A 54,763-nucleotide genomic window follows, 5' to 3' on the forward strand; every position below is an offset into this window, starting at 1 on the left:
TCTGCGCAACCACCCGGACCTCATCTACCAGTACGTCCGCAACAACGTCGAGTACTACCCCACCTTCGGCATCCAGAAGGGCGCCCTGGGTGCGGTTCTCGACAACCAGGCCACCGCCCACGACCAGGCCACCCTGATGGTCGAACTGCTGCGCGCCTCCAGCATCGAGGCCAACTACGTGCGCGGCATCGTCAAGCTCAGCGCCGCCCAGTTGGCCGAACCGGATTGACCCTTCCGGCTTGATCGCCCGCGAAGCCGTCGCGTTGGCGCAAGGTCTCGGAGGAGCCGTCAAGAGCGCGTGGAACGCTTCGGTAGCGGCGTTCCAGAACGAATCGCTGGCAGACATGGCGCTCAAGACCATCGAGGGACTCAATCCAGCGGCGGGAGAAGGCGGAGGGCTGCTTGCGAGCGCGGGTGTTAAATTGATTGGGGTTGCACAGGGAGCGCGGGCTATCGCAGAACCTGTCTACAAGACGACCAAGCAGGCCCAAGCGGCGGCCGAAGCACTGGGGTTCGTTCGGATCAACGAGACGGTGCACGATGGACAAGCGGTGTTCAGGCGAGGCAAGGACTTCATTACGAGAGACCTGGATGGACACAACGGCGGCGCGTGGAAGATGGCTGATTCAGTCAAGAACTTGGGCAGCAAAGAAACGAGAGCTGGGACTTTTGACATCAATTTGAACCGTATTGGAGATTGACATGGAGAAGGAATCGAATGTCCAGCCGCCCTGGGTTGCTAGAGGCAAGACTATCCGTCAACTGATCAAAGAATTGCAGTCTTTCGAGAATCAAGACTTGCTGGTCGAGATATCACTTGATGGTGGCAATACGCACAAGCCAATCAGTCTTGTGAAAAAGTCTAAGCAGACCTGTCTTCTGGTCAACAGCGAGATCTAGCTAGGAGCAACCCATCAAGACCAAGAGCGCCCGGGACGGTTCGATCGTGCTGCCTGCTGAATTGCCCCGGGTTTTGAGGAGGCTCAATCCTCTCAGAATGTTGAGCCTCCACAAAAACCGGGGCGATTTAAGCAATGGAGCCGCTTGCGTCCGCGCTTCTTGCGTTGATGTGCAGCCACCAGTGCCGGTTCCTCTTCGCCGGTTTCGGCCTGCGGCGTCTGAGCGGTGGCCGCGAGTGCTTCGCACCAGACAGGAAAGATGTTCACTCGCCAGGCTTTGGGGAAAGCAAAGCCCACACGTCGACTGACGTCGGCGACGACGAGGCAGATCGGCAGCTCCGAATCAGCGCCGCAGCGCCTGCGTCATCTCCACCAGCGACGCCAACCCGCCCGCGAAGCGCGGCCCGAGAAAGGCCCCCAGCTGCGGCATCAGCAACTGCAGCATGGCGATCCCTGCCAGCAGGGTGAGCGGGAAGCCCACCGCGAAGATGCTGAACTGCGGCGAGGCGCGGTTGAGGATGCCCATCGCGAGGTTGAGCGTGAGCAGCGCGGTGATCAGCGGCAGCGCCAGCATGAAGCCGGTGGCGAAGATCTGTGCGCCGCCGTGCACCAGCAGCAGCCAGCCCTGTGCCGCCAGCGGCGTGTCGGCGATGGGCACGGTCTGGAAGCTCTGGGCCAGCGCCGTGACCAGCAGCAGGTGCCCGTCCACCGCGAGGAAGATCAGCATCGCCAGCATGTGCAGCAGGCGCGCCACCACCATCGTGGCACCGCCGCTCATGGGGTCGAAGAAGGAGGCGAAGGACAGGCCCATCTGCAGGCCCACGTACTCGCCCGCCGCCAGCACGGCGGCGAAGACCATGCGCATGGCGAAACCCATGGCGGCGCCGATCAGCACTTGCTGCACCATGATCCACACGCCGCCGATCGAGATCACCGGCACCTGCGGCAGCGGCGGCAGCGTCGGGGCCAGCGCGACCGCGAGCAGCGCGGCCAGCGCCACCTTGACGCGGCGCGGCACGGTGGGCTCGCCGAAGATGGGCGCGGTGCCGATCAGCGCCAGCATGCGCACGAAGGGCCAGAGGAAGGCCACCACCCAGGCGTTCAGCTCCGCCGAGGTGACGGAAAAGACGCTCGCGCCCACAGGCTACGCGACCAGAAGAGGAATGCTGGAGAAGAGGGTGCGGATGTAGTCCAGCATCTGGCCCAGCATCCAGGGCCCGGCGATCACCAGCACGGCGAACACGGCCAGCAGCTTGGGAATGAAGGACAGCGTGGCCTCGTTGATCTGCGTGGCGGCCTGGAAGATGCTGATCACCAGGCCCACCACCAGTGCCACCAGCAGCAGCGGCGCGCCGAGCAGCAGCGAGACGTGGATGGCCTGGCTGCCGATGGACATGACGGATTCGGGTGTCATGACGCGATTCCTACGTGAAGAAACTTTGGGCGAGCGCGCCGATCAGCAGTTGCCAGCCGTCGGCCATGACGAAAAGCATCAGCTTGAAGGGCAGCGCAATGGAAGCAGGCGGCACCATCATCATCCCCATGGACATCAGCACGCTGGCGACCACCAGGTCGATGATCAGGAAGGGGATGAAGATGGTGAAGCCGATCTGGAAGGCCGTCTTGAGTTCGCTGATGACGAAGGAGGGCAGCAGGATGCGCAGCGGCACGTCCTCCGGCCCTTCCATGGCGGGCGCCTTGGCCAGCTTCGCGAAGAGGGCGAGGTCGTTCTCGCGCGTCTGCCGGAGCATGAAGGTCTTGAAGGGCGCCACGCCGAGTTCGAGCGCGCGCTCGGCGCTGATCTTGTTTTCCGACAGGGGCTTGTACGCCTCGTCGTAGGCCTTGTCGAAGACCGGCGCCATCACGAAGAAGGTGAGGAAGAGGGACAGGCCGACCAGGATCTGGTTCGGGGGCGCGGACTGCGTGCCCAGCGCGGTGCGCAGCAGGCCCAGCACGATCAGGATGCGCGTGAAGCTGGTCATGGACAGCAGCAGCGCCGGCAGGAAGGTGAGCGAGGTCAGCAGCACCAGCGTCTGCACGCTGAGCGACCAGGTCTGGCTGCCGCCGGGGCCGGGCGTGCTGGTCAGGCCCGGCAGGCCCTGCGCCAGGGCGAAGGCCGGCAGGCCGAGCGCGAGTGCCGCGAGTCCTGCACCGCGCAGGAACCGAGAAGCCTTGTGTCGCATCAGGCGCCCGGCTTCGGCTGGATGCCGAGGGATTCGCGCAGCTTCTGGGCGAACAGCTCGGCGGCCCTGGCGCCGCCGATGCCCGCGGAGGGCGGGGCGGCGGCTTCGGGCAGGGCTTGGGCAGGCAGGGTGTGCAGCGCGTTGACCTGGCTCGCGGTGACGCCCAGCACCAGCCAGGTCTGGCCGACTTCGACCACCACCACGCGTTCGCGCTGGCCCACCATCGCGCTGCCGAGCACCTTCAGCAGCGGGCTGCTGCCCAGCCGCGGCAGGCCGAAGCGCCGCGCCAGCCAGGCGCACAGAAAGATCAGGCCGAGCACCAGCACCATGCCCAGGCCCGCCTGCAGCAGGCCGCCGGCGCCGACGGCCGGCGCGGCCGGCTCGGGCGCGGGCACCGTCGGCAGGGCCGCGTGCGCGCAGGTGACCATGACGGCCAGCGCCATCAGGAATGCGACGGCAGCCGTGGGGACGCGCGACAGCTTCATGAACGGCTGAGCTTCTGCATGCGCTCGGAGGGCGTGACGATGTCGGTGAGGCGGATGCCGTACTTCTCGTTCACCACCACCACCTCGCCCTGCGCGATCAGGTAGCCGTTGATCAGCACGTCCAGCGGCTGGCCGGCCAGGGCGTCGAGCTCGACCACCGAGCCCTGCGACAGCTGCAGCAGGTTCTTGATGGTGATGCGGGTGCGGCCGATCTCGGCCATGAGCTGCACCGGGACGTCGAGGATGCGCTCGATCTCCACCGAGGTGCTGCTGCCGCCGGGCGCGCCCTGCAGCGGCTGGAAGACCTGGGCGCCGGCCGGCGAGGCGGCCGGCGCGGCGGCCTGCGGGCGTGCTGCGGGGGCGGGCGCGGCGGCAGCGGTCTGCTCGGCCAGCGCGGCAGCCCAGTCGTCCATGTCGCCGCCGGTGGAAGTGTTGTCAGTCATGGTCGCTCTTCGATTCGCTGTCTTGGTGGGAGATCATCTGTTGCACGCGCAGCGCGTAGCGCTCGTTGGAGACGCCGTAGCCGCACTCCATCACCGGCACGCCGTCGACGCGCGCGATCACGGTCTCGGGCAGCTCGATCGGCAGCACGTCGCCGACCGAAAGGCGCATCAGCTCGCCGATGGTGGTGGGAATGGTGACGAAGTCGGCGCTGAGCTCGACGTCGGCGCTCTGCATCTGCTGCGACATCTGCTTGACCCAGCGCTTGTCGATCTCGATCTCGTCCTGCACCGGGTTGGACAGCAGGTCGCGGATCGGCTCGATCATCGAGTAGGGGATGCACACGTGCAGGAAGCCGCCCACCGGGCCGAACTCGATCTGCAGCGTGGTGGTGATCACGACTTCGTTGGGCGCGACGATGTTGGCGAGCTTGCCGTGCATCTCGGCGCGGATGAAGTCGAAGGCCAGCGGAAACACCGGCTGCCAGGCGTCGCCGTAGCACTGCAGGCTGATGGCGAGCAGGCGCTTGATGATGCGCTGCTCGGTGCGCGTGAAGTCGCGGCCTTCCACGCGCACGTGGTAGCGGCCGTCGCTGCCGAACAGGTTGTCCACCACCAGGAAGACCAGCTTCGGGTCGAACACGAACAGCGCCGTGCCGCGCAGCGGCTTCATGTGCAGCATGTTGATGTTGGTGGGGACCGGCAGGTGGCGCACGAACTCGCCGTACTGCTGGATGCGGATCGCCTCCACCGAGATGTCGGGACTGCGGCGCATGAAGTTCAGCAACGCGCTGCGCAGGTGGCGCGCGAAGCGGTCGTTGATGACCTCCAGCGTGTGCATGCGCCCGCGCACCACCCGGTCGGGCGCGCCGAGGTCGTACACCGGCAGGCCGTCGGCCGGGGGCACGGGGGCGCTGCGCTGGTCGACCTCGCCCCCGGTGACGCCGGACAGCAGGGCATCGACCTCGTCCTGCGAGAGCACCTGTTCGTAGGCCATGTGTCAGCCGGCTCCGCTCACTGCACCACGAAGGTGTTGAAGGAGACGCTGGCGATGGCCTGCGGCGCGGCGTTGGCCGACAGCGGCCGGTTCAGCTCGGCACGAATTTCCTCGGCCAGCTTGGCCTTGTCCTCGGTGGACAGCAGGGTGTCGGGCTGGCGGTTCGACAGCAGCAGCAGCAGCCGGCCGCGCAGTTCCGGCATAAATTCGACCAGTTGCGCCTTGGCCTGCTCGTCGCTGACCTTGAGCGACATGCCGATGTGCAGGAAGCGGCTGCGGCCCTCCGACTGCACGTTCACGGTCAGCGGCTCGAGGGTCACGAAGATGGGCTTGGCCGCGGGCGCCGCTTTCGGGGCCGGCGACGCCGCGGCGTCATTGGCGAACAGGCTGCTGCGGCTCAGCGCGAAGCTGCCGCCCGCGATCGCGGCCAGGCTGGTGACGCACAGCAGGGCGATCAGCAGCTTCGAAGAGCGCGGCGAAGCATTCGCGGCGGGGGTAACGGTGGAGGTGGCCATGGTTCAGCGTTGGTACGGTTGTTATTTTTCAGCGGGCAGGCGCGGGGCGAAGGCCCGATCAAGGGGGGGAAAGGGCCTCAGATCGCGCGTTGCGCCGATGCAATTCCTCGGCGGATGCTCGGCACTTCTCTTCAGGCGAAGGTGTCCACTGTGCCGATGCGGGAGGAGGTGGTCCGTGCGGGCATGGGTGCCGCGACCGTATCGCCACGGGCCGCGCCGGGCCGGGCGCTCGCCGGGCCCGGCGAGGGCTGGCGCTGCTCCTGCTGCTGCGCGAAGCCGCCCATGCCGGCCCAGGGGCGCGACTCCGCGCCGACCGAGGTCTGGCCCAGGCTGATGCCCTGTTCGGCCAGGGTGCTGCGCAGCTGGGGCAGTGCGGCCTCGACCGCCTTGCGCACCGACTCGTGGGCCGACACGAACATGGCCTGCACCTGGCTGTCGCCCATGCCGAGCGTGATCTTGAGGGGACCCAGGCCGGCCGGGTTGAGGCTGAGTTCCGCCACCTGCTGGCCACCCGCGCGCATCCGCAGCATCTGGTGGCCCAGCGCCGGAGCCCATTCGGAGCTGCCGACGGGCGGGGCGAGGGCAGGGGCGGCGGTGCCGGCCGTTGGCGGTGGTGCGCGGTCCAGCGCGGGCTGCATGGCGCTGCCTGGCGCGGGCACGGTGGGCAGCGCGGCGGCCTGGGTGCCGGTCTGCGTGTCGGCCTGTTGTGCGGCCGCCGGGACCGGCAGCGCGAAGGAGGAGCCTTGCGCCGCGGCGCCTTCGGCCAGCGCGGGCGAGGAGGGGGTCGGCGCCGCGCTGTCGGCCGCGCCCGCGGCGGCGCTGCGGGTGGCCGCCTGGCCGCGGGCCGAGGGCTGAGTGCCCGCCGGCGGCACAGCGGGAGCGGACGCCCCCTGCGGCGCGGCTGCATCGGCCTTCTCGATGGCGGACGGCGCGAGCGGCAAGGACGCGACCGGGTCTGTCGGCGCGGCCGATACCTCGGCGGATGGCGCGGCGGCCGTGCCGGCGTCTGCCTGCAGGGTCTTGGCATCGGCGGCGGCGGCCTCGGTGGCCGTCGCCAGTGCTTCGGCGGCCCCATTGGCGCTTGGGGCGTCGACCGGAGCGGGCGCGCTGGCGAGCGCCGCATCCGGCGTGCCCGGCAGGGCTGCTGCGGTCGATCCGGCGGTGGTGCCGACCCTGCCGGCAGCCGCGGCGGCCGAGGCTTGCGCTCTCGCCGCATGGGCCTGGATCTGGGGCGCGAACAGGGCGATGGTCAGCAGCTCGCTGCCGGGCTCTTCCTTGCGCGCCGCGCCGCGGCCGGGCTTCTGTGGTGCGGCAGGTGCCTGGGCCTCGCCCGCCTCGGCACGGTCCTGCGACCGGCGCGCACCGGCGCGCGAGCGCTCCAGCACGGCGCCGAAGCCGCGTGCGTCGTCATCGCCGTCGGCGCGGCCGCGCGCACCGGGGAGCGCGCCGTTCTGCACGGTGGGTTGCGGGGCGGCCGGGGTGAGGGCGGAAGGAATGAAGGTGGGCATCGCGTTGTCCTCGCAGGAGGCTTTCAGAAGTTCGGTTGGGCCGCGCGATCGAAGAAGCGGCGGGTGGCGCGCTCGTCGCTTTCTCGCTGCTCGCGCTTGGCCTGGATCAGGGCCTCCTGGCGGCGGATGCGCTCGGCCAGGGTGTCGAAGGAGTTGAGGCGCCGCGCCTGGAACTGCCAGTCCCCGCGGCCGCGGTCCAGGCGCTGCGCGGCCTGCCGCGCGATGGCACGCTGCTGCTCGATGGCGCCGTCCAGCGTGCTCAGGAAGCTGTTGAAGTTGCGCCACTGCGAGGCCGGCAGGCCGTCGGCCATCAGGGCTTGCAACTGCTGAGCGTAGTCCTGCCGATACTGCAGCAGGAGGTCCAGCTTCTGGTCCGCGCCGATCTGCGCGGTCTGAAGGGCGCCGAGGCGGCGGGCGGCCTCTTCCTTGCGGTTGCGGGCCAGCTCCTGCAGGGTGTCGAGGGGAAGCTTCCGGGGCATGGTTCACTCCTTCTTTGGGACGTCACTCGAAAAGCCCGGCCATGCGCGCGACGGAGGCCGCATAGTCGGTGCGCTCGTCCATCGACTGCTGCAGGAAGGCCTCCATCTTGGGATAGAGGGCGATGGCCTGGTCCAGCTGCAGGTCGTGGCCGGCGGCATAGGCGCCGACGCTGATCAGGTCGCGGTTGCGCTGGTAGCGCGACAGCATCTGCTTGAAGCGCCGCACGGTGTCGAACTGGGAGGCCGGGATCAGCGCGGTCATGGCGCGGCTGATCGAAGCCTCGATGTCGATGGCCGGGTAGTGGCCGGCCTCGGCCAGCGAGCGCGACAGCACCACGTGCCCGTCGAGGATGGCGCGGGCCGAGTCGGCGATCGGGTCCTGCTGGTCGTCGCCCTCGGAGAGCACGGTGTAGAAGGCGGTGATCGAGCCGCCGCGGCCCTGCGCGTCGCGCGCGCCGTTGCCCGCGCGCTCGACCAGGGCCGGCAGCCTGGCGAAGACCGAGGGCGGATAGCCCTTGGTGGCGGGCGGCTCGCCCACGGCCAGCGCGATCTCGCGCTGCGCCATCGCGTAGCGGGTGAGCGAGTCCATGATCAGCAGCACGTCCTTGCCCTGGTCGCGGAAGTACTCGGCCAGGCAGGTGGCATAGGCCGCGCCCTGCAGGCGCAGCAGGGGCGAGTTGTCGGCGGGGGCGGCCACCACGACGGCGCGCGCCAGGCCTTCCTCGCCCAGGGTGTTCTCGATGAAGTCCTTCACCTCGCGGCCGCGCTCGCCGATCAGGCCGACCACGATCACCTCGGCGCTGGTGTAGCGGGCCATCATGCCGAGCAGCACGCTCTTGCCGACGCCGGAGCCGGCGAACAGGCCCATGCGCTGCCCTCGGCCGACGGTGAGCATCGCGTTGATGGCGCGCACGCCGGTGTCGAGCACGGCGTCGATGGGCGCGCGGGTGAGCGGGTTGATGGGCGGGGCCGACAGCGGCACCTTGCGGGCGATGTCCAGCGGTCCCAGTCCGTCGAGCGGGCGGCCGACGGCATCGACCACGCGGCCGAGCATGCCTTCGCCCACCGGCAGTCGCTTGCCGTGGGCCTCTGCGCCGGCCGCGGCCGAGCCCGGGCGGGCGAACACGCGGGCGCCGGGCAGCAGGCCCGAGACTTCGCTCTGCGGCATCAGGAACAGGCGGTCGCCGGCGAAGCCCACCACCTCGGCCTCCGCGTGGCGCTGCGGGTAGCCGGGCGGCAGCTCGACCAGGCAGTCGCTGCCCACGGGCAGCTGCAGGCCGACGGCTTCCAGCACCAGGCCGACGGCGCGGGTCAGGCGGCCGGACTGGACGACCGTCGGGCCGGTGCGCGCGACATCGGCGCGTGCCTGCGCCAACCTGGCGAGCCAGGCTTCGAGATGGGGATTGGACGGAGGCGCCGTGGTCATCACGGGCCCGCTGCGTCGGCGTCGCGGCTCAGGGCTGCGGTGACGGCCTTCCAGCGCGTTTCCAGGCTGGCATCCATCTCGCCGCTGGCGGACTGCACGCGGCAGCCGCCGCGCGCCAGCGTGTCGTCCGGGCGGACCTGCCAGCCGGCGGACTGAAGCTCGTTGCCCAGGCTGTTCTTCACCAGGGCCACATCGTCGGGATGGAGGAGCAGGCGAGGCTCGCCCTGCAGGGCCGGTTCGGCATGCAGCAGGTCCTGCACCAGCGGCAGCACCCATTCGGGCTCGGCGCGCAGCGTGCGGTGCACCACCTGGCGCGCGATGTCCATCGCCAGCGTGAGGATGGCGTCGGCCAGTTCGCTTTCGGCATGGCGCAGCGCGGCAGGCAGGCTGGCGGCCAGTGCGCGCAGTTGTTCGGCATGCACGCTCGCCGCGGCGAGGCCGGCGGCCAGGCCCTCGGCGTGGCCTTCGGCATGGCCCCGGGCCAGTCCCTCGCGGTGCCCTTCGGCGCGCCCCTCGGTGCGGGCGGCCAGGCGCAGCCTCGACAGCTCGTTGTCGCGCGCCAGGGCCTCGGCGCCCACGCGCGGAACGACCGGGGCGTGCACCGTCTCCGGCGCAGGGGCGTCGCCTTCCAGCACGCCCATCTCCCATCGCTGCCAGGCGGACAGGGTGGGCCTCGGCGGCGGCGCGGTCCGGGTGGCCGGGCGCGTGTTCGCGTAGGCCGTGGCGAGCCGCGCGCGCGAGCCGGCGGCGGCGGGGGTGGCTGGCTTAGACGAAGTCATCGGTGCCCGGAGCGGAGATCGTCACCTCGCCGGCATCCGCCAGGCGGCGCACCACCTGCAGGATGGCCTTCTGCTCGGCCTCGACCTGCGAGACGCGCACGGGGCCGCGCAGCTCGATGTCCTCGCGCAGGGTCTCGGCGGCGCGCTGCGACATGTTCTTGAGGAACTTGTCGCGCAGTTCCTGGGTGGTGCCCTTGAGCGCGATGATGAGCGACTCGGATTCCACGTCCTTGAGCAGGCGCTGGACGTAGCGGTCTTCCAGGTCCAGCAGGTTCTCGAAGACGAACATCTCCTCGACGATGCGCTGCGCCAGGCTCTCGTCGTGCTCGCGCACGTGGGCGATCGCCTCTTCCTCCTGGGCGGTGGTCATCAGGTTGACGATCTCGGCCGCGGTGCGCACGCCGCCCAGGCGGCTGCGCTTGAGGCCTTCGCCCGACAGCATCTCGGTGAGCACGTCGGTCAGCTCGGCCAGGGCCGCGGGCTGCACGCCGCCGAAGGTGGCCACTCGCATGATCACGTCGTGGCGCAGCCGCGCCGGCAGCTTCTCCAGCACTTCCGAGGCCTTCTTGCGGTCCAGGTGGATCACCAGCGTGGCGAGGATCTGCGGATGCTCGTCGCGGATCAGTTCCACCACCTCGCCGGCTTCCAGGTCGTTGAGCCTTTCGATGCCGCCGTGCGGCTCCTCGGGCTGCAGGATGTCCTCCAGCAGGTTGCTGGCACGGTCGTCGCCCAGCGCCTTGCGCAGCACGGCGCGGATGTAGCCGCCCGAACCCAGGTGCAGGGCCGAGAGCTGTTCGGTCTCCATCCGGAACTCGCCCAGCACCGAAGCCAGCTCCTCCTTCGACACCTGGGCCAGCTTGGCCATGGCGGCGCCCAGGGACTGCACCTCGGTGGTGGGCAGATGGTGCAGCGCGGCGGCGGCCCGGTCCTCGCCCAGGGCCATCAGGAGGATGGCGGCCTTGCGGGTGCCGGCTTCGGCCTGGCTCATCGAGAGGGCTTGGCTCATGACGGGTTCATCCATTGCTTGATCAGGGAAGCGACCAGGCGCGGGTCCTGTTCGGCCACCTGCTGGGCGTAATCGAGGTCGGCCTTGCGGCGCTCGGCCTCGCGCTCGCGGGCGCTTTGTTCGGCGACCGCGGCCTCGTCGTCCGGGTCGATGGGCGCGACGGCAGGCTCGGGCGCTGCCGAGGCCGGCGGCGGGGCGAGGTGCTTGCGCAGCAGCGGCCGCAGCACCGCGAACCAGGCGAACAGGGCCAGCAGGGCGAGCAGCAGGTACAGGCCGGCGCTCTTGGCGAGTTCGATGTTGTCGCGGTCCTTCCAGAAGGGCAGCTCGGCCTTCGTGTCCTCCTGGCCGTCGCGGGCGAAGGCACTGTTGACCACGTTGAGCGAGTCGCCGCGCTCCTGGCTGAAGCCCATGGCCTCCTTGGCCAGGTTGCGCACCTGCTCCAGCTCGGCCGGCGTCAGCGCGCGCGGCTTGCCGTCGGGGCCGGCCAGGTGGTTGACCACCACCGCCACCGACAGGCGCCTGATGCCGCCGGCCGCCTGCTGCACGTGGCGGATCGAGCGGTCGAGTTCGTAGTTGGTGGTGACGTCCTTGCGCAGGCTGCTGGGGCCGGCCGGGGCGGCAGCGGCGGTCGAGGCCGTGGTGGCGGCGCCCTGCGCCCGGGCGGCGCCCGGGGCCGCATTGGCCGGGGCATTCGCGGGGGGCGCGACGATCGGCGCGCTGGGCGTGGGCGGCGGCTGATTCGACAGCGCACCCGGCACACCGCCCGCAGGCGTGCCGCCCTGCTGGCTCGATTCGCTGGACTGCTGGCTGCGGACCGCGGCGTTGCGCGGGTCCTGGTTGGGCGCGAACTTCTCCTCGGTGCGCTCGACCACGGAGAAGTCGATGTCGGCCGCCACCTGGGCGTGCACATTGCTCTGTCCGAGGATGGGCTGCAGGATCGCCTCGATGCGGCGGATGTAGCCCTGCTCGATCTCCTGCGCATACTTGAGCTGGCTCACGTCCAGCCCGCGCGCGCCCGCATTGGCGGCCGACAGCAGGTTGCCGCGCTGGTCCACCACCGTCACGCTCTTGGGGTCGAGCTCCGGCACGCTGCTGGAGATCATGTGCACGATCGCGCTGACCTGGCCTTCGTCGATGCCGCGGCCGCGGTGCAGCGCGAGCACCACCGAGGCGGAGGGCTTCTTCTGCTCGCGCACGAAGAGCGAGGGCTTGGGCAGGGCCAGGTGCACGCGGGCCGACTCGACCGTGCCGATCGATTCGATGGAGCGGGCCAGCTCGCCCTCCAGGCCGCGCTGGTAGTTCACCTGCTCGGCAAACTGGCTGGTGCCGAATTTCTGGTTGTCCAGCAGCTCGAAGCCCACGCCGCCGCCCTTGGGCAGGCCCTGGGCGGCGAGCTTGAGGCGCACTTCCGGTACCTTGTCGCCGGCGATCAGGATCGCGCTGCCGCCCTCGGCGAACTTGTAGGGCACGTTCATCTGCGTGAGCGAGGCGATGATCGCGCCGCCGTCGCGGTCCGACACGTTGGTGTAGAGCACCTTGTAGTCGGGCGCGCGGCTCCACAGCATGAAGGCCGCGGCAGCCGCCACCAGGGCGGCGCCGCCGATGATCAGCGGCAGCTTCGGCTGGGCGCGCAGGCGCTCCAGCAGCGCCGGCGCGGCGGGCATGCCGGGCGCTGCCGGGATGGCCGTCGTGCTCATGCGCGTGCTCCGGCCATGGCGGACTGGCCGGCCATGGGGAGCGTGGAAAGTCGGGAAAGGAAGGTCATGCCGAGAGGTGCAGCAGGGGCTTTTTGTTCGAGGTGATTCTCTGCAGCGGCCGCGAAATCGATTGACCGAACAGCCGGGGTTTTTCCCGTCAGTTGGGCGCATCCGTTTCGGTGGCCCGCGGTTACGCTGAGGACACGCGGGAGTGCCACGACCCCTCTATGGCGCGCCCACCGTGTTCAAGAAAGCAAGAAAAGGTTCTCTCCATGTCCATTGCCGCGATCGAATCCGTCCTGCAACAGATGCGCGTGACCGCGCTCCAGACCGGCATCGCGCCGCACGTCGCCGAGGCGGCGGGCCCCCGGGGCGGCTTTGCCGCCGAGCTGAAGCGCTCGCTCGACGGCATCAGCGCCGCGCAGAACGGCGCCAACGCCCAGGCCGAGGCCTTCGAGCTGGGCAAGCCGGGAGTGGCGCTCAACGACGTGATGGTCGACCTGCAGAAAGCCGGCGTCGCCTTCCAGACCGGGCTGCAGGTGCGCAACCGCCTGGTGACGGCCTACCAGGAAATCATGAGTCTGCCCGCCTGAGCCCGCCGCGGCCTTCGCATTGCCAACTAAGTCGCAGATTTCAACCCTAAAGGTTTGAGGACCGTCGCCGATAACTACAACAACGATGGCTTGACTCTCACTGTGGGATCGGGTCCAGCGTTGCGGCCGGAGGGCCGGATTCCACAACCTTTGTCATTAGGAGTTTGAAATGGCGCAAGTCATCAACACCAACTATCTGTCGCTGGTCGCTCAGAACAACCTGAACAAGTCGCAGAGTTCCCTGAACAACGCGATCGAGCGTTTGTCGTCGGGCATGCGCATCAACAGCGCCAAGGACGACGCCGCCGGCCAGGCCATCGCCAACCGCTTCACCGCCAACGTCAAGGGCCTGACCCAGGCCGCGCGCAATGCCAACGACGGCATCTCGCTCGCCCAGACGACGGAAGGCGCGCTGAACGAAATCAACAACAACCTGCAGCGCGTGCGCGAGCTGTCGGTGCAGGCCGCCAACGGCACGAACTCCGCCAGCGATCTGAAGTCGATCCAGGCTGAAATCAAGCAGCGCATGGACGAAATCGACCGCGTGTCGGCCCAGACCCAGTTCAACGGCGTGAACGTCCTGGCCAAGGACAGCAAGCTCAGCATCCAGGTCGGCGCCAACGACGGCGAGACGATCGACATCAACCTGAAGGAAATCACCTCCAAGACGCTCGGCCTGGGCAACCTGGACATCACGAAGAAGTCGCTCGACCTGTCGACCGTGAGCGCTTCGGCGACGACCGTCGTCACCCCCGGCTCGACCGGCGCCACCACCTCGGTGAACCTGACGGCCGTCGACAGCGCGGCGGCCAGCTCGTACACCGTGTACGTCGACGACGCCGATGCCGACACGCTCTACGTGTCCGACGACGGCGGCACGACCTTCTACGCCGCCACCTACGACAGCGCTTCCGGCACGCTGGCATTCGACGGCTCGACCCCGCTGGGCGCCGCGCCGACCGCCACGCTGGCGGCCGCCGGCCAGGAAATCTCGACCGGCACCGGCGCGACCGTCAACGTCGACAACGTCAAGGCCGTCAACACCGACGCCGCAGCGTCGATCGAGATGTACGTCGACCAGAACGGCGACTGGTTCGTGTCGAACGACGGCGGGACGACGGTCATCACCGCGGCCTTCGACGCCACGACCGGCCAGGTCACCTACGACAGCGCCGACTTCGCGACCGCCGCCGCCCCGACGACCGGCATCTCCGACGCGATCACCAGCTACGAAGTGCCGCCGGTCGCGGTGCCGGACGTCACGGCCGACCTGTCCGGCCTGTCGGCCGGCGCGGTGGGCGCCTCGCCGACCCTGCACAAGGTCACGAACGCCGACGGCTCTGCCGGCGGCTACGTGGTGAAGGGCGAGCTCAACGGCGCCGACGTGTACTACAAGGCGAACGTGGCCAACGACGGCACCGTGACCCTGGGCGAGCAGTACAACCCGGACCCGCTGGCCGGCATCGACGAGGCCCTGGCCGGCGTCGACGAGCTGCGCAGCCAGCTGGGTGCGGTGCAGAACCGCTTCGAGTCCACGATCACCAACCTGAACAACACGACCAACAACCTGTCGGCCGCCCGTTCGCGCATCGAGGACGCCGACTACGCGGTGGAAGTGTCGAACATGACGCGTGCCCAGATCCTGCAGCAGGCCGGTACGTCCGTCCTGGCGCAGGCCAACCAGACCACGCAGGGCGTTCTCTCGCTGCTGCGCTGATCGGCAACCAACGCGCCCTTGCATCTGCCGCCAGGCAGGTGCGCGCGGCGCAGACGCGGGCCTTCGGGCCGCGCGTCTGCGCTTTTCTCTGCGGCCTCGCACGTGGCGGCCGCAGAGAAAAGCGAAACAGAACTGGAAACAAGGAAGACCAACGATGGCAGTCAGCAGCATCGGCGTCGGCTCCGGCCTGGACCTGGGCGGCTTGCTCGAGAAACTGGAGACGTCCGAGAAGCAGCCGCTCGTGGCGATCCAGAAGCGGGCGACCAGCTACACCACGAAGCTCTCGGCGTACTCGCAGGTGCAGAGCGCGCTCAACACGCTGAAGTCCGCCGCGGACAAGCTCGGCGACCCGGACTTCTTCAAGACGGTGAAGTCCTCGATCACCGGCGACGCCGACGTGCTGAGCGCGGCCACCAGCGGCACGTCGGTGGCCGGCAGCTACGCCATCGACGTCACGCAGCTGGCGCAGGCCCAGTCGCTGGTCTCGGCCGGGCAGGTGGATGCCAAGGCGGCGATCGGCAAGGGCACCATCACCATCAAGTTCGGCGCCATCACCGGGGGCACGCTGAACCCGGTCACCGGCCAGTACAGCGGCGCCGGCTTCCAGGTGGATGCCGAGCGCAAGAGCGCGACGATCACCATCGGCGAGGGCGCCAATACGCTCGAAGGCATCCGCAACGCCATCAACAAGGCCAATGCCGGCGTGACCGCCAGCATCGTGAACGACGGCAGCGGCACGCCCCATCGCCTGGTGCTGACCTCGACGCAGACGGGTGAATCGTCGAGCATGCAGATCTCCGTGGCCGGCGACGCCGCGCTGCAGAACCTGCTGGCCTACGACCCCGCCGGAACGCAGACGATGCGGCAGACCACGGCCGGCCAGGATGCCAGGCTCAACGTCAACGGCATCGACATCGTCAGCGCCAGCAACACCGTGCAGGAGGGCATCCAGGGCACCACGCTGACGCTCGCGAAGACCGGCACCAGCCATCTCAAGCTCGTCAGCGACACCTCCGCGATCTCCGCCGCCATCACGGCCTTCGTCAACGCATACAACGGCCTGCAGAGCACCGCCTCCAAGCTCACGGCCTACGACGCCGACACCAAGACCGGCGCCGCCCTGATGGGCGACCAGACGCTGCGCAACGTGCTGACGCGGGTGCGCCAGACACTGACCGGCACGCAGGCGGGCGGGCCCAACGACATGAAGGTGCTGTCGGAGATCGGCGTGAGCTTCACGAAGGAGGGCACGCTGGAGGTCGACTCGGCCAAGCTGACCGCCGCCCTGGGCAAGAACCTCGACGGCGTGGGCAAGTTGTTCTCCAGCGCGGCCGGCGGTACCGGCGGCTACGGCAAGCAGGTGAGTGCGCTGGTGACGGACGTGACCTCCAGCGCCGGCCTGCTGACCGTCGCCACCAACGGCGTGAATGCCACGCTGGAAGACCTGAGCGACCAGTACAACGCCGTGCAGGAACGGGTCGACGCCACGATGGAGCGCTACCGCGCGCAGTTCACCCAGCTCGACGTGCTGATGAACAGCCTCAACAGCACCATGACCTACCTGTCGCAGCAGTTCGAGGCGATGAACGCCGCGAGCAAGAAGTAAAGAAGCGAAGAACTCACCAACCCAAGAAGGCTGCCGATGTACACACCGCACAACTACAGGACCGGCGCCGGCGCGTATGCGCGCCTGGGCGTCGAGACACAGGCGATGAGCGCCACGCCGCACCAGCTCATCTGCATGCTGTTCGATGGCGCCGTGGCCGCCATCGGGATGGCACGCCATCACATCGCCGAGCGCGACCTCGCGGCCAAGGGCCGCGCGATCTCGAAGGCGGTCGGCATCGTCGCCGACGGGCTGAAGGCCAGCCTCGACGCGAAGTCGGCCGGCCCCGCAGGTGCGGAGCTGGTGGCCAACCTGTCCGCGCTGTACGACTACGTGATCCGGCGCCTGCTGCAGGCCAACCTGCACGACGACACGCAGGCGCTGGACGAGGCCGAATCCCTTCTGAACAACGTGGCGTCCGCGTGGCGCGAGATCGGCGCGGCCGGTCATTGACATCTGCGCCAAGAACAGGAAAGGGAGAACGGACATGGCTGCCAGGAGCGAAATCCTTCATTGCTATGCGCAATTGGCCGCGACGCTGTCGCTGATGGTGACGCTGGCGCGTGCGAAGGAATGGGGCCGGCTGCCCGAGCTGGAGGCGCAGTGCGCCTCGCTGGTCGAGCGGCTGCGCAGCGTCTCGCCGCAAGAGACGCTGGAGCCGGCGCAGGTCGCGCAGGCGCGACAGCTGATGCAGCGTATCCGCGCCGACCAGCGGGCCGTGCGCGAGCTGGTCGAGCCGCAGCTTTCGCAACTGGTCGCCACGATGGCCGGTCTGCAGAAACGCAGCGATCTCGACCGGGCCTACGGCCTGGGCCGGCCTTCCGCCGGGGGTGTCGCCTCGCTGTGAACAAGCTGGGGGCCCCGGCCGACAACGCACTGCTGGCCGCGAAGCTCGCGCCGCGGCTGGAACTGGTCGCGCTGCAGCAGGGCCAGGTGGGCACCGATGCGGCGACCGGACCGGTGGCCGGGGTGCAGAAAGTCGTCAACGATGTCCGGCTGCCTTCCCATCTCACGCTGGAGCAGCGCCTGCCGGGCTTGTTGTCCGGCGCGGCACCGGCTGCCGATCCGTCCGCGTCGGCGGCGGCCAGGCTGTCCCCGGCGGCCCGGTTGATCGGTGCGCTGCTGGCGGAGCTGCCGGACGCCGGCCCGCTGCGCGGCGCGGCGCCGCTGTGGCCCACCACACGGCAACCCGCGAGCGCAGCGGCGATGGCGGGCGCCCTGGCGCAGGCAGTGGACCGCAGCGGTCTTTTCTATGAATCGCACCTGGCGCAGTTCGCGGCCGGCGCGCGCACGCTGGCGCAGATGGCGCATGAACCTCAGTCGCGTTGGGCTCCATCCCCGTCGGCACGCGGCGATGCGGCTGCCTCGTCAGCGCCGGCCCAGTCGGCGGCGGCGACCGCTTCGGCCGCCGCCGGCGCATCGGCTGTGCCAGCGGCTCAGGGTTCTGTCTTCGCATCGCAGGCTGCACGCGCAGGCGCGCCGGTGCTCGCGGCACCGGACACGCTGCTGCCCAATGCCGCCGACGCGGCACGGACCGCTCCCGGCGCGCTGCCCGCCGCACCGCGCCCCGCGCAGTCCGGCGCGGGTGCCGCCATCCCTTCTCCGCCGGTGCCGGCCGAGGCGGGCGGCGCCGTGCCCGCGCCCGATGCGGAACGTGTGCGTGCGGTCTACCGCGCAGGCGAAGTCGCCTCCACGGCATCCCCCGGAGCGGACCCCATGCGCGTGGAGATCGAAAGTGGTCGGCAGCCGGCGGCCGTCCTTCCGCCTTCCGCGCCGGTGGTGCCGACGCCGGCCGGCGAGATGATCCATCCGCAGGCCGCGACGGTGGTGCATCAGCAGCTCGACCTGCTGGCCACCGCGGTGTTCCGGTGGAGCGGCCAGGCCTGGCCGGAGGTGCCGATGGACTGGTCCATCCAGGAGGACGAGGCCCGTCCGCAGGAGGGCGGTGACGGTGGCTCGCCGCAGCCGCGCCGCTGGAGCACCACGGTCTCGCTCGAACTGCCGCGTCTCGGCGCCGTCGAGTTGCGGCTGACGCTGGCAGGAGCCGCGGTCCAGGCCCACGTGGTCGCGGGCCAGGCGGCCACCGCGGATCGATTGCGCGCACAGGCCGGGGCGCTGGAGCGGCGCCTCGATGCGGCCGGGCTCGGGCTCGAAGGCCTGCGGGTCAGCGAGAGGGGGATGCCTTGACCGATGACGAGCGTCCCAGCGCGGTGGCCTTGTCCTACCTCGACAAGACCCGCGCCCCGGTCGTGGTGGCCAAGGGCTACGGGGTGACGGCCGAGTCGATCATGCGCGAGGCGCGCGAGCATGGCTTGTACGTGCATGCCTCGCCCCAGCTCATCCGCCTTCTCATGCAGGTCGACCTGGATCGGCAGATTCCGCCGCAGCTGTACGTGGCGGTGGCCGAGGTCATGGCCTGGGTCCACGAGCTGGAAGAAAGCCGGTAAATCAATTGCCGCCTAATTTGGTCAATGAAAACTAATACTTTTTTCTCTGATCCAAATTGCCTGGTTTGCGTAGCGGAAAATTAATACTTTCCTCCTCTTAATTCAACGGCATCGTAACTATCTAAACGCATGAGTTCTTCTTAGTCGGTGGTACGAGGAGAAACAACTTCTGAAACCGGTCGCAGTCATCTGTTATTTATTCCTCATTTCTACGAAACAGAACCCAACAAAAGTTACAAATTCAATACGCGCTCCTTACACTTGAGCCAAGTTCGAATGGAGTGAAGTGTGGAATCAGAAAACCTGAGGAACGCGGCGCCCGGCGCCGAGATGTCCAAGGAAATCGGTGACCTCAATCTGGCCTACATGTTGCTGGCTCAGAAGCTGGTGAAGCAGGACCGGGCGGCGGCGATGTTCAGGCTCGGCGTGAGCAGTGAACTGGCCGACATGCTGGCCAGCATGTCGCTGGCCCAGGTGCTCAAGCTGGCGAGCTCGAATTTTCTGCTGTGCAGCTTCCGCATCGACGACCACCCGTCGATGGCGGCCGTCGTCGGCGAGGAAAAGGACACGAACCTGCAGCAGGCGCACATGTCGATCCTGATGTCGGCACGCCGCTTGCAGATGCTGGAAGCATGAGCCCGGGGGAAGCGTCGTCGGGAGGCGTCAGCGCATGACCCAGAAAAGTGTTCTCGCGGAGGTGCGCGAAGTCCAGTTGGCCATCGAGCTGATCGAACTGGGCGCCAGGCTGCAGTTCCTGGAGGCGGAGGTCAACCTCAGCCGGGAGCGCCTGATCCGCCTCTACAAGGAAATCAAAGGCGTTTCGCCACCCAAGGGATTGCTGCCTTTTTCCACGGATTGGTACATGACGTGGATGGCCAATATCCATTCGTCGATGTTTTACAACATGTATCAATTCATGTTGAAGCATGCGAACGAGAAAGGTTTGCAGGCGCTGATCAAGAGTTACCGGCTCTACACGGAGCAAATCGACGCGCAAGGCGGCGAAATCGTGCTGGATTTCACGCGCGCCTACACCATGGTGCGCTTTTTCGACAGCGACATGCTGCAGCTCAGCACCTGCTGCCGCTGCGGCGGTCGCTTCGTGGCGCACGCCCACGACAGCCGGCATGGCTACGTCTGCGTGCTGTGCCGCCCGCCCTCGCGTGCGGGCAAAGTTCGCGCCGCACGGCGCAACGGGGCCGAAGATTCGGCGCCGGCACTGAAGGAAAAGGCTTCCCCTGCCGATAAACCGGTTGCGGCGCCCGTGAGCGGGTCGTCGCAGGCGGCCCTGTCCCCAGGACAGGCGGTTGACATGACGCCCTGAGGGGCCAAGGGGAAGCGCGTGCTCGTACTGGTGGGTTATCTGGTGGTCTGCGGGGCCGTCTTCGGCGGCTACGCGCTGATGGGCGGCCACTTCGGTGTCCTGTTCCAGCCGGTCGAGCTGCTGATGATCGGGGGCTCCGCGATCGGCGCCTTCATCGCCGGCAACAAGGGCAAGAACATCAAGGCGACCATCAAGGAGCTGCCGCTGCTGCTGCGCTCCTCCAAGGTCAACCGCCAGCTCTACATGGACCTGCTGGCACTGCTCTACGAGCTGCTGGCCAAGGCACGCAAGGAAGGGATGATGAAGCTGGAGTCGGACGTCGAGGCGCCCGCCTCGAGCGAGATCTTCCAGCGTTATCCCAGCATCCTGGCCGACGCGGAGCTGATGGAGTTCATCTGCGACTACCTGCGCCTGGTGATCAGCGGCAACACGGACGCCTTCGAGATCGAGGCGCTGATGGACCACGAGATCGAGACCATCCGCCACGAAGCCGAGGTGCCCAGCCACAGCCTCTCCCGCATCGCCGACGCGCTGCCGGCGCTGGGCATCGTGGCCGCGGTGATGGGCGTGGTGCACGCGCTGGGCTCGGCCGACCTGCCGCCGGCCGAGATGGGCGCGCTGATCGCCCACGCCATGGTGGGCACCTTCCTCGGCGTGCTGCTGGCCTACGGCTTCGTCTCGCCGCTGGCCACGCTGATCGAGCAGAAGGTGGACGAGGGCATGAAGATGTACCAGTGCGCCAAGGTGACGCTGCTGGCCAGCCTGAACGGCTACGCGCCGCAGCTGGCGGTGGAATTCGGGCGCAAGGTGCTGTTCTCGACCGAGCGGCCGAGCTTCACCGAGCTCGACAGCCACGTGCGCGAAGTGAAAGCCAGGTAGGGGCTCGCCCATGAGTGCAGACAAGGGCCCCATCGTCGTCAAGCGCATCAGCAAGGGCGGCGGCGGCCACCATGGCGGCGGCTGGAAGATCGCTTACGCCGACTTCATGACGGCCATGATGGCCTTCTTCCTCGTCATGTGGCTGCTGTCGAACGCGACGCCCAAGCAGCGCGAGGGCATCGCCGAGCATTTCCGCATGCCGCTGAAGGTGGCGATCAACGGAGGAGAGAAGAGCGGCACCAGTGCCAGCGTGATCCCCGGCGGCGGCATGGACCCGACCACCAGCGTGGACGGCGAAGTGCGCATGGTCGAGACCGCGGCCGAGGACATGGCCGATGCCGACCGGCTCGAGAGCATGAAGAAGCGGCTGGACGATCTGATCGAAACCAGCCCCGTCTTCAAGCAGTTCCGCTCGCAGATCCTGATCGACATCACGACCGAGGGTCTGCGCCTGCAGATCGTGGACAACGAAAACCGCCCGATGTTCGACCTGGCCAGCGCGCGGCTGCTGCCGCACGTGCGGGGAATCCTGCGCGAGTTCGGGCCCGTGCTCAACGAGCTGCCCAACAAGATCACGCTGTCGGGCCACACCGACGCTTTCATCTACACCAACGGCGACCGCTCCTACGGCAATTGGGAGCTGTCGGCCGACCGCGCCAATGCCTCGCGGCGCGAACTGGTGATGGGCGGCATGGCCGAGAACAAGGTGCTGCGCGTGGTCGGCCTGGCCGACAGCCAGCACCTCGACAAGACCGAGCCGCGCAACCCGATCAACCGCCGCATCAGCATCGTCGTGCTGAACCACCGCACGCAGGAGCAGATCGAGCGGGAGAACAACGGCGGCGCCGTCGGCGGTGCCGCGCGCGCCGGTCGCCTGCTGCGCCCTGCGCCGCCACCGCCCGACAGCGTCAAGGTGACGGCCTACAAGGGGCCTGCATCGGCAGGGAACTAGCCAGCCTGAAGAAGCCGGACACGGAGCAACCATGGACCTCAGTCAATTCACACAAGCATTTTTCGTCGAAGCGGTCGAGCTGCTGGCGGAGATGGAGCAACTGCTCCTCGAACTGGACGTCGCCGCACCCGGCTCGGAGCGGCTCAACGCCATCTTCCGCGCGGCGCACTCGATCAAGGGCGGCGCCGCCACCTTCGGCTTCACCGCCCTGACCGACACCACGCACCTGTTGGAAAGCCTCCTGGACAGCGCCCGCCATGGCCAGCTGACCCTGAGCGCTCCGATGATCGACGCCTTTTTGGAAACGAAGGACGCCTTGCAAGAACAACTGACGGCCTACCAGGCGGGCCATGAACCCGAGCCTGAACGGGTGGCGCAGATCTGCGCCGTGCTGCAACAGCTGGCGCGCGAGAACGGTGCCGCGGGCTCGGCGCCCGCGCCTGCACCGGCGCCCGTCGCCGCCGCGCCTGCCCCGGTGCCCGCTGCTGCCGGGCCGGCCGGGCAGGGCGCGCTGTGCGTGCGCTTCTCGAAGCTGTCCGACAGCGAGTGCGAGCTGCTCGCCGACGAACTCGGCAACCTCGGGCAGGTGCGCTCGCGCACGCGCAGCGGAGACCAGCTGACCGTGCTGCTCGACACCACCTGCAGCCCGGACGACATCGTGGCCGTGTGCTGCTTCGTGATCGACGAATCGCAGATCCAGATCACGCCCGAGCCGGCGCAGGCACCGGCCGCCGCGGCGCCGGCCCCGGCGCCCGCCGCCGCGCCGGCTGCACCGGTTGCCGCCGCAGCCGCCGCCGAGCCGGCCGCAACGCCGAAGGCGGCCGCCGCCTCCGCATCCGCTGCCGCCGCGCACGCCAAGGAGTCCAGCTCGATCCGCGTCGACGTGGAGAAGGTCGACCAGCTGATCAACCTGGTGGGCGAACTGGTGATCACCCAGTCGATGCTCACGCAGGCCGCCACCATGCTGGACCCGGTGGCCTACGAGCGCTTCCTCAGCGGCCTGGGCCACCTGGAGCGCAACGCGCGCGACCTGCAGGAGTCGGTGATGTCCATCCGCATGATGCCCATGGACTACGTGTTCAGCCGCTTCCCGCGCGTGATCCGCGACGTCAGCGCCAAGCTGGGCAAGCAGGTGCGCCTGGACACTTACGGCAAGGAGACCGAGCTCGACAAGGGCCTGATCGAGCGCATCGTGGACCCGCTCACGCACCTGGTGCGCAACAGCCTGGACCACGGCATCGAAACACCCGAGCAGCGCCAGGCCAAGGGCAAGGACGCGACCGGCCAGCTGCTGCTGTCCGCGCAGCACCACGGCGGCAACATCGTGATCGAGGTCAGCGACGACGGCGCCGGGCTGAACCGCGAGAAGATCCTCGCCAAGGCACGCCAGCAGGGCCTGGCCGTGAGCGACACCATGCCCGACGACGAGGTATGGCAACTCATCTTCGCGCCCGGCTTCTCCACCGCCGAGCAGGTCACGGACATCTCGGGCCGTGGCGTCGGCATGGACGTGGTCAAGCGCAACATCCAGGAGATGGGCGGCCACGTGGAGATCAGTTCCCGCGAGGGGAGGGGCACCACCACCCGCATCGTGCTGCCGCTCACGCTGGCCATCCTCAACGGCATGTCGGTCAAGGTGGGCGACGAGGCCTACATCCTGCCGCTGTCCTACGTCATCGAGTCGCTGCAGCCGCTGCCCGAACACCTGCATTCGATCACCTCCGACGGCCACGTGATCAAGGTGCGCGGCGAGTACCTGCCCCTGATCGAGCTGCACCGCGTCTTCGACGTGGCCAATGCCCAGACCCAGCCGACCCAGGGCATCCTGGTGATCGTGCAGGCCGACGACGCCCGCTTCGCGTTGCTGGTGGACGAACTGCTGGGCCAGCACCAGGTGGTGGTGAAGAACCTCGAGACCAACTACCGCAAGGTGCCCGGCATCTCGGCCGCCACCATCCTGGGCGACGGCAGCGTCGCTTTCATCATCGACGTGGGTGCCATGCCGCGCATCCAGCGTGCACAGGCCGCGAGCGCTGCAGCGCTGGCCGGGGCTTCCAGGATGAGCGCATTGGCCGCCTGAGCCGAGGGGGAACGAGCATGCGCTTCGACTTCTTCCGGCGCCAGCAGAACGACACCGCGGCCCCGGCCGCGGCCGCACGCGAGCCCGACACCAGCGGCTACGTGACCTACACCCAGTTGCTCGACCCGGACCGGCGTGTCATGGGCTACCGCATGGCCTGGCGGCCGGCGGTGCCGGAACAGGGCGCCGATGCCGTGTCGATGTTCAAGCCGCTCGCAGCCTGCGTGGGCAGGCATCTCAACGATCCCCGCACGGGATGGGCGCTGGGGCGCACCGTCCTGTTCTTCGACGTCGACGCCGATTCGATCGTGACCGGCGAGCTGCAGATGCTGCCGCCAGAGAACGTGGTTCTGTGCGCAGGACCGGAGCTGCTGGGCCACGAGGAACTGCGTCCGATCCTGCTGTTCCTGCGCGAGCAGGGCTTCGGCTTCATGCTGTGCGGGGCCGAGGCGCTGCCGGAGGACGAAGAACTGCGCGGCCTGGTCACCCACCTCGACGTGGGCGCGGGCGAGCCGGAGAAGGTGAGGCGTCTGCGCGCAGCGATGGAGCCGGGGCGCCCGCCGGTGCACTTCATCGCCACGCGCGTGGGCGACTGGGAGGACTTCGACGCCTGCGCGTCGCAGCAGATCGAGGCCTTCGTGGAAGGCGAGGTGCTGGTCCCCGACGATGCCGATACGTCCGGCAAGACATTGCAGCCCGAGGCCATGGCGATCGTGCAGCTCATGCAGATGATCCAGCGCAACGACGCGCTGCGTGACATCGAGGCGGTGCTCAAGCGGGACGCCGCGCTGACCTATCGCCTGCTGCGCTACGTCAATTCGCCCGCCATCGGCGCGGGCGTCGAGATCCATTCGCTGCGCCACGCGGTGAGCATGCTCGGCTACGCGCCGCTGCTGCGCTGGCTGTCGGTGCTGCTGGCCACCAGCAACGCCAAGGCCAGCGCGCCTTACATGACCAAGAAGGCGATCCTGCGCGGCCGCTTCGTCGAACTCATGGGCCAGGGCATGCTGCCGGCCAGCGATGCCGACAACCTTTTCGTGGTCGGCATGTTCTCGCTGATCGACCGGTTGCTGGGCGTGCCGATGCAGGAAGTCGTGCGCAAGGTGCAGCTCAACGAGGCGGTGCAGCAGGCCATCCTGTCGCGCGAAGGCGCCTACGCGCCCTTCCTGATGCTGGCCGAGAGCTGCGAGGTCGATGGCGCGCGCGCCGCGAGCCTGGCGGAGTCTCTCTTCCTGGATGCGGAACAGGTGAACGCCGCGCACCTGGCGGCGCTGGCCTGGGCGCAGGACCTGGCCCCGATCATTTCCGATTGACGCGAGAAGCCCGCGCACCGAGCGAACGATATGCAAGACCTTCGTCCCCTTGATCGACCCTTTGAACGAGGTGAGCGCTGTGTACATTGAAGCGACAGCCCGGGCACCGATCGTGAACTCCGAATTTCTTTTCACCGACCACGACTTTTCGAAGATCCGGACGCTCATCCATCGCCGGGCCGGCATCGCCCTGGGCGAGCAGAAGCGGCAGATGGTGTACAGCCGCCTGTCGCGCCGCCTGCGCGAACTGCGGCTGCCGGAATTCTCCCGCTACCTCGAGCTGCTGGAGTCCAGCCACCACGACCACGAGGAGTGGCAGGTCTTCATCAATTCGCTGACCACCAACCTGACCTCGTTTTTCCGCGAGGCGCACCACTTCCCGGTGCTGGCCGAGCATGTGAAGCGCAGCCGGCAGCCGGTGACCGTCTGGTGCGCGGCCGCCTCGACCGGCGAGGAGCCGTACTCGATCGCCATCACCTTGGCCGAAGCACTGGGCGAGCGCGCCGGCAGCGCGCGCGTGATCGCCACCGACATCGACACCGCCGTACTGGCCAAGGCCTCGGCCGGCGTGTTCACGCAGGAGCAGGTGGCCCGCCTGCCGGCCGAGCGGCTGCGCCGCTTCTTCAACAAGGGCACGGGCTCCAATGCCGGCAAGGTGCGCGTGCGGCCCGAACTGGCAGCCATGGTGAAGTTCGAGCGCCTGAATCTGCTGGACCCGGTGTGGCCGGTGAAGGAGCCGGTGGACGCGATCTTCTGCCGCAACGTGATGATCTACTTCGACAAGCCCACGCAGAAGCGAATCCTCGACCGCTTCGAGCCGCTGCTGAAGCCGGGCGCGCTGCTCTTTGCCGGGCATTCGGAGAATGCCTCTCTGGTCAGTCCGAACTTCAGGACCACCGGACAGACCGTCTACGAGCTGGACCGGAAGGGGCGCGCATGAGTGCGGCGGTCCCGGGTTCGGTCGCGAGCCATCATTACTTCGACCGCGACTTCGACCGCATGGCGGTGAAGCTGCTGCCCTCCGAGTACTACGTCACCGCTGCCGACACCGTGATGAGCACCGTGCTGGGCTCGTGCGTGGCGGCCTGCCTGATCGACCGCGAGGCCCGCATCGCGGGCATGAACCACTTCATGCTGCCGGAAGATGCCGAGCCCGGCACCCGCGGCCAGGCCGAGTCGATGCGCTACGGCACCTATGCGATGGACGTGCTGATCCGCGAGCTGCTGCGCGCCGGCGCGCGGCGCGACCGGCTGCAAGCCAAAGTCTTCGGCGGCGCGGCAGTGCTGGCCAACATGACCACGCTCAACATCGGCGACCGCAACGCCGATTTCGTGCTGCGCTACCTGGAGAACGAGCGCATCGCCATTGCCGCGCAGGACCTGCGTGGCCAGCACGCGCGCCGCGTCTGCCTGCTGCCGCACAGCGGCAAGGCCGTGGTGCGCAAGCTGCGCACCCAGCTCGACGTGCTGTCGGTGCAGCGGGAGGAGGGCGAGCTGCTGCGCCGGCTCGCCGCCGTCAACACCACCCCCAAGGGAAGCTGCGTCTCATGACCAAGAAGATCAAGGTGCTGTGCGTCGACGATTCCGCGCTGATCCGCAGCGTGATGACCGAGCTCATCAACAGCCAGCCCGACATGACGGTGGTGGGCACCGCCGCCGATCCGCTGGTGGCGCGCGAGCTGATCAAGCAGACCCACCCCGACGTGCTGACCCTGGACGTGGAGATGCCGCGCATGGACGGCCTGGAGTTCCTCGAGAAGCTCATGCGTCTGCGGCCGATGCCGGTGGTGATGGTCTCCTCGCTGACCGAGCGCGGCTCCGAGATTGCCTTGCGCGCGCTGGAACTGGGGGCGATCGACTTCGTCACCAAGCCCAAGCTGGGCGTGCGCGACGGGCTGATCCAGTACACCGAGCTGATCGCCGGCAAGATCCGCGCGGCCTCGCAGGCGCGCCTTCTGCCCGCCCGCACGGCGGCCCAGCGCGCGGCCGCCGGGGCCGTTCAGGAGCCACCGCTGCGCAGCCCGCTGCTGTCGACCGAGAAGCTGATCATCATCGGCGCCTCCACCGGCGGCACCGAGGCGATCCGCGAGGTGCTGCAGCCGTTGCCGCCCGATGCGCCGGCGGTGCTGATCGCGCAGCACATGCCGCCCGGCTTCACCCGCTCTTTCGCGCAGCGTCTGGACGGCCTGTGCCGCATCCACGTGAAGGAGGCCGAGCATGGCGAGCGCGTGCTGCCGGGCTATGCCTACATCGCGCCCGGCGGCTGGCACATGGCGCTGGCGCGCAGCGGGGCCAACTACGTGGCGCAGCTCCACCAGGAGCCGCCGGTGAACCGCCACCGCCCCTCGATCGACGTGCTGTTCGATTCCGTGGCGCGGCACGCGGGCAAGAACGCGATCGGAATGATCCTCACCGGCATGGGGCGCGATGGCGCCGAGGGCCTGCTGCGCATGAAGCAGGCCGGTGCCCACACCCTGTCGCAGGACGAGGCGAGCTGCATCGTCTACGGCATGCCGCGCGAGGCCGTGCTGATCGGCGCGGTGGACGAAGTCGCCCCCCTGAGCGAGATGACCCGCCGCGTGCTGGCGCACCTTCGCACCTTCGGCGAGCGCGCCAACCGTGTCTGAACCCCTTCGTTGAAATGAACCTGCTGAAGCTGGAGAAACCGTGATTGACAAGAGCATCAAGATCCTGGTCGTGGACGACTTCCCGACCATGCGCCGCATCGTGCGCAACCTGCTGAAGGAGCTGGACTTCCTCAACGTCGACGAGGCGGAGGATGGCGCCGCCGGCATCGAGAAGCTGCGCAGCGGCAACTTCGGCTTCGTGGTGTCGGACTGGAACATGCCGAACATGGACGGCCTGACCATGCTCAAGACCATCCGCGCCGACCCCGCGCTGGCCAAGCTGCCGGTGCTGATGGTCACGGCCGAGGCGAAGAAGGAGAACATCATCGCCGCGGCCCAGGCGGGCGCCAACGGTTATGTGGTCAAGCCTTTCACCGCTGCCACGCTCGAAGAGAAGCTGAGCAAGATCTTCGAGAAGCTGCAAAAAGAGGCGGCATGACATGGACGCCAACACCACCGGCAACACGCACGACGAACTGCTGGGCCGCATCGGCCAGTTGACGCGCCAGTTGCGCGAAGGCCTGCGCGAGCTGGGCCTGGACAAGCAGGTCGAGCGGGCCGCGCAGGCGATTCCCGATGCGCGCGACCGCCTCAGCTACGTGGCGACGATGACCGAGCGCGCCGCGCACCGCGCGCTCAACGCGATCGATGCCGCCCAGCCGATGCAGGAAGCGCTGTCGAACGGCGCCAAGGACCTGAGCGGGCGCTGGGACCAGTGGTTCGCCAACCCGATCGAACTGGACCACGCGCGCGAGCTGGTGATGGACACGCGCGGCTACCTTCAGCAGGTGCCCGAGCGCGCCGGCGCCATCAATTCGCAGCTGATGGAAATCATGATGGCGCAGGATTTCCAGGACCTCACGGGCCAGGTCATCAAGAAGATGATGGACGTGGTCAACGAGGTCGAGACGCAGCTGCTGCAGGTGCTGATCGACAACGCGCCGGCGGAGAAGCGCACGGAGATCGCGATGGGGCAGGCCAACAGCCTCATGAACGGGCCGCAGATCAAGGCGGACAACCCGGAGGCGGTGACGGACCAGGCGCAGGTGGACGACTTGTTGGAGAGTTTGGGGTTCTAGGGCGCAGTATCGGTGCCGAACACGGATCCATACCAGTAGTTCCTCGTGTCAGCAAGCCAAGGATCCGTCTGCGACTCGCAAAGGGGGCCGCGGGCTGCGGTCGTCCTGGAGGTTGTAGAGATATGCCTGGCGCCCGCTGAGCAGGGGCGGGCGGTTCAGGTAGTCGCGCAGGGCCTTGAACTTCGCCAGGTTCGAGGCGCCGGGCGGGAAGGTGGTCCGGACCTCTTCTGCCAGTTGCTCGATCTGCTTCGTGGCGGCCACGACGTCGATGGACGGATCGATCCTCCGATCGACCGTCAGCTTGACGACGCCCAGGTCCATCTGCGACTCGGGCTGCAGCAGCAGGGCTCGAACCTTCTTGAGGTCGGATGCGTAGGAAGCAGGGGTGGGACGCTGCGCGTGAGCGTGCGATGCCATGACCAGCACCAGCAACACCCATGGCAGTGCCGCCCGCAAGGCGGCACTGACGAAGGTTTTCACCGTTCTTCTATTTCCAATGTGTGACGGCGCGGAGGATATAGCGCTGCGAGGCGCTATCCCTTTGGGGTCAACCCTTGCGCGCTCGCATCCATGGGCTTGCTGCGCAGGCTCGTTTCAAGCCCCGAGCTGGAGGGCAATCCACCCCCTGATCGATCGATTGTCCGAAGCCCCCCACCCGAATAATCAGCCACGACCCGGCGATCCCCGCCGAAGCTCCATCGAGCACGAATGGCTGAAGAAAGCGATCTCGAAAAAACAGAACCGGCCTCCCCGAGGCGCCTGGAGAAAGCGCGCGAGGAAGGCAACGTGGCCCGTTCGCGCGAGCTGGTCACCTTCGTTCTGCTCGCCACCGCGGTCGGCGGCCTGTGGGCCATGGCCGGCTCGCTGGGCAACAGCTTTCGCGGCGCGATGAGCCACGGCTTGCGCTTCGAGCGCGCTGTGGCCTTCGACACCTCCTTCATGCTCAGCCAGGCCGGGCTGCAGGCCATGCAGGCGCTGATCGCGATGGCGCCTTACATGGGCATGGTCGTGCTGGCCGCCGTGGCGGGGCCGCTGATGCTGGGCGGATGGCTGTTCTCCACCCAGGCCCTGGGCCCCAAGTTCAGCAAGCTCGATCCCATCGCCGGCCTCGGCCGCCTGTTCTCGGCGCAGTCGCTCGCGGAGCTGTTCAAGGCGCTGGCCAAGTCCTTGCTGATCGGCGGTGTGGCCTGGCTGGTGATCATGGGCAACATGGACGAGGTCAACGCGCTGATGGCCCAGTCCGCGCGCGCGGCGCTGCCGCAGATGATCATGCTGGTGGCGCGCAACTGCGCCCTCATCGTCGCCGCGCTGCTGCTGATCGCGCTGGTGGACGTGCCCTTCCAGCTGTGGAGCTATTACCGCAAGCTGCGCATGTCGCGCGAAGACCTGCGCCAGGAGCACAAGGAGAGCGAGGGCGACCCGCACGTCAAGGCCCAGATCCGGCGCCAGCAGCAGGCGGTGGCGCGCCGCCGCATGATGTCCGAGGTGCTCAAGGCCGACATCGTGGTCACCAACCCCACGCACTTCGCCGTGGCGCTGAAGTACGAGGACAGCCAGATGCGCGCGCCGCGCGTGGTGGCCAAGGGCACGGACCTGGTGGCCGCGCGCATCCGCGAGCTCGCGGCCGAGCACAAGGTCCCGGTGCTGGAGGCGCCGCCGCTGACCCGCGCGCTCTACAAGAACACCCGGCTGGGCCAGGAGATCCCCGCCGGCCTCTACACCGCCGTGGCCGAGGTGCTGGCCTGGGTCTACCAGCTCAAGCGCTGGAAGGCCGAGGGCGGCGAGGCGCCGCGCACGCCGGGCGAGCTGCCCATCCCCCAGGCCCTTGAGTACAACCCGAACGCTGCTGCATGAACGCGATTGCCTCCTTCCTGCGGCTGCCGCCGCAGAGCTTCTCCGGTGGCCAGATGAAAGGCCTGGCCGGCCCCATCCTCATCATCATGATCCTGAGCATGATGGTGCTGCCGCTGCCGGCCTTCCTGCTGGACCTGCTGTTCACCTTCAACATCGCGATGTCGGTGATGGTGCTGCTGGTGAGCATGTACACCATGAAGGCGCTGGACTTCGCAGCCTTCCCGGCGGTGCTGCTGTTCTCGACCCTGCTGCGCTTGTCGCTCAACGTGGCTTCCACCCGCGTGGTGCTGATGAACGGCCACACCGGGCCCGACGCGGCCGGCAAGGTGATCGAGGCCTTCGGCCACTTCCTGGTGGGCGGCAACTTCGCGGTCGGCGTGATGGTGTTCATCATCCTGGTGCTCATCAACTTCATGGTGATCACCAAGGGCGCGGGGCGCATCGCCGAGGTCGGCGCGCGCTTCATGCTCGACGCCATGCCCGGCAAGCAGATGGCGATCGACGCCGACCTCAACGCCGGCCTGATCGGCGAGGACGTGGCCCGCAAGCGCCGCACCGAGGTGGCGCAGGAAGCCGACTTCTACGGCTCCATGGACGGTGCCAGCAAGTTCGTGCGCGGCGACGCGATCGCCGGCCTGCTGATCATGGTGATCAACATCATCGGCGGGCTGGTCGTGGGCGTGGTGCAGCACGGCCTGGACTTCTCCACCGCCGGCCGGACCTACACGCTGCTGGCCATCGGCGACGGCCTGGTGGCGCAGATCCCGGCGCTGGTGATCTCCACCGCGGCCGGCGTGATCGTCTCGCGCGTGACCACCGAAGAGGACGTGGGGCGCCAGCTCACCGGCCAGCTGTTCTCCAACCCGCAGGTGCTGTTCCTCACGGCCGCGATCATCGGTCTGATGGGCATGATCCCCGGCATGCCCAACCTGGCCTTCCTGCTGATCGCGGGTGGCCTGCTGTGGGTCGGCCGCCGCCTGCTGCTGCGCGCCCCGCAGAAGGCGGCCGCGCAGGCGGCTGCCGCGCAGGCCGCCGCAGCCGCCGCCGCACCGGCCTCCGAGGCGGCGGAGGCGAGCTGGGACGACGTGGCGCTGGTCGACCCCCTGGGCATGGAGGTCGGCTACCGGCTGATCCCGCTGGTGGACCAGTCGCAGCAGGGCGAACTGCTGGGCCGCATCAAGAGCATCCGCAAGAAGATCGCGCAGGAGCTGGGCTTCCTGGTGCCGGTGGTGCACATCCGCGACAACCTCGAGATCCAGCCCAACACCTACATCATCAGCCTCAAGGGCGTGGAGATCGGCCGCGGCGAGGCCTACCCGAACCAGTGGATGGCGATCAACCCGGGCCAGGTGACCGGCACGCTGCCCGGCACGCCGACGCGGGACCCGGCCTTCGGCCTGCCCGCGGTGTGGATCGACGCGGGCCAGCGGCAGCAGGCGCAGGTGCTCGGCTACACGGTGGTCGACGCCTGCACGGTGATGGCCACGCACCTGAACCACCTGATCCAGACCCACGCCGCCGAGCTGCTCGGCCGCCAGGAGGTGCAGCAACTGCTCGACCAGGTCGGCAAGACCGCGCCCAAGCTCACCGAGGACCTGGTGCCGAAGGTGCTGTCGCTCAGCACGCTGCACAAGGTGCTGCAGAACCTGCTGGAAGAAGAAGTGCCGATCCGCGACATGCGAACCATCCTCGACGTGATGGCCGAGCATGCCCCGACCGTCAAGGACGCCACCGAGCTGACCTCGATCACCCGCCTGGCCCTGGGCCGCGCCATCGTGCAGCAGCTGTTCCCGGGCGACGCCGAGATGCAGGTGCTCGGCCTGGACAGCACGCTCGACGGCATGCTGCAGCAGGCCATGACCAGCAACAGCGGCATCGAGCCGGGCCTGGCCGACAACCTGCTGGTGCAGACCCAGGCCGCCATGGCACGCCAGGAGCAGCTGGGACTGGCGCCGGTGCTGGTCGTGCAGCACCCGCTGCGCGTGCTGCTGTCCCGTTTCCTGCGGCGCAGCCTGCCGCAGCTCAAGGTGCTCTCGCACGCCGAGATCCCTGACACCCGCCGCATCAAGATCACCGCCACCATCGGAGGAAGAGTTTGAACATCATCACCGACGTGCGCAGCGCCGCACGCAAGTTCGTCGCCGCCACCAGCCGCGAGGCGCTGCGGCTGGCCCGCGAGGCCCTGGGTTCGGAAGCCATGGTGCTCACCAACCGCGTGGTGGCCGACGGCGTCGAGATCGTCGCCATGGCGCCGGAAGAGATGGAGCAGGTCGCGGAGCAGGCCGAGCCGGCCACTGTCCCGGCGCACGCCTATGCATCCGCCTGGGCGCCCGCACCCGCCCCTTCGCCTGCGCCGGTACCGGTGCCCGCGCCCCGGCCCATGGCCTCCACCGCGATGCCGGCGCCCGTGCCGGTGCCCTCGATGCCTTTCATGCCTTCGGCCGTGCCGCCCTCGCGTCCCGCGACGCCCTCGGTGCCGCTGATGATGCGCGCCCCGGTGTCTGCACCCGAGGCGCCGCTGCCGGCGAACCGCGAGCCCGTCTCCACTGCGGCGGCGGTCGAAGCGCCGGCCGCGGCCGCGCCGGCCGATCCCGTGCTCAGCGAGCTGCACTCCATGCGCGGCATGATCGAAGAGCAGCTCGCCACCGTGGTCTGGAACGACCGCCAGCGCCGTGACCCGATGCGCGGCCGCCTGCTGCGCACCCTGCTGGGCGCCGGCTTCAGCGCCCGCCTGTCGAAGGCCATGCTCGAGCACCTGCCTGCCGGCCAGAGCTACGCGCAGGGCATGGCCTTCGTGCGGTCCGAGCTGATGCGCACCGTGCCGCTGATGGAAGACGAAGACGCGCTGCTGGCCCACGGCGGCGTCTATGCGCTGGTCGGCCCCACCGGCGTCGGCAAGACCACCACCACCGCCAAGCTGGCCGCGCGCTGCGTGATGCGCTTCGGCGCCGAGAAGCTGGCGCTGGTGACCACCGACAGCTACCGGATCGGTGCCTACGAGCAACTGCGCATCTACGGCCAGATCCTGAACGTGCCGGTCTACGCGGTGAAGGATGCGACCGACCTGCAACTGGTGCTCAACGACCTGCGCAACAAGCACATGGTGCTGATCGACACCGTCGGCATGAGCCAGCGCGATCGCGCCGTCTCCGAGCAGATCGCCATGCTCTCCAGCAGCCAGCGGCCGGTCAAGCGGCTGCTGCTGCTCAATGCCGCCAGCCACGGCGACACGCTCAACGAGGTGGTGCATGCCTACCGCCAGGGCAGCGGCGCCGGCGGACTGGCCGGCTGCATCTTCACCAAGGTGGACGAGGCCACGCACCCGGGCGCGCTGATTGACACGGTGATCCGCCACCGCCTGCCGGTGCACTACATCTCCTGCGGCCAGAAGGTGCCGGAGAACCTGGTGACGGCCGAGCGGGCGGCGCTGGTCGACAGCGTCTTCGAGGCCAAGGCGCCGAGCGCGCTGTTCGTGCCCGGCGAGGGCGAACTGCAGGACAAGCCCGCGGGCGAGGCCGCGACGCAGGTGGCCGAGGCCCAGGCCGAGGCCGAGCGCATGCGCCTGCGCTACCAGCGCCTGATCCACGCCATGGCGCACGACGCGCAGGCGGTGGCGGACGCGGCCAAGGCGCTGTCCTCCGCCGACCTGGGCTTCGACACCGCGCGCGAGCTGTGGCGCATGGCGGCCGACGAGCAGGTGCTGCACAAGGCCGTCCAGCAGTCGCTCAAGGCTCATGCCTGGAGCGAGATCGCCACGGGCTGCGACCGCCACGTGCTGGCGCTCGGCGGGCAGGTGGGCCTCCGGTCGAACGAGGGTGGCGATGCCTACCACTGCGAGGGCATGCTGCTGCTGTCCGATCGCAGCGGCATGCCGCTGGCGGCGCCGCACAAGTGGTTGTCCACCGCCGGCGCCCGTGGTGGCGCGGAGGCGGCACGGCGCACCGGCACGCGGCAGCTCCAGTGGCTGGCCCAGCAGGACTTCGGCAAGCCGGTGGTGCATGTGTGGCCGCGGCTGCCCGCCGTCGACGCGCTGGCCCAGGTGCAGGCCCGCGGGCTGGCCTGGCTGGCGCGTGCGCCGGGCGCGACCGGCGTTGTCGATGCGGCGAGCGGCCGCAACAGCACGCTGGCCAGGCTGGTGCTCGACTTCGGCGCGGCGCGGCCGGTGCGCTTCAAGGGCAAGCCGGCGATGCGGGCGGTGGCCGAGGCCGAGGTGCTGCTGCGTGGCGAGCACGGGCTGCCCGCGCTGCGCTGCGTGATCAGCCGGGTCATGGAGCCCAGGAGCGGAAAGATCCTGACGCAGAACTACCTGCTGTCGAACCTCGGCGCCGAGATCGACGCCTCGCAGCTCGCGCAATGGCAGGCCTGGTCCGCCGAGGCGGAGCCCTGCTTCCGCCTGATGCGCCAGGGCCTGCAACTGGCGGGCGGCCTGGGCGAGGTGGGTGATCCGCACATGATGAAGCGGGTGCTGATCGCCGGACAGGCCACCACCACCGTGTGGCGCCTGCTGAACGCACAGGACGAATGGGCGGGGCGCACCCGTGCGCTGCTGGCCCAGCTCACCGGCCGGCGCACCCGCCCCGACCGCGCGCCTTCGGGCAACGTGCTCTACGAGGGCATGGCCAAGTTGTTCCTGTTGCTGGAGGCGCTGGGAACGTGACGCGCATGATGTCGGATCAGGCCGAGGGCCTGCGCCGCCTTCTGGCGCAGTCGCGCACCCGCATGCTGGCCATCGCCAGCATGGGGCGCGGGCAAGGCGCCACCACGGTGACGATGAACCTGGCCGCGGCGCTCGCGCAGCAGGGCCGCCAGGTGATGCTGCTCGACGAACACGGGCATGGCGACGGCACGGCCGCGGCCTGCTGGGGCCTGGCGCCGGCGGGCGCGCTGGCCGACGTGGCCCTGCGGCGGACCACGCTGCAGGACGCCGCCGCGCGATCGGCCTGCGGCGTCCAGGTGCTGCCGGCGGTGCCGCGCACGGTGGCGCTCTCGGCCGATCCGCGCTCGTTGTGGCAGGGCGACGTGATCCTGGTCGACGCCGCGCTGGACGCAGAGGGCCGGCTCTCCGGCCTGGCCCAGCGGGCCGACGAGCTGGTCCTGGTGATGCGGCCGCACGCCGCCGCCATCACCGCGACCTACGCGGGCGTGAAGCGACTGCACTATGCGCACGCGCTGCGGCAACTGCGCTTCGTGGTCAACGGGGTAGACGAACCCCGGGCCGCGCAGCAGGTCACCGACAACCTGGCGCAGGCCGGCAGCCGTTACCTCGCGGTCTCGCTGCAGCCGGCCGGCTCGGTGCGGGCCGAGCCGCACATGCGCGACGCGCAGCGGCTGGCCCGCACCGTCGTGGAGGCGTATCCCGCCAGCCCGGCGGCGGCGGACTTCCGCCGTATCGCCGACGAAATGGGCCACTGGCCCTGGCGCCCGGGCGCGAGCCTGGTGGCGCCACCCCCCGCACCGGCATCGCCGTGCCAGGCGCGGGACGCGACCATCGCCACGGCCTGCTGAGGCCGAGGTACCCGAGAAGGAAAGAAGGACGGACGTGTACACCGCACAGGGAACCATTGAAAAGTCCCATCTGCTCAAGCAGCACCAACCCATGGTGCGCCGCATGGCGCTGCAGATGCTCGCCAGGCTGCCCGCCAGCGTCGAACTCGACGACCTGATCCAGGCCGGCATGATCGGACTGCTCGATGCCTCCAGCCGCTACCAGGACAACCGGGGCGCGCAATTCGAGACCTTCGCCAGCCAGCGCATCCGCGGCGCCATGCTCGACGAGCTGCGCGCCAACGACTGGGGCTCGCGCGGGCTGCGCCAGTCGGCGCGCAAGGTGGAGCAGGCGGTCCAGGCGCTGGAGCATCGGCTGGGCCGGGCACCCGGCGAAAGCGAGATCGCCAGGGAACTCGAGATGACGCTGGAGCACTACCAGGGCCTCCTGCAAGAGATCCAGGGCTGCCAGCTGCTGTACGTGGAAGACTTTTCCGTGGAGGGGGAAGGGGACAGCCCCTTCCTCGACCGGCACGCCAGCCAGGCCCGCAACGAGCGGGTGGGCGACAGCGACGATCCGCTGGCCCAGTTGATGGAAAGCGGCTTTCGCCACCAGCTCGTCGCCGCGATCGGCGAACTGCCCGAGCGCGACCAGCTGCTGCTGAACCTCTACTACGAAGAAGAGCTGAATCTGCGCGAGATCGGCGCCATCCTGGAGGTGAGCCAATCCCGCGTGTGCCAGCTGCACAGCCAGGCCATCAGCCGGCTGAGGGCCAAGCTGAAGGACCTGCTGTAGGGCGGCCGGTCGTTCTCATCCGGGGTGTGTACATGGCCCGGTTCCTGCGTCCTGGAAGGCATTCACCCGACCGTCATCCGCTCCCCGTGTAGGAAAAATCCGCGAGCCGCTCGAAGGGGTTTGATTTCCCTCGCGGGATCGCCCAGCATGGCTGCCATGGACGCCATCTCCGCCAATGCCATCTGCGCGCTGCCCGGCACAGCCCCGACGCTGGCCGGTGAAGGAGCCGTGCTCGACGAGCGCGGCCTCGAAGGAACCGTGGTTGCGCTGACCGCGGACCATCATGCCTATGCCAGCGAGCACGAGCGCGCCACCCGCGCCCAGATCGCGTGGCGGCTGGCGCGGTTGAAGAAGTCGCGCTTCCAGGGCGAGTACGACAGCGGGCGCAGCTATGCCACGCCGGTGTACTTCGTGCCCAGCGATACCCTCGTGGGCAGCACATGGGCCGGTGCGCTGGGCATCCAGAGCCAGCACGCTCTTTTCGGCGGCGTGGTGCCGCATCCCTTCGTGCTGACCAAGACCATCACCCATCCGCTGGTCGATCCGGCCGCGGCGGCGCCGGACGGCTGGTGCCATGCCTTCGCGGGCCAGGTCGCGCACGCCGCCCTCGCAGGGTATTCAGCCTTTGCGGCGGACGATGCCCGGCGCGCGGGGCTGCGCCTGCTGGCGCGCGGCCCGGTGCGCGTGAAGCCTGCGCGCGCCACGGGGGGGCGCGGCCAGCAGGTCGTGTGTGACCGGCAGGCCCTGGAGGACTGCCTGGCCGCCATGGACACCGCAGAGATCGCCGCGCATGGCCTGGTGCTGGAGGAAAACCTGCAGGAGCCCGTCACCTGCAGCGTGGGGCAGGTGCACGTGGGAAATGCCGTCGCCAGCTATTACGGATGGCAGCGCCTGACGGTCGACAACCAGGGCCACGAGGTCTATGGCGGCTCGGACCTCACGGTCGCGCGCGGCGGCTTCGATGCGCTGCTCGCGCTGAGCCTTCCGGACGAGCTGCGGCTCGCGGTGGAGCAGGCGTGCATCTTCCACCAGGCGGTGGAAAGCGCCTTCCCGGGCTTCCTGGCCTCGCGCATCAACTACGACGTGGCGCAGGGCGTCAACGGGGCCGGGCGCTGGTGCTCGGGCGTGCTGGAGCAGTCGTGGCGCGTCGGCGGCGCCAGCGGCGCCGAGATCGCGGCACTGGAGATCTTCGACGAGCAGCCGCAACGCAGCGTGGTCAATGCGTCGTGTTTCGAGGTGTACGGCGACGGCGTCGTGCCGCCGCCCAATGCCTGCGTGTATTTCAGCGGCGTGGATGCCGGCGCCGGGCCGATCACGAAGTACACCGTGGTCGAGCCATGAAGGGCCGGTGCTGACGAGCCGATGCCCACCCGACAGGCCCTCATCGACATTCCCGTCGACGGCGTGCACATCGCCGGCACGCTGATCGCCCCCTCGACCATGGTCCCCGGCGTGCTGCTGGTGCATGGCTGGGACGGCAGCCAGCAGCAGGACGCCACCCGCGCGCGCGAACTCGCGGCGCTGGGCTGCATCTGCCTGACCTTCGATCTGCGCGGCCATGCGCGCCACGTGGCGCAGCGCGAAGCCGTCACGCGCGAGGACAACCTGCACGACGTGCTCGCGGCCTACGACACGCTGGTGGGCCATCCGGCGGTGGATCCGAACGCCATCGCCGTGATCGGCAGCAGCTATGGCGGCTACCTGGCGGCGGTGCTGACCTCGCTGCGACCCGTGCGCTGGCTGGGCCTGCGGGTGCCGGCCATCTACCGCGACGAGAACTGGGAACAGCCCAAGCGCCGCCTCAACGGCGACGACCTGACGCTCTACCGCCAGACCAGCATCGAGCCCGAGAAGAACCGCGCGCTGGCGGCCTGCGAGGACTTCCTGGGCGACGTGCTGCTGGTCGAGTCGGAGAACGACACCATCGTGCCGCACCCGGTGATCGAGAACTACCTGGCGGCTTTCAAGTACGTTCGCTCGATGACCTACCGCGTGATGGAGGGCGTCGACCACGCGATGTCCAAGCGAGCCTGGCGCGAGGCGTACACGCAGATCGTGGTGGCCTGGATGACCGAGATGCGCCTGGCCGCCAAGGCGGAGGACAGGACGCGGCCACGCGAGCAGCCGCAGCGCTACGAGACCTGGCTGGCCGCGAGCCCGGCGCAGGCGCGCAGCGCACTGCAGGAACCGCGAAATATTTAGTACACCTGTTGGCTGTCGGCCCTTCAGGAACCGACGGACTGAGCCGAAAAGCATTCAGTCAGCAATTTAGAAGCACACAACAGGAAGCAGCCACATGTCCAGACTCATCATCCTTGCCCGGCATGGCAGCGTGCGGCAGGTCAACATCAAGGGGCAGTTCACCTCGATCGGTCGCGACCCGGCCTGCGACGTGCACATCGACAGCCTCGGCGTGAGCCGGCGCCACGCCAGCATCCATTGGACCGGCGACCGCTTCGTGCTGACCGACCTCGCGAGCTTCAACGGGACCTTCGTCAATGACGAACGCGTGGAATCCCATGCGCTGAAGAACGGCGATGCGATCGCACTGGGCGATTGCCGCCTGCGCTTTCTCTACAGCTCGACGGTGCTGCCCAGCGAGGATGCGTTGCGCCTGGTGACCCAGGCCCACGGCCTGGAGGACCCGCACGCGGCGCGTGAGCGAAGCGACTGGGTGGCATTTTTCCGCCGGGGCAGGACGGCCGGCAAACAGGGCGACGCGTTCGTGCGCAACCGCTGAGGGGTCTTCGCGCAGCGGCGGGCCGCGTGGCATGCACTCGCCGGCCCGGCCTCCAGCCCATCCGTGGCCGGGCCGCCACAAGCACGGCCGCCAACGCGGAGACAATCGGGGACGCCAGAAATTCCCTGCCTCGCATGTCGACGAGGTGCCCCGCTTTATGAGTTACAAAAGCCCGAATCCACAGAGTCAAAAGAAATACCGCATCTTCATCGGTCCGCGGTGGCAGTCCTTTGCGTATGGCAGAGAGGGTATGCAGATGCTGGGAACGATCCAGCGCGGCATGCAGATCGGCGCGCTCGCGAAGCTGGAGGACGGCAACTACGCGCAAGTCAACGGCGACATCATCGAGGTGCTCAACAAGAGCCGCGTCGAGTTCGCTTTGCAGGCCGCCACCGGCGCGCAGCCGCCGGGCGCGCCGGCCGTCGAGGCACCCAAGTCGCCGCCCCCGACCGTGGTGATCAAGAAGCGGCGGCGCATCGTGTTGCCCCTGGACACGTAGACGAACATCGACGCGTGCGCACCCGGGGCGTGGGCACGGAAATCTGATCAATTGTGGCTGCCTCCGTCGGTTTGCGAGGCCCTTCTCTAGAGTGGCCGGGCCGGTTACCGCTGGCTCCGCCGGCATGGTGCCTCTGCTGCACGACAAGAAGGCCGGCCAGCAACAACGATCACTTCGAGACGATGAGCAAGCCAGGCCTCGGCGCGACTCTTGAACTGCATTCCACTCTGATCGAGCGTGCCAGGTGTCGATTGGTGCAGGCGCCCGAGGGCCATGACCATGATGCATGGCCGCTGCTCGCTGCCATCGACATGCCGGAGTCGATGGCCCAGCTTTTCGATCATGAAGATGTTTGCGTGCAGGCGAGCGCCTGGCTCGCGCAGTGCGAGCAGATCCCCGACGCCGAACAGCAGCACGCCTGGTTTCTCTATCACGGCGCGAGAAGCGTGGCAGGCCGCGATCCGGCGCTCGGCAGACGATGCCTCGCTGCCGCGGTCCGGCGGTTCGCATCGCGCGGCGAACGCATGGGGCAGGTGCTGGCGCAATGCGCATGGCTGGAGATCGACACATGCGCGTCCCCGGTCCCGACTGGAGAAGCGGTGGGGATGACGGCCCTTCCTGCCCGCAAAGATCTGCAGCAGCAGGTGCGCGCGGCGCTCGCGGAGAAGACCTCGACCATCGGGCTTTCGCTGGGCGCGGTGGCCCTCGATTGCAGGATCCTGGCAGGCGATGGCGCTGCCGAAGCGGAACTCGTCGCCGAACTCGACGCGCAACTGCAGGCGCTCGCACCCAGCCTTGCCGTCGTCGATTGGTGTGTCGCGTCGGCCGAGTGGCACCTGCGTCAAAGCGGCGCACTGTCGACCGCAGAAGGCTTGCTGCAGCGAGCGCAGCAAGCCGCGGCGGCCTTGCATTCCCGACTGGGCGCGGCGCGCGTGCAGAACCTGGCGGCCGCGGTGCTCATGGCGCGTGGCAGCGCGGTGTGGCCCACGGTCGTCGCGTTGCCGATCAAGTCCGGCCGCCTGGACGATCTGCGTCGCGCGAATCTGGCAGAGCTCAAGGCCCGGTTGCTGACGCGCGTGCCGCATGAAGCCACGTGCAGGACCGCGGTGCACGACGCCTGCGTCGATCATCCCGACCTCGGCGCATTCGTCGCCGGCCCGGTCGACCATCGGATCGCGGTGGCCGCCGTCCTGGCAGAGGCGGGCATGCACGCGATGGCGCGGGACTGGCTCGAAGCGGCAATGCCCGAAGGTCGTGCGATCTGCAACACTTTTCTCGCCGATGCCCTGTTGCTTCTGCGCGCCTGGGAACTGGCGGTACGCGGCCGCGAGGCCGAAGCCGTGGAGGTGGCGCGCGAGCCGCTCCTGCGCCGCGCGACGGGCGGCCACGGGGCACTGTTTCCTCATGCGCCCCGACTCGCTGCCACGCTGGTCGGGCTCGGATTCCTCGCCGACGTGGACGCGCCCTGGTTGCGTGAGATCGTCGCGCGGCAGGCGCTTCGCGCGCCCGATGCGACCTCCCCGGCCTGGCCTTGGCCCATCCGGGCCCATGTGCTCGGAACGCCCGAGGTCTACCTGGGCGGCGAACGGGTGCGCGTCACCGGCAAGATGCAGCAGCGAGTCTGGGAACTGCTTTGCGTGCTGGCCGCGGCCGGCCCGCAGGGAAAGCCGCAGCAGTTCGTCGCCCGCCAGCTCTGGGGAACGAGCGAAGCGCCCGAAGCGGCCTTGCGCGTCTCGATTCACCGGCTTCGCAAACTGCTCGGCAGCGACGAGGCGGTCGTGGTCCGCAACGGCCTGGTCGCGCTGAACTGCGAACTCGTGTGGACGGACCTGCAGGCACTGCAGGACCTGTGCGAACGCATCCTCGATCAAGCCGAGCACAGTTCGGTGTCGCATGTGCGCTCGAAGGTCGACCACCTCTTGCGCCTCTACCGCGGCGGCATCTTCGGTTCCGAATCGCTCGCCTGGGTCCTGGCCGTTCAGCGCAAGGTCTCCATGCGCTTCATGGCCGCCGCATCGCTGCTCGCCGAGCAGTTGGAAGCGCAGGGAGATTGGCCGGGCGCCGCGCGGATCTATCGCCGCGTGCTCGATCCGGAGCCCCTGAGCGAAACGGCGTATCGAGGGCTCATGCGTTGTGCGACCGCGCAGGGCGACATGGCCCTGGCCTTCAGCCACTACCGCTTCTGCCGCGACAACCTGGCCATTGTCCTGGGGCGCGATGTCAGCCCCGACACCCGTTGCCTGGCCGAAGATCTCGGCTTTCTGCAGCCCAACGGTGGGGTGCGTCCAGAGCCATGGCCGCCGGCCGGCATGGACTGCGGCAGAGAAGGGCTCCAGCGCGACCCCGGTCCCTTCGATCACTGAAGTTGTAACTCGCGAGTAATTCTGCTGGGCCTACATTGCCCGGCGAGAAGAGCGGGGAGCACCCCGCCAACCCCCAGCTCAACCCCATTCCTTCGCCCGAGCGTTCAGCGTGCGCTGCTTTGCCGTGGGCGATCGCCATCGACCCCATCACACACAGGAATCCCCATGCCACTCGATCTGAACGGTAGCGCTGCCGGCACCGACCACACGACGTCCTACATCGACGATGCCGCGTCCATCGGGATCGTGGCCCCGGGTGTGGTGGTGGGCAGCGGCAGTTCCTCGTCGAACACCGACAAGGTCACCCGGATCCGCATCAGCGGCAACTGGGCGTCGGGAGACACCCTGCAGATCGGCTCGTTGCCGGCCGGGCTGGTGCTCTCCGGTGACGGCATTCCCCGTGGAGCGAGGTCCTGGACCGGACTGGCGCGGGGGGACGTGTTCATCGAGCGCTCTTCGGCCTTCACCACGATCACGGACCTCATGTGGCAGACCGCCCTGCAAGGCGTGCAGTTCTCCAACAACACGCCCCTGTCCGGTGCGGACGGCGTCACGGCGCCCACGCGCACCATCGTCGTCGCGACCATGAGCACGTCGTCCGTGATCGCCAGTGCAAGCACCACGATCCACATCGACAACCCGCCCGCGGCGGTCGCCGACACGGGCACGGCCGTCGAAGCCGGCGGCGCGAGCAACGCCGCCGCGGGCAGCCGGGCCACGGGCAACGTGCTGGTCAACGACATCGATCCTGATGCCGGCGACGCCCTGGTGGTCTCGGCCGTGTCCTTCGGCACCACCAGCGGTATGGTGGGCAGCGCGCTGGCCGGTGCCTGCGGCAGCCTCCTGCTGAACGCGGACGGCAGCTACACCTACACCGTCAACAACGACAACCCCGCCGTGCAGGCGCTGCGCACCGCCGGCGATACCCTCGTCGAGACCTTCAACTACACCGTCAAGGATGCCGCCGGCGCCACTCGCACCAGCACCTTGACGCTGACCGTCCAGGGCGCCAACGACGCACCGGTGGCCGCCAGTCTCGGCCGATGGTTCGACGGCACGGCCGCAGCCGTCGTGAATCCGCAGCAGACCCTGGGCGCCTACAGCGACTTCACGCTCGAGTTCAAGGTCAGCCCGACCCAGGCCATCGCCCTCAAACCGCAGAGCAACACGGGGACCTCGGGCTACAGCGGACAGCAGTACGCCGTCTGGGCGCAGTCCCTCTGGGGCAGCGCCGACGACGCCGGCATCGGCGTGTCGGTCGGCACCAACGGCATCTCGGTGTACCAGGGCAGCACCACCCGCCTGTCGGCGCTGCTGACCTGGACGGGCACCGTCAATCCCGAAACGCAGATCGCCGTCGTGTTCGCGAACAAGACCCCCACGCTGTACATCGACGGCGTCGCCGTGCAAACGGGTCTGCAAAGCACGGTGGCCAGGCTGCATCCCTCCACCGTCCTCGGCGGTGACAGCGGCAGCTACTTCAGCGGCAGCGTGTCCGATTACCACGTGTGGGATGCCGCGCTCAGTGCCGCGCAGGTCAATGCCAACCTGGGCAAAGGCCTCACCGGCACCGAAGCCGGGCTGCTGCACGCGCAGCTGTCGACCGCCGTGTCCGAGAACGCTGGGGCGGGCACCGTGGTGGGCACGGTGCACGGCATCGACGTGGACAGCGGCGAGCGCCTCACCTACATCCAGTTCAAGCAGGGCCTGTTCAGCCTGCAGTCCTTCGGCTGCATGGATGTGGACGACAGCGACACCATCCAGGGCGTGCGCATCGACTCCCTGCCGGCGCATGGCCAGCTGGGCCTGGGCGGCAGCATCGTCACGCCCGGGCAAGTCATCGCCATCGCGGATCTGGCGAACCTGGTCTTCAAGCCCGCGCCCGACTTCAACGGCACCACCACTTTCACCTACAGCATGAAGGACGCGGCCGGCGCCTTCTCGCCCACACCGGGCACCTTCACCCTGAACGTCACGCCGGTCAACGACACGCCGGTCATCGACCAGGTCGTCTCGCAGGACGTGCGCGAAGGGGGGCTCACGCGGCTGCTGGGCCTGAAGTTCAGCGACGTGGACGCGGGCGACAGCATCGTCACGGTCAAGCTGCACGTCGATGACGGCATCCTGCAAGCCGCTGGCACCAGCCACGTGCAGGTGACCGGTGACGGTACGGACACCCTCGTGCTCAGGGGCAGGCTGGCCGACATCGATGCGTTCGTTGCCGGCGGCAGTGGCGGTGACACCGACGGCGTGCGCTATGCCGCGCCGACCTACGCCAAGGCCGAGGTCAACGCCACGCTGGAGCGGCTGGACGATCTGGCCGATCCGACGGTGCGCATCGTGCTGCGGGCGACCCAGGGCACCTTCCTTGCCGAGGAGCGGCCGGGCTTCATCGTCAGCGGCGTGGGCACGGGAGAGCTCACCATCGTGGGCCGGGCCAGCGCGATGGACGACTACCTTGCGCATGAGGTCGTGCACTCGCAGGCCGCCCGGAGCAACCTGCTGGAAGTGCGCATCAACGACAACGGCAACGTCGGCGAGGACCCGGGTTTCACCGGTGAAGCGAACAACGAGATGGCCTATTCGTTCACCAGCCTGGTGGTGGTGCCCGAAGGCCACGATCTGCGCGCGCCGTACACGGCCGGGCCGCCGGACAGCGGCCCCGGGTTGAGCGCCGCGACCATTGCCGGCATGGCCCCGGGCGTGCCGCTGGTGCTGGGGACGATGCTGGGTTCAGGCTCGACTTCAGGCATCCAGGTGCGCGGCATCCAGGCGCGCGGTGGCAGCGTCGGCGGGTTCTTCACCATGCTCTGGAACAAGATGTTCGGCCCGTCGCCGACGGCCGAGCCGGGCTATGAATTGCTCGACGTTCTCACCGATGCGCAGCGGGAGGCCCGCGACCGGCAGAAGTTGCGCGATGCCAACTACGAAAAGCCCGATTGGAAAAACGAGGTCGACAATTCGCTCGACACGCTGGTGCCGGCAGGTCGGCAGGGGCTGTCGCCGTTGGCGCGGGACCACGTGGTCAAGACCTTGGCTGCGCTGGCAGGCGTGGGGGGCTTGGGCTCGCTCATTGCCTTGCCTCTCATATTCCTGCCCAAGCCCGCGGCTGCGGACACCCATGTCAACGCAGCGCCCACCATCACCCTGCTGGGCGGCGACCTGAGCGTGTACCAGGACCGGCCCACCCCCATCCAGTGGCTCCAGTTCGGCGACCCCGATGCGGGCGGCCGCCCGGTCCAGGTCAAGCTGTGGCTGGCCCAAGGCACCCTGCAGGCCGCAGCCGAAGTCGGCGATGGCGTCACCGTCGTCGCGCGCGGCGGCCTCAATCCCGACGGCGTCGAAGTCAGCGAAGTGAACCTGAACGGCACGCTGGCCGACATCAATGCCTTCATCCAGGCGGGCAAGCTCCGCTACACCACGGCGCTTCACGCCACCGGCCTGGTCGAGTTGCATGTCGCCATCGGCGACAACGGCGGGACGGGCGTGGACCCCGCCGCCAAAGGCCAGCAGGGCACAGGTGGCCCCGACGACGAGCAGGCGTCGCGCGTCGTGATGGTGACGATCGTGCCGACCAACCACGCGCCCGACAGCGCCGATGCCACCGTCGACGTCAAGGCGCATGACCCCCATGTCTTCACCACGGCCGAGTTCCCCTTCAGCGATCCGGTGGACGGCGACAACCAGCTGGCGGGCATCCGCATCACCGCGTTGCCGGGGTCCGGCCAACTGAGCCTCGACGGCACGCCGCTGGTCCTTGCCGACGGCGCCGCCTCCATCTTCGTTTCGGCGCGGGACATCGCCGAGGGCAAGCTCGTCTTCACCCCGGCCGGCACCGGCACGGCGCAAGACTCCACCGGCTTCAGCTTCCAGGTGCAGGACGACGGTGGCGTCGCGCATGGCGGCCAGGACACCTCGGCTGCACACACGATGCGGCTGGACGTCCAGCATGCGCCAGTGCTGAGTTGGTCCGGGGCCGACTTCGACGAGCGGGATCCATCGAAGGCCGCGCTCGCGAAAAGCGTCCGCATCACCGACGTGGACACCGTGCCTGCGGGCATCGGCACGGTCATGCTCACCGCCGCCGAGCCGCATGCCGGCGACAGCTGGGCGGTGGATGTCGCGGGCTTCGCCGATGCCTGGGCGCACCTGGGCCTGGGCGGCAGCGCACCCACCGTGCACATCGCCGCCGCCGGGGCGAACACCTACGCGCTGAGCTTCACGAGCGCCAGCCACCCTGTCGCCGTTCCTGCGGCCGTGGCCGAGGCGCTCATCGCCGCGCTGGTGTTCCGCACCGACAATCAATTCATCATCCATGACCCGCAGGTCCTGATTCGCGGCGGCCCGGGCATCGACCTGTATTTCCTCATGCAGGCCCTGCAGCCGGTCTTCGACAGCCAAGGCAATCTCGTTGCGGGCTACATCATCGACAACTCCGAGGCGAACCTCGTCAGCTTCAGAGACGCGAAGCCGAGCGATCCCGACGGCGGCGGGTACGTGATCCACAGCGAATTGGACCTGACCCATGTGAGGCTGTATCCGGCGATTGCATTCGAAGGCAGCCAGTACAACGACCGCTTCACCCGCTATGGAGTGCCCGTCGGGAGCGACGCGGAATTGACCTATCGCGGCGGTGGGGGGGCCGACTTCTTCGATCTGCGCGGAGGGAACAATGTCCTGCAGGTGGGTGCCGACGCCGTCGTTCACTTCGACCTGACCAGCACGCCGGCTGGTGCCACGCCCAGTGAGCTGTTCGCCAATCGCTTCACGGCAGCCAACACCAACGACGTCGACCTGAGCAACGCCTCCGGCGGCGGGTGGTTCGAAGTGTGGGGCCACAGCGCGGCAGTGGACATCCTCAGGTTCGGCGGCTTCGGCTCGGGGCTCTCGTTCACCAGGCAGCTGTCGCCGGCCACGGTCGATGGACACGAGGTGCCCGCGAGCGCCTACCTCGTCACCGACCTGTCGGACAGCACCCAGGTCCGCGGCTTTTTCAGCCGCGACGTCGACCAGCTCCATGGCACGCAGGCGGCCGACAGGATCGACGTCGATGCTGCGTCCAACCTGCAGCAGTTCGCCGGCCATGGCGGTGCCGACGAGGTGACGATCGACAAGGTCGGCTTCACGCTGATCGAGGATGCGGGCCACGCCGTCATCACCTTGAAGAGCGGGGCGCAGAACGCGTTGGTCACCGCCGCCAGCGGCAACACGGTGCACATCGAAACCGTGGACGGCGCGGCAGCCGACGACGTCGTCACGGTCCGCATGAAGGGGACGGCAGGGCAGCTGCCCGTGATCGTCGAAGCCGGCGAAGCCACCAGCGACGTGCAGGCCTTCGCGGATTCCGGTGGTTCCGACTTCACCGCGAGCCGGGGCGATTCGACGATCGTCATCACGGCGACCGCCGACCACGTGACGGTCAACGACATCGACAACGCTCTGCGCCTTGGCGATCTGAACATCGCGTTCCTGGATGCCGGGGACGATCTCTTCGACCCCAGCCAGTTGTACTCCTTCGATGCGGACAACAACAAGGTCGAGGGTTTCCAGAGCGAGCTGCTGCGGGACGGGGTCACGATCAAGTACGACACCACGTGGCACACGGCGAGTGGAAACGAGGTGGAGATCACCATCTACAGCACGGGTGCGGACCTCTCCGTCGGGGCCTACAACCCCGCCGGCTCCGGGCTCACGCCGCTGGACCAGCTGATCGCGCATCCGCAACCGCTGCCGATACCAGCATGACGCAGCAGCTTGCCATGCGCCTCCCCGGCAGCCTGCCGGGGAGCGACGAAGCCGCGGCCGACGACGCCGCGATCCGTGCCCCGCAGGAGGTGGCGGTGCCCTTCGAGATCTGCCTGGCGCTGTGCTCGGCGGTGTACGGCCGGCCCGTGTCCGCCCTGTCGCTCGGCGCCGACTTGCCGCGCGAGGAGCACCGGCTCGCTCCCGCCGCCTTCGAGCGGGCGGCCGAGCGCGCGGATTTGCGCCTGTCGGCGGTGGATGCCGCCGGCGCCGATGGGGCGGTGCAGCAGGGGGACTGCCTGATCGTTCCGCGCGGCCTTGGATTCACGGTCATTCGCAAGCTGCCTGGAGGCGTGCATCGGCTGATGCCGCCTGCCGAGGGGACGACGGCGCGAGAGCCACTGGACGAGGCGGCGATGGCGCAGGCCATCGCACAAGGCGGCTGGGCGGTGCAACCGGACTACCTGGCGCATGCGCCGGGCACCGAGCTGGCCCTGCAGCCCGATCGCTATGCCTGGCTGCGTCGCGCGGTGGCCAGCCAGTGGCACACCTACGCGCACGTGGCGCTGGCCTCGCTGGTGGCCAACGTGCTGCTGATGCTGGCCTCGTTCTACAGCATGCAGGTGTATGACCGGGTGGTGCCCAACAACGCCTTCGAGACCCTGTGGGCTCTGACGGTGGGTGTCTCGTTGATCTACCTGTTCGATCTGCTCCTGCGCGTCGCGCGGGCCTTCATGATCGACTACGCCGGCAAGCGCGTCGATCTCGAGATCTCGTCACGCCTGTTCCAGCAGGTGACCGGCCTGCGCATGGCGCAGCGGCCGGCATCGGCGGGCGCGTTCGCCAATCATCTCAACGAGTTCGAGTCGCTGCGCGACTTCTTCACCTCGCTGTCGCTGAGCGCGGTGATCGACCTGCCCTTCGTGTTCATCTACCTCGCCGCCATCGCCGGCATGGGCGGCATTTCGGTGGCCGCCGTGCCCGTGCTGGCGATCGTGCTGATGCTGGGCGTGACGCTGCTCCTGCAGGGGCCGGTGGACCGCGCGGTCAAGGTGTCGATGCAGGCCTCCGCACAGAAGCACGGGATGCTCATCGAGGTGCTGGCCGGCATCGAGGCGATCAAGCTGTCGGCCAGCGAGAGCGTGTTCCAGGGCGCGTGGGAGCGCGCGGTGAAGAAGATCGCGCTGGCGTCGATGCACTCCAAGCTGTTGTCCACCGTCGGCACGTCGCTGGTGAGCTTTCTGCAGTCGCTCAGCGGCGTGGCGGTCATCGTGGTCGGCGTGTACGGCGTTGCGGCGCAGCAGTTGACCATGGGCGGGTTGATCGCATGCTCGATCCTGGCCTCGCGCGCGGTGGCGCCCATCGGGCAACTGGCGGGGATGCTCTCCCGCTGGAAGCAGACGCGCCAGTCGATGACGACGCTGGACCAGATCTTCCGGCGCCCGGTGGAGCGGCCGGCGGGCAAGTCCTTCGTGGTGCGCGATGCGCTCAGCGCAGCGATCGAACTGCGGGGCGCGAGCTTCAGCTACGCCGGTGCGCCGGCGCCCGTGCTGCGCAACGTCAGCTTCACGATCCAGCCCGGCGAGCGCGTGGCGGTGATCGGGCGTTCGGGCTCGGGCAAGTCGACCCTGGCCAAGCTCATCGCCGGCTTGTACGAGGTTTCTGAAGGCGCGGTGCTGGTGGGCGGCGTGGACACGCGCCAGCTCGATCCGCAGCAACTGCGCCGCTCGATCGCCGTCGTGGCGCAGGACCCGTATCTCTTCAACGGCACGGTCCGCGACAACATCGCGCACGGCACCGAGGCGGCCGACGAAGCGCGCGTGCTGGAGGCGGCCCGAGCCGCCGGCGTCGACGACTTCGTGCGCACGCATCCGCTGGGCTACGACATGCCGGTGGGGGAGCGCGGCGCGCTGCTGTCCGGCGGGCAGCGCCAGGCGGTGGTGCTGGCGCGCGCGCTCATCGGAGGCGGCCGCATCCTGCTGTTCGACGAGCCGTCGAACTCGCTGGATTTCGCGGGCGAGGGCAGCCTGCGGGCACGCCTGGCCGAGCGACGGGACGGCGAGACCCTGATCCTGGTCACGCACCGCACCAGCATGCTGGACCTGGTGGACCGGGTGATCGCCATGGACGCGGGCCGGGTGCTGGCGGACGGGCCCCCCGAAGCTGTGCTGAAGAACATCTCACCGAGGGAGGAACGATGACGACGAATGACGATGCCCGTGGCGACGAGCCGGGCCGGTCCGGGCACTCCCCGATGCGCGGCTTTGCATCCGTAGAGGCGGCCTTCATCGAGCCCAGGCGCGCCGCCATGCTGAAGAACCGAGCGCGCGATCCGGGAACGCGCGCCGTGCGCCTGCTCACGTGGGCCGTCGCGATCTTCGTGTTGCTGGTGCTTGCATGGGCCGCGATGTTCCACATCGAGGAGATCACGCGCGGCCAAGGCAAGCTGATTCCGGCCGGCCGCGTGCAGGCGGTCCAGAACCAGGATGGGGGCGTGCTGTCCGCGATCCATGTGCACGAGGGTGCGAACGTGAAGGCCGGCCAGGTGCTGGCCGAATTCGACAGCAAGTCCCTGGAGGCCGATTTTGCGGAGCCGCGCCGGCGCTGGCTCCAGGGCCTGGCCGCCATCGCCCGGATCGAGGGCGAACTGGAGGCGCGGCCTCCCGTCTTCCCGCCGCCGCTGGACGAAGAGCCGCAGATCCGCGCCGACGAGCGCGCCGGGTGGGCCACGAACCGCGCCGAGATCGAGGCCACGCTCGCAAGCTTCGATGAGGCCGGCCGGCAAAAGGCCGAACAGCTGGAGCGCGTGCGCAAGGAACTGGCGCTCAGACGGAACGAGGCCGATCTGCTGGAGAAGGAATTGGCGATCCTGCGACCGCTGGTGCCGGCGGTGATCGCGGAAACGGAGGTGCTGCGCAAGGAGCGGGAGCTGCTCAACGTGCGCAGCGCGGTGGTGCAGCAGGAGCACGGGCTCGTGGAGCAGGTCAGTGCGGTTGCCCAGAACCGGGCGGATCGCGCCAAGGCATTGGGTGACTATCGCGCGCGGCTGCAGCGTGAGCTTGCGGATCGCCGCGCCGAGGTCGACATCAACGCCCCGAAGAGCGTCGCCCGTGCCGACCGGGTGTCGCGCAGCCGGGTGGTCGCGCCCATCGACGGTGTCGTGAAGATGGTGTACTTCCGCCACCCCGGGCAGGTGGTACCCCCGGGGGGCGTGGTGCTGGACATCGTGCCCTCGCGGGATGAACTGCAGATCGAGGCGCGCATCCTGCCGGGCGACGTGGGCTTTCTTCGCAAGGGCCAGCAGGTCCGGGTCAAGGTCTCGACCTTCGATTTCGCGGTCTACGGCGCGCTCGATGGCCAGGTGCGCGAGATCAGCGCCGACTCGGTCCAGGAAAAAGACGGCAAGGAGTTCTACGTGGTGCAGATCGCTCTCCAGGGCGATCTCAAGGACAAGTCGGGGAAGCCGCTGCCCCTGGTGCCGGGCATGCAGGTGAACGTGGACATCGTCACGGGAAGCCGCACGGTGCTCACTTACCTGTTCAAGCCGATCGTGCGCGGGTTGAACCAGAGCTTCACGGAAAGGTAGTGCCATGCGAGCGTGGGTTCGCACGTGCCTGCGTGCATGCCTTGTCCTGTCTGCAGGAATCGCCGCGCCGGCATTCGCCGAGCGGGTGTCTGTCCAGGAGGTCCTGCGCCGGGTCGTCGCGAACGATCCGCAGATCGCGATGAGGCAGGCCAGCCTTCAGGCCGCGGAGGCCGGGTTGCGCGCGAGCGAAGCGGCGTTTCTTCCGTCGGTGGACCTGTCGACGCAGGCCGGACGCGCCGGGCGCAAGGAGCTGATCGCGCCTTCATCGTCGAGCGAGGACAACGGTCTCTCGCGACGCGCAAGCGCGACCTCGCTGACGATCTCGCAACTGCTCTTCGATGCGGGCAGGAGTGCGGCGCAGATGCAGATGGCGCAACGCAGGGCCGAGCGGGAAAGGATCGCGCTGAGGAAGACGATCGACGACCGTGTGCTCGTCGCGCTCCAGGCTTCGCTGGACCTGGCGGACCAGCGCAGCAAGCTGGACCAGGCCAGGGCCGTCGAGCGTCGGCTCGAGCGCCTCGTCGCGATCGTGGAAGGGCGCTTGAAGTCGGGGCAGGCGCCGCTGGTCGAACTGCGGCGCGCGCAGTCGCGGCTGCTGGACCAGCGCCGGGCCGTGGCCGAAGCCGGCGGGCTGCGGCGCCAGGCGGAGCAGCGCTTCCTGCTCCTGACGGGCGTGTCCGGCGAGGACATCGAGTTCGGCGCCATGCCCGGCCGCCCGCTCGAACCGGGCGAGATCGCCAAGCTCAGGGTCGCCTGCACGACGCAGTGCCTCGATGTGGCGGACGCGGAGCTCGGCGTGGAGGCTGCGCGCCATGAAGTTGACGCGACGACCTCGGCTTTTCTCCCGAAGGTCGTGCTGCAGGGCAGCGCGTCGCGCAGCGTGAATGCGACCGGCGGGCCGGAGCACCATTCCGACCGCAGCGTCTGGCTGGTCGCGACGTGGAACCTATATGCAGGGGGAGGGGACCTGGCGCGGCGCCGCGCGGCGCAGCAGCAGGTGGCGGCAGGCGAAGCGCAAACGCAGGCGGTGCTGCAGCAGGTGACCGGCGACTTCGACAAGCTGGAGCAGGAGTACCTGACGGCCATCGAGGTCGAGCGCCTCGCGCTGGCAGCGGCCGAGGTCGCTGCCGATACGCGCGTCCTGGCCGAGCGGGGCTACGAGGCCGGTGTCAGGCCGCTGCTCGACGTGGCGGACACGCTGGTCGAAGAGGCGCGCGCCCGGTCCAATGTGATCGATGCAGGAGCGCAGAAGGCGATGGCGCAGTACCGCTTGCTGAGCCTGGTTGGCGATCTCGCGGCGCGCATGGGGGCGATGGTGCAGTCCTGAGCCGGCCTGGCCAGGAACCGGACTGCCCTGGCAAAGGGGGGCCCCGAAATGAAAAGGCCGCTGTCCTTGGAGACAGCGGCCTTGGTGTCCTCTTTTTCTGGTTCTTCTTCTTGTTGATTGGTGCCGGAGAGATGATTCGAACACCCGACCTTCTCATTACGAATGAGCTGCTCTACCAACTGAGCTACACCGGCTAAGCCCGCGATTATAGCGCCTGATGGTAGCCGGTCACGCGCTCGACCTCGTTCTTCGATCCCAGAAACACGGCCACGCGCTCGTGCAGCTTGGTCGGGTCCAGGTCCAGGATGCGCTGGCGGCCGTTGGTGGCGGCGCCGCCGGCCTGCTCGACCAGCCAGCTCATGGGGTTGGCCTCGTACATCAAACGCAGCTTGCCGGCCTTCTCGGGCTCGCGGCTGTCCCAGGGGTACATGAAGATGCCACCGCGCATCAGGATGCGGTGCACGTCCGCCACCATGCTGGCGATCCAGCGCATGTTGAAGTCCTTGCCGCGCGGGCCGTCCTTGCCGGCCAGGCATTCGTCGATGTAGCGCTTCACGGGGGCGTCCCAGTGGCGCATGTTGCTCATGTTCACAGCGAATTCCCTGGTGTCCGCGGGAATCTGGATGTCTTCCTGCGTGAGCATGAAGGAGCCCTGCTCGCGGTCCAGCGTGAACATGGCGACGCCGTTGCCAACGGTCAGCACGAGCGTGGTCTGCGGGCCGTAGATGCAGTAGCCGGCCGCCACCTGCTTGCTGCCGGCCTGCAGGAAGTCGGACTCCTGCACACCGGGCGAGCCCTCGGGCTTCTTGAGCACGCTGAAGATGGTGCCGATGCTGACGTTGACGTCGATGTTGCTGGAGCCGTCGAGCGGATCGAACAGCAGCAGGTACTCGCCCTGCGGATAGCGGTTGGGCACGACGTAGATGCTGTCCATTTCCTCGCTGGCCATGGCGGCGAGGTGGCCGCCCCATTCGTTCGCCTCGATCAGCACTTCGTTGGCGATGATGTCGAGCTTCTTCTGGACTTCACCCTGCACGTTCTCGCTGTCTGCCGAGCCGAGCACGTTGCCGAGGGCTCCCTTGTTGACGGCCTGGCTGATGCCCTTGCAGGCGCGCGCCACGACTTCGAGCAGAAGTCGCAGCTGCCCCGGAATCAGGCCGTCGGCGCGCTGCTGCTCGATCAGGTAGCGGGTGAGGGAAATGGGCTTAGCCATTCAGTAACTCCTATGTGGCATGTCTGTTCGGGGAACACCGCGGAACCGGCTTTGCCGGGCCGCTGGTGTTGCCCCCGGTGAGGGGGTTGGCGGACCACACGAAGTGGGGGAGCCTGGGGGAGAGCAAC

Annotated in this window: 50 protein-coding genes and 1 tRNA gene; 35 read left to right on the top strand and 16 right to left on the bottom strand. The window is 68.6% G+C overall.

All coding sequences use genetic code 11. The features are described 5' to 3' along the window. The 3 genes from ABEA07_RS17495 to ABEA07_RS17505 all read left to right on the top strand — a co-directional run. A partial coding sequence (locus ABEA07_RS17495; protein WP_345539432.1) for a transglutaminase domain-containing protein occupies window positions 1–229 on the top strand: 229 nt, incomplete at its 5' end. Window positions 230–239: 10 nt separating this feature from the next. Continuing rightward, window positions 240–701, top strand: coding sequence for a toxin C-terminal domain-containing protein (locus ABEA07_RS17500; protein WP_345539433.1), 462 nt, complete (start codon window positions 240–242; stop codon window positions 699–701). Window position 702: 1 nt separating this feature from the next. Continuing rightward, window positions 703–900 (top strand): hypothetical protein, encoded by a 198-nt coding sequence (locus ABEA07_RS17505; protein WP_345539434.1) that lies wholly within the window; start codon window positions 703–705, stop codon window positions 898–900. 342 nt (window positions 901–1,242) lie between these two features. Here the strand turns inward: ABEA07_RS17505 and fliR are convergent, their stop codons facing one another. The 13 genes from fliR to fliF all read right to left on the bottom strand — a co-directional run bounded on the left by fliR (window position 1,243) and on the right by fliF (window position 12,414). After that, a complete protein-coding gene (gene fliR, locus ABEA07_RS17510) occupies window positions 1,243–2,040 on the bottom strand; it encodes a flagellar biosynthetic protein FliR (protein WP_345539435.1) in 798 nt (265 codons plus the stop codon). A 3-nt stretch (window positions 2,041–2,043) separates the two neighbouring features. Next, the gene (gene fliQ / locus ABEA07_RS17515; RefSeq protein ID WP_345539436.1) at window positions 2,044–2,313 is read right to left on the bottom strand and encodes a flagellar biosynthesis protein FliQ; all 270 of its coding nucleotides are present in this window, start codon (window positions 2,311–2,313) and stop codon (window positions 2,044–2,046) included. A 10-nt stretch (window positions 2,314–2,323) separates the two neighbouring features. Beyond that, a complete protein-coding gene (gene fliP, locus ABEA07_RS17520) occupies window positions 2,324–3,082 on the bottom strand; it encodes a flagellar type III secretion system pore protein FliP (RefSeq protein WP_345539438.1) in 759 nt (252 codons plus the stop codon). Then, on the bottom strand, window positions 3,082–3,567 hold the full coding sequence (fliO, locus tag ABEA07_RS17525; protein WP_345539440.1) for a flagellar biosynthetic protein FliO: 486 nt from the start codon (window positions 3,565–3,567) through the stop codon (window positions 3,082–3,084). The genes fliP and fliO overlap by 1 nt, the downstream gene beginning before the upstream one ends. Beyond that, window positions 3,564–4,010: a flagellar motor switch protein FliN gene (gene fliN, locus ABEA07_RS17530; protein ID WP_345539442.1), complete on the bottom strand. Its 447-nt coding sequence runs from the start codon at window positions 4,008–4,010 to the stop codon at window positions 3,564–3,566. The genes fliO and fliN overlap by 4 nt, the downstream gene beginning before the upstream one ends. Further along, window positions 4,003–5,004 carry a flagellar motor switch protein FliM gene (fliM, locus tag ABEA07_RS17535; protein ID WP_345539444.1) on the bottom strand — a complete coding sequence of 334 codons (1,002 nt, stop codon included), beginning with the start codon at window positions 5,002–5,004 and terminating at the stop codon, window positions 4,003–4,005. The genes fliN and fliM overlap by 8 nt, the downstream gene beginning before the upstream one ends. A 17-nt stretch (window positions 5,005–5,021) precedes the next feature. After that, on the bottom strand, window positions 5,022–5,519 hold the full coding sequence (fliL, locus tag ABEA07_RS17540; protein ID WP_345539445.1) for a flagellar basal body-associated protein FliL: 498 nt from the start codon (window positions 5,517–5,519) through the stop codon (window positions 5,022–5,024). A 131-nt stretch (window positions 5,520–5,650) separates the two neighbouring features. Further along, window positions 5,651–7,027, bottom strand: coding sequence for a flagellar hook-length control protein FliK (locus ABEA07_RS17545; protein ID WP_345539446.1), 1,377 nt, complete (start codon window positions 7,025–7,027; stop codon window positions 5,651–5,653). A 23-nt stretch (window positions 7,028–7,050) separates the two neighbouring features. After that, on the bottom strand, window positions 7,051–7,506 hold the full coding sequence (gene fliJ / locus ABEA07_RS17550) for a flagellar export protein FliJ (RefSeq protein WP_345539447.1): 456 nt from the start codon (window positions 7,504–7,506) through the stop codon (window positions 7,051–7,053). A 22-nt stretch (window positions 7,507–7,528) separates the two neighbouring features. Then, window positions 7,529–8,932, bottom strand: a complete 1,404-nt coding sequence (gene fliI, locus ABEA07_RS17555; protein ID WP_345539448.1) for a flagellar protein export ATPase FliI — start codon at window positions 8,930–8,932, stop codon at window positions 7,529–7,531. Beyond that, window positions 8,932–9,711 (bottom strand): flagellar assembly protein FliH, encoded by a 780-nt coding sequence (gene fliH / locus ABEA07_RS17560; RefSeq protein ID WP_345539450.1) that lies wholly within the window; start codon window positions 9,709–9,711, stop codon window positions 8,932–8,934. The genes fliI and fliH overlap by 1 nt, the downstream gene beginning before the upstream one ends. Continuing rightward, on the bottom strand, window positions 9,698–10,717 hold the full coding sequence (gene fliG, locus ABEA07_RS17565; protein ID WP_345539451.1) for a flagellar motor switch protein FliG: 1,020 nt from the start codon (window positions 10,715–10,717) through the stop codon (window positions 9,698–9,700). The genes fliH and fliG overlap by 14 nt, the downstream gene beginning before the upstream one ends. Then, window positions 10,714–12,414 carry a flagellar basal-body MS-ring/collar protein FliF gene (gene fliF, locus ABEA07_RS17570; RefSeq protein ID WP_345539452.1) on the bottom strand — a complete coding sequence of 567 codons (1,701 nt, stop codon included), beginning with the start codon at window positions 12,412–12,414 and terminating at the stop codon, window positions 10,714–10,716. The genes fliG and fliF overlap by 4 nt, the downstream gene beginning before the upstream one ends. Window positions 12,415–12,686: 272 nt before the next feature. Between fliF and fliE the strand changes: the two genes are divergently transcribed. The 18 genes from fliE (at window position 12,687) to cheZ (ending at window position 29,031) form a co-directional block, all read left to right on the top strand. Then, window positions 12,687–13,007: a flagellar hook-basal body complex protein FliE gene (fliE, locus tag ABEA07_RS17575; protein WP_345539453.1), complete on the top strand. Its 321-nt coding sequence runs from the start codon at window positions 12,687–12,689 to the stop codon at window positions 13,005–13,007. Window positions 13,008–13,176: 169 nt separating this feature from the next. Continuing rightward, window positions 13,177–14,724, top strand: a complete 1,548-nt coding sequence (locus tag ABEA07_RS17580) for a flagellin N-terminal helical domain-containing protein (protein WP_345539454.1) — start codon at window positions 13,177–13,179, stop codon at window positions 14,722–14,724. A gap of 154 nt (window positions 14,725–14,878) precedes the next feature. Beyond that, complete coding sequence (fliD, locus tag ABEA07_RS17585; RefSeq protein WP_345539455.1) at window positions 14,879–16,330, top strand: flagellar filament capping protein FliD; 1,452 nt, start codon at window positions 14,879–14,881, stop codon at window positions 16,328–16,330. Window positions 16,331–16,366: 36 nt separating this feature from the next. Beyond that, window positions 16,367–16,783, top strand: coding sequence for a flagellar export chaperone FliS (gene fliS, locus ABEA07_RS17590; protein WP_345539457.1), 417 nt, complete (start codon window positions 16,367–16,369; stop codon window positions 16,781–16,783). 34 nt (window positions 16,784–16,817) lie between these two features. After that, window positions 16,818–17,177 (top strand): flagellar protein FliT, encoded by a 360-nt coding sequence (locus tag ABEA07_RS17595; protein ID WP_345539458.1) that lies wholly within the window; start codon window positions 16,818–16,820, stop codon window positions 17,175–17,177. Then, window positions 17,174–18,517 (top strand): flagellar hook-length control protein FliK, encoded by a 1,344-nt coding sequence (gene fliK / locus ABEA07_RS17600; protein ID WP_345539459.1) that lies wholly within the window; start codon window positions 17,174–17,176, stop codon window positions 18,515–18,517. The genes ABEA07_RS17595 and fliK overlap by 4 nt, the downstream gene beginning before the upstream one ends. Continuing rightward, complete coding sequence (locus ABEA07_RS17605; RefSeq protein ID WP_345539460.1) at window positions 18,514–18,777, top strand: EscU/YscU/HrcU family type III secretion system export apparatus switch protein; 264 nt, start codon at window positions 18,514–18,516, stop codon at window positions 18,775–18,777. The genes fliK and ABEA07_RS17605 overlap by 4 nt, the downstream gene beginning before the upstream one ends. A 288-nt stretch (window positions 18,778–19,065) precedes the next feature. Then, window positions 19,066–19,413, top strand: a complete 348-nt coding sequence (gene flhD, locus ABEA07_RS17610) for a flagellar transcriptional regulator FlhD (RefSeq protein ID WP_345539461.1) — start codon at window positions 19,066–19,068, stop codon at window positions 19,411–19,413. 34 nt (window positions 19,414–19,447) lie between these two features. Then, the gene (flhC, locus tag ABEA07_RS17615; RefSeq protein WP_345539463.1) at window positions 19,448–20,101 is read left to right on the top strand and encodes a flagellar transcriptional regulator FlhC; all 654 of its coding nucleotides are present in this window, start codon (window positions 19,448–19,450) and stop codon (window positions 20,099–20,101) included. A gap of 18 nt (window positions 20,102–20,119) precedes the next feature. After that, window positions 20,120–20,980 (top strand): flagellar motor stator protein MotA, encoded by an 861-nt coding sequence (gene motA / locus ABEA07_RS17620; RefSeq protein WP_345539464.1) that lies wholly within the window; start codon window positions 20,120–20,122, stop codon window positions 20,978–20,980. Window positions 20,981–20,990: 10 nt separating this feature from the next. Next, window positions 20,991–21,932 (top strand): flagellar motor protein MotB, encoded by a 942-nt coding sequence (motB, locus tag ABEA07_RS17625; protein WP_345539465.1) that lies wholly within the window; start codon window positions 20,991–20,993, stop codon window positions 21,930–21,932. A 31-nt stretch (window positions 21,933–21,963) separates the two neighbouring features. Continuing rightward, window positions 21,964–24,012, top strand: coding sequence for a chemotaxis protein CheA (cheA, locus tag ABEA07_RS17630; protein WP_345539466.1), 2,049 nt, complete (start codon window positions 21,964–21,966; stop codon window positions 24,010–24,012). 17 nt (window positions 24,013–24,029) lie between these two features. Further along, window positions 24,030–25,325 carry an EAL and HDOD domain-containing protein gene (locus ABEA07_RS17635; protein WP_345539467.1) on the top strand — a complete coding sequence of 432 codons (1,296 nt, stop codon included), beginning with the start codon at window positions 24,030–24,032 and terminating at the stop codon, window positions 25,323–25,325. A gap of 112 nt (window positions 25,326–25,437) precedes the next feature. Continuing rightward, window positions 25,438–26,265, top strand: coding sequence for a CheR family methyltransferase (locus ABEA07_RS17640; RefSeq protein WP_345539469.1), 828 nt, complete (start codon window positions 25,438–25,440; stop codon window positions 26,263–26,265). Continuing rightward, window positions 26,262–26,876, top strand: a complete 615-nt coding sequence (gene cheD, locus ABEA07_RS17645; RefSeq protein ID WP_345539470.1) for a chemoreceptor glutamine deamidase CheD — start codon at window positions 26,262–26,264, stop codon at window positions 26,874–26,876. The genes ABEA07_RS17640 and cheD overlap by 4 nt, the downstream gene beginning before the upstream one ends. After that, window positions 26,873–27,952, top strand: a complete 1,080-nt coding sequence (locus ABEA07_RS17650) for a protein-glutamate methylesterase/protein-glutamine glutaminase (RefSeq protein WP_345539471.1) — start codon at window positions 26,873–26,875, stop codon at window positions 27,950–27,952. The genes cheD and ABEA07_RS17650 overlap by 4 nt, the downstream gene beginning before the upstream one ends. A 40-nt stretch (window positions 27,953–27,992) precedes the next feature. After that, window positions 27,993–28,391, top strand: a complete 399-nt coding sequence (cheY, locus tag ABEA07_RS17655) for a chemotaxis response regulator CheY (RefSeq protein WP_345539472.1) — start codon at window positions 27,993–27,995, stop codon at window positions 28,389–28,391. A gap of 1 nt (window position 28,392) precedes the next feature. Next, entirely contained in the window at window positions 28,393–29,031 is a 639-nt protein-coding gene (gene cheZ, locus ABEA07_RS17660; protein ID WP_345539473.1) for a protein phosphatase CheZ, read from the top strand. 48 nt (window positions 29,032–29,079) lie between these two features. Here the strand turns inward: cheZ and ABEA07_RS17665 are convergent, their stop codons facing one another. Next, the gene (locus ABEA07_RS17665; RefSeq protein ID WP_345539474.1) at window positions 29,080–29,511 is read right to left on the bottom strand and encodes a hypothetical protein; all 432 of its coding nucleotides are present in this window, start codon (window positions 29,509–29,511) and stop codon (window positions 29,080–29,082) included. 228 nt (window positions 29,512–29,739) lie between these two features. On the opposite strand from ABEA07_RS17665, the gene flhB reads away from it, so the two are divergent. From flhB to ABEA07_RS17735, 14 genes are all read left to right on the top strand, one after another. After that, entirely contained in the window at window positions 29,740–30,885 is a 1,146-nt protein-coding gene (flhB, locus tag ABEA07_RS17670) for a flagellar biosynthesis protein FlhB (RefSeq protein WP_345539475.1), read from the top strand. Then, a complete protein-coding gene (flhA, locus tag ABEA07_RS17675; protein WP_345539477.1) occupies window positions 30,882–32,984 on the top strand; it encodes a flagellar biosynthesis protein FlhA in 2,103 nt (700 codons plus the stop codon). The genes flhB and flhA overlap by 4 nt, the downstream gene beginning before the upstream one ends. Next, window positions 32,981–35,542 (top strand): flagellar biosynthesis GTPase FlhF, encoded by a 2,562-nt coding sequence (flhF, locus tag ABEA07_RS17680; RefSeq protein ID WP_345539478.1) that lies wholly within the window; start codon window positions 32,981–32,983, stop codon window positions 35,540–35,542. Before flhA ends, flhF begins: the two co-directional genes overlap by 4 nt. A 5-nt stretch (window positions 35,543–35,547) precedes the next feature. Further along, window positions 35,548–36,390, top strand: coding sequence for a MinD/ParA family ATP-binding protein (locus tag ABEA07_RS17685; protein WP_345539479.1), 843 nt, complete (start codon window positions 35,548–35,550; stop codon window positions 36,388–36,390). A gap of 34 nt (window positions 36,391–36,424) precedes the next feature. Next, entirely contained in the window at window positions 36,425–37,165 is a 741-nt protein-coding gene (locus tag ABEA07_RS17690; protein WP_345539480.1) for an RNA polymerase sigma factor FliA, read from the top strand. 156 nt (window positions 37,166–37,321) lie between these two features. Continuing rightward, a complete protein-coding gene (locus tag ABEA07_RS17695; protein WP_345539481.1) occupies window positions 37,322–38,506 on the top strand; it encodes a DUF3182 family protein in 1,185 nt (394 codons plus the stop codon). 21 nt (window positions 38,507–38,527) lie between these two features. Beyond that, the gene (locus ABEA07_RS17700) at window positions 38,528–39,367 is read left to right on the top strand and encodes an alpha/beta hydrolase family protein (RefSeq protein WP_345539482.1); all 840 of its coding nucleotides are present in this window, start codon (window positions 38,528–38,530) and stop codon (window positions 39,365–39,367) included. 94 nt (window positions 39,368–39,461) lie between these two features. Further along, window positions 39,462–39,905, top strand: a complete 444-nt coding sequence (locus ABEA07_RS17705; protein ID WP_345539483.1) for an FHA domain-containing protein — start codon at window positions 39,462–39,464, stop codon at window positions 39,903–39,905. Window positions 39,906–40,155: 250 nt separating this feature from the next. Beyond that, on the top strand, window positions 40,156–40,404 hold the full coding sequence (locus ABEA07_RS17710; RefSeq protein WP_345539484.1) for a hypothetical protein: 249 nt from the start codon (window positions 40,156–40,158) through the stop codon (window positions 40,402–40,404). Window positions 40,405–40,586: 182 nt separating this feature from the next. Continuing rightward, window positions 40,587–42,767: an AfsR/SARP family transcriptional regulator gene (locus ABEA07_RS17715; protein WP_345539485.1), complete on the top strand. Its 2,181-nt coding sequence runs from the start codon at window positions 40,587–40,589 to the stop codon at window positions 42,765–42,767. Between the two features lie 165 nt (window positions 42,768–42,932). Next, on the top strand, window positions 42,933–48,512 hold the full coding sequence (locus ABEA07_RS17720) for an Ig-like domain-containing protein (protein WP_345539486.1): 5,580 nt from the start codon (window positions 42,933–42,935) through the stop codon (window positions 48,510–48,512). Further along, the gene (locus ABEA07_RS17725) at window positions 48,509–50,710 is read left to right on the top strand and encodes a type I secretion system permease/ATPase (protein ID WP_345539487.1); all 2,202 of its coding nucleotides are present in this window, start codon (window positions 48,509–48,511) and stop codon (window positions 50,708–50,710) included. The genes ABEA07_RS17720 and ABEA07_RS17725 overlap by 4 nt, the downstream gene beginning before the upstream one ends. Beyond that, window positions 50,707–52,095, top strand: coding sequence for an HlyD family type I secretion periplasmic adaptor subunit (locus ABEA07_RS17730; protein WP_345539488.1), 1,389 nt, complete (start codon window positions 50,707–50,709; stop codon window positions 52,093–52,095). The genes ABEA07_RS17725 and ABEA07_RS17730 overlap by 4 nt, the downstream gene beginning before the upstream one ends. A gap of 85 nt (window positions 52,096–52,180) precedes the next feature. Beyond that, window positions 52,181–53,422, top strand: a complete 1,242-nt coding sequence (locus ABEA07_RS17735) for a TolC family protein (protein WP_345539489.1) — start codon at window positions 52,181–52,183, stop codon at window positions 53,420–53,422. Window positions 53,423–53,540: 118 nt separating this feature from the next. Here the strand turns inward: ABEA07_RS17735 and ABEA07_RS17740 are convergent. Together ABEA07_RS17740 and ABEA07_RS17745 are read right to left on the bottom strand one after the other, a co-directional pair. Then, window positions 53,541–53,616: transfer RNA gene (locus ABEA07_RS17740), tRNA-Thr, on the bottom strand. Between the two features lie 11 nt (window positions 53,617–53,627). Next, window positions 53,628–54,635, bottom strand: a complete 1,008-nt coding sequence (locus tag ABEA07_RS17745; protein ID WP_345539490.1) for a class 1 fructose-bisphosphatase — start codon at window positions 54,633–54,635, stop codon at window positions 53,628–53,630. Window positions 54,636–54,763: the final 128 nt, after the last annotated feature.

Source organism: Variovorax defluvii (genome assembly GCF_039541515.1).
In the GTDB taxonomy this organism is placed as follows: Bacteria; Pseudomonadota; Gammaproteobacteria; order Burkholderiales; family Burkholderiaceae_C; genus Variovorax; species Variovorax defluvii.

What these genes read in the sequence shown, in the direction of transcription:
- ABEA07_RS17505 (WP_345539434.1), top strand. Translation starts at nt 703, where the DNA reads ATGGAGAAGGAATCGAATGTCCAGCCGCCCTGGGTTGCTAGAGGCAAG.
- fliQ (WP_345539436.1), bottom strand. Translation starts at nt 2,313, where the DNA reads ATGACACCCGAATCCGTCATGTCCATCGGCAGCCAGGCCATCCACGTC.
- fliP (WP_345539438.1), bottom strand. Translation starts at nt 3,082, where the DNA reads ATGCGACACAAGGCTTCTCGGTTCCTGCGCGGTGCAGGACTCGCGGCA.
- fliO (WP_345539440.1), bottom strand. Translation starts at nt 3,567, where the DNA reads ATGAAGCTGTCGCGCGTCCCCACGGCTGCCGTCGCATTCCTGATGGCG.
- fliN (WP_345539442.1), bottom strand. Translation starts at nt 4,010, where the DNA reads ATGACTGACAACACTTCCACCGGCGGCGACATGGACGACTGGGCTGCC.
- fliM (WP_345539444.1), bottom strand. Translation starts at nt 5,004, where the DNA reads ATGGCCTACGAACAGGTGCTCTCGCAGGACGAGGTCGATGCCCTGCTG.
- fliL (WP_345539445.1), bottom strand. Translation starts at nt 5,519, where the DNA reads ATGGCCACCTCCACCGTTACCCCCGCCGCGAATGCTTCGCCGCGCTCT.
- ABEA07_RS17545 (WP_345539446.1), bottom strand. Translation starts at nt 7,027, where the DNA reads ATGCCCACCTTCATTCCTTCCGCCCTCACCCCGGCCGCCCCGCAACCC.
- fliJ (WP_345539447.1), bottom strand. Translation starts at nt 7,506, where the DNA reads ATGCCCCGGAAGCTTCCCCTCGACACCCTGCAGGAGCTGGCCCGCAAC.
- fliI (WP_345539448.1), bottom strand. Translation starts at nt 8,932, where the DNA reads ATGACCACGGCGCCTCCGTCCAATCCCCATCTCGAAGCCTGGCTCGCC.
- fliH (WP_345539450.1), bottom strand. Translation starts at nt 9,711, where the DNA reads ATGACTTCGTCTAAGCCAGCCACCCCCGCCGCCGCCGGCTCGCGCGCG.
- fliG (WP_345539451.1), bottom strand. Translation starts at nt 10,717, where the DNA reads ATGAGCCAAGCCCTCTCGATGAGCCAGGCCGAAGCCGGCACCCGCAAG.
- fliF (WP_345539452.1), bottom strand. Translation starts at nt 12,414, where the DNA reads ATGAGCACGACGGCCATCCCGGCAGCGCCCGGCATGCCCGCCGCGCCG.
- fliE (WP_345539453.1), top strand. Translation starts at nt 12,687, where the DNA reads ATGTCCATTGCCGCGATCGAATCCGTCCTGCAACAGATGCGCGTGACC.
- ABEA07_RS17580 (WP_345539454.1), top strand. Translation starts at nt 13,177, where the DNA reads ATGGCGCAAGTCATCAACACCAACTATCTGTCGCTGGTCGCTCAGAAC.
- fliD (WP_345539455.1), top strand. Translation starts at nt 14,879, where the DNA reads ATGGCAGTCAGCAGCATCGGCGTCGGCTCCGGCCTGGACCTGGGCGGC.
- fliS (WP_345539457.1), top strand. Translation starts at nt 16,367, where the DNA reads ATGTACACACCGCACAACTACAGGACCGGCGCCGGCGCGTATGCGCGC.
- ABEA07_RS17595 (WP_345539458.1), top strand. Translation starts at nt 16,818, where the DNA reads ATGGCTGCCAGGAGCGAAATCCTTCATTGCTATGCGCAATTGGCCGCG.
- flhC (WP_345539463.1), top strand. Translation starts at nt 19,448, where the DNA reads ATGACCCAGAAAAGTGTTCTCGCGGAGGTGCGCGAAGTCCAGTTGGCC.
- motB (WP_345539465.1), top strand. Translation starts at nt 20,991, where the DNA reads ATGAGTGCAGACAAGGGCCCCATCGTCGTCAAGCGCATCAGCAAGGGC.
- cheA (WP_345539466.1), top strand. Translation starts at nt 21,964, where the DNA reads ATGGACCTCAGTCAATTCACACAAGCATTTTTCGTCGAAGCGGTCGAG.
- ABEA07_RS17635 (WP_345539467.1), top strand. Translation starts at nt 24,030, where the DNA reads ATGCGCTTCGACTTCTTCCGGCGCCAGCAGAACGACACCGCGGCCCCG.
- cheD (WP_345539470.1), top strand. Translation starts at nt 26,262, where the DNA reads ATGAGTGCGGCGGTCCCGGGTTCGGTCGCGAGCCATCATTACTTCGAC.
- ABEA07_RS17650 (WP_345539471.1), top strand. Translation starts at nt 26,873, where the DNA reads ATGACCAAGAAGATCAAGGTGCTGTGCGTCGACGATTCCGCGCTGATC.
- cheZ (WP_345539473.1), top strand. Translation starts at nt 28,393, where the DNA reads ATGGACGCCAACACCACCGGCAACACGCACGACGAACTGCTGGGCCGC.
- flhB (WP_345539475.1), top strand. Translation starts at nt 29,740, where the DNA reads ATGGCTGAAGAAAGCGATCTCGAAAAAACAGAACCGGCCTCCCCGAGG.
- flhA (WP_345539477.1), top strand. Translation starts at nt 30,882, where the DNA reads ATGAACGCGATTGCCTCCTTCCTGCGGCTGCCGCCGCAGAGCTTCTCC.
- ABEA07_RS17685 (WP_345539479.1), top strand. Translation starts at nt 35,548, where the DNA reads ATGATGTCGGATCAGGCCGAGGGCCTGCGCCGCCTTCTGGCGCAGTCG.
- ABEA07_RS17695 (WP_345539481.1), top strand. Translation starts at nt 37,322, where the DNA reads ATGGACGCCATCTCCGCCAATGCCATCTGCGCGCTGCCCGGCACAGCC.
- ABEA07_RS17700 (WP_345539482.1), top strand. Translation starts at nt 38,528, where the DNA reads ATGCCCACCCGACAGGCCCTCATCGACATTCCCGTCGACGGCGTGCAC.
- ABEA07_RS17705 (WP_345539483.1), top strand. Translation starts at nt 39,462, where the DNA reads ATGTCCAGACTCATCATCCTTGCCCGGCATGGCAGCGTGCGGCAGGTC.
- ABEA07_RS17710 (WP_345539484.1), top strand. Translation starts at nt 40,156, where the DNA reads ATGCAGATGCTGGGAACGATCCAGCGCGGCATGCAGATCGGCGCGCTC.
- ABEA07_RS17715 (WP_345539485.1), top strand. Translation starts at nt 40,587, where the DNA reads ATGAGCAAGCCAGGCCTCGGCGCGACTCTTGAACTGCATTCCACTCTG.
- ABEA07_RS17720 (WP_345539486.1), top strand. Translation starts at nt 42,933, where the DNA reads ATGCCACTCGATCTGAACGGTAGCGCTGCCGGCACCGACCACACGACG.
- ABEA07_RS17725 (WP_345539487.1), top strand. Translation starts at nt 48,509, where the DNA reads ATGACGCAGCAGCTTGCCATGCGCCTCCCCGGCAGCCTGCCGGGGAGC.
- ABEA07_RS17730 (WP_345539488.1), top strand. Translation starts at nt 50,707, where the DNA reads ATGACGACGAATGACGATGCCCGTGGCGACGAGCCGGGCCGGTCCGGG.
- ABEA07_RS17745 (WP_345539490.1), bottom strand. Translation starts at nt 54,635, where the DNA reads ATGGCTAAGCCCATTTCCCTCACCCGCTACCTGATCGAGCAGCAGCGC.